At 43.9% G+C, this 55,942-nt stretch carries 59 protein-coding genes (1 of these 59 only partly in view); 24 read left to right on the top strand and 35 right to left on the bottom strand.

The features are described 5' to 3' along the window. Positions 1-283: 283 nt before the first annotated feature. Positions 284-2,164 carry a hypothetical protein gene (locus AC5ZC7_RS08905; RefSeq protein WP_496162828.1) on the top strand — a complete coding sequence of 627 codons (1,881 nt, stop codon included), beginning with the start codon at positions 284-286 and terminating at the stop codon, positions 2,162-2,164. Between the two features lie 191 nt (positions 2,165-2,355). Here the strand turns inward: AC5ZC7_RS08905 and AC5ZC7_RS08900 are convergent, their stop codons facing one another. From AC5ZC7_RS08900 to AC5ZC7_RS08890, 3 genes are all read right to left on the bottom strand, one after another. Then, positions 2,356-3,093, bottom strand: coding sequence for an SDR family NAD(P)-dependent oxidoreductase (locus tag AC5ZC7_RS08900; RefSeq protein ID WP_496162827.1), 738 nt, complete (start codon positions 3,091-3,093; stop codon positions 2,356-2,358). Positions 3,094-3,158: 65 nt separating this feature from the next. Then, complete coding sequence (locus AC5ZC7_RS08895; RefSeq protein WP_496162826.1) at positions 3,159-4,031, bottom strand: helix-turn-helix domain-containing protein; 873 nt, start codon at positions 4,029-4,031, stop codon at positions 3,159-3,161. 309 nt (positions 4,032-4,340) lie between these two features. Continuing rightward, positions 4,341-5,318, bottom strand: a complete 978-nt coding sequence (locus AC5ZC7_RS08890; protein ID WP_496162825.1) for a helix-turn-helix domain-containing protein — start codon at positions 5,316-5,318, stop codon at positions 4,341-4,343. Between the two features lie 96 nt (positions 5,319-5,414). Between AC5ZC7_RS08890 and AC5ZC7_RS08885 the strand changes: the two genes are divergently transcribed. Then, on the top strand, positions 5,415-6,320 hold the full coding sequence (locus tag AC5ZC7_RS08885; protein ID WP_496162824.1) for an alpha/beta fold hydrolase: 906 nt from the start codon (positions 5,415-5,417) through the stop codon (positions 6,318-6,320). Here AC5ZC7_RS08885 and AC5ZC7_RS08880 read toward each other — a convergent pair. Beyond that, positions 6,317-7,321 carry a winged helix-turn-helix domain-containing protein gene (locus AC5ZC7_RS08880; protein WP_496162823.1) on the bottom strand — a complete coding sequence of 335 codons (1,005 nt, stop codon included), beginning with the start codon at positions 7,319-7,321 and terminating at the stop codon, positions 6,317-6,319. The genes AC5ZC7_RS08885 and AC5ZC7_RS08880 overlap by 4 nt on opposite strands. Before the next feature lie 388 nt (positions 7,322-7,709). On the opposite strand from AC5ZC7_RS08880, the gene AC5ZC7_RS08875 reads away from it, so the two are divergent. Then, positions 7,710-8,093, top strand: coding sequence for a nuclear transport factor 2 family protein (locus tag AC5ZC7_RS08875; protein WP_496162822.1), 384 nt, complete (start codon positions 7,710-7,712; stop codon positions 8,091-8,093). A gap of 127 nt (positions 8,094-8,220) precedes the next feature. Here the strand turns inward: AC5ZC7_RS08875 and AC5ZC7_RS08870 are convergent, their stop codons facing one another. From AC5ZC7_RS08870 to AC5ZC7_RS08860, 3 genes are all read right to left on the bottom strand, one after another. Next, positions 8,221-11,964 (bottom strand): chemotaxis protein CheB, encoded by a 3,744-nt coding sequence (locus tag AC5ZC7_RS08870; RefSeq protein ID WP_496162821.1) that lies wholly within the window; start codon positions 11,962-11,964, stop codon positions 8,221-8,223. Further along, positions 11,945-12,424: a response regulator gene (locus tag AC5ZC7_RS08865; protein ID WP_496162820.1), complete on the bottom strand. Its 480-nt coding sequence runs from the start codon at positions 12,422-12,424 to the stop codon at positions 11,945-11,947. The genes AC5ZC7_RS08870 and AC5ZC7_RS08865 overlap by 20 nt, the downstream gene beginning before the upstream one ends. Positions 12,425-12,922: 498 nt before the next feature. After that, positions 12,923-14,071: a heparan-alpha-glucosaminide N-acetyltransferase domain-containing protein gene (locus AC5ZC7_RS08860; RefSeq protein ID WP_496162819.1), complete on the bottom strand. Its 1,149-nt coding sequence runs from the start codon at positions 14,069-14,071 to the stop codon at positions 12,923-12,925. A 174-nt stretch (positions 14,072-14,245) separates the two neighbouring features. On the opposite strand from AC5ZC7_RS08860, the gene AC5ZC7_RS08855 reads away from it, so the two are divergent. Further along, entirely contained in the window at positions 14,246-14,848 is a 603-nt protein-coding gene (locus AC5ZC7_RS08855) for a hypothetical protein (protein WP_496162818.1), read from the top strand. An 89-nt stretch (positions 14,849-14,937) separates the two neighbouring features. Here the strand turns inward: AC5ZC7_RS08855 and AC5ZC7_RS08850 are convergent, their stop codons facing one another. Next, complete coding sequence (locus tag AC5ZC7_RS08850) at positions 14,938-15,903, bottom strand: helix-turn-helix domain-containing protein (protein ID WP_496162817.1); 966 nt, start codon at positions 15,901-15,903, stop codon at positions 14,938-14,940. Between the two features lie 105 nt (positions 15,904-16,008). Here AC5ZC7_RS08850 and AC5ZC7_RS08845 point away from each other — a divergent pair, with 105 nt between their 5' ends. Continuing rightward, on the top strand, positions 16,009-16,557 hold the full coding sequence (locus AC5ZC7_RS08845; RefSeq protein WP_496162816.1) for a hypothetical protein: 549 nt from the start codon (positions 16,009-16,011) through the stop codon (positions 16,555-16,557). Between the two features lie 85 nt (positions 16,558-16,642). Next, positions 16,643-17,515, top strand: a complete 873-nt coding sequence (locus AC5ZC7_RS08840) for an NAD(P)-binding domain-containing protein (protein ID WP_496162814.1) — start codon at positions 16,643-16,645, stop codon at positions 17,513-17,515. 53 nt (positions 17,516-17,568) lie between these two features. Here the strand turns inward: AC5ZC7_RS08840 and AC5ZC7_RS08835 are convergent, their stop codons facing one another. From AC5ZC7_RS08835 to AC5ZC7_RS08810, 6 genes are all read right to left on the bottom strand, one after another. Then, positions 17,569-17,940: a winged helix-turn-helix transcriptional regulator gene (locus tag AC5ZC7_RS08835; protein WP_496162812.1), complete on the bottom strand. Its 372-nt coding sequence runs from the start codon at positions 17,938-17,940 to the stop codon at positions 17,569-17,571. A 107-nt stretch (positions 17,941-18,047) separates the two neighbouring features. Next, positions 18,048-18,434, bottom strand: a complete 387-nt coding sequence (locus AC5ZC7_RS08830; RefSeq protein ID WP_496162810.1) for a hypothetical protein — start codon at positions 18,432-18,434, stop codon at positions 18,048-18,050. Further along, entirely contained in the window at positions 18,425-18,955 is a 531-nt protein-coding gene (locus AC5ZC7_RS08825) for an ATP-binding protein (protein WP_496162808.1), read from the bottom strand. Before AC5ZC7_RS08825 ends, AC5ZC7_RS08830 begins: the two co-directional genes overlap by 10 nt. Positions 18,956-19,181: 226 nt before the next feature. Then, positions 19,182-19,898: a cellulase gene (locus AC5ZC7_RS08820; protein WP_496162806.1), complete on the bottom strand. Its 717-nt coding sequence runs from the start codon at positions 19,896-19,898 to the stop codon at positions 19,182-19,184. Position 19,899: 1 nt separating this feature from the next. Further along, positions 19,900-20,583, bottom strand: a complete 684-nt coding sequence (locus tag AC5ZC7_RS08815) for a glucosaminidase domain-containing protein (RefSeq protein WP_496162804.1) — start codon at positions 20,581-20,583, stop codon at positions 19,900-19,902. Between the two features lie 225 nt (positions 20,584-20,808). Next, positions 20,809-21,234, bottom strand: a complete 426-nt coding sequence (locus tag AC5ZC7_RS08810) for a hypothetical protein (protein ID WP_496162802.1) — start codon at positions 21,232-21,234, stop codon at positions 20,809-20,811. 226 nt (positions 21,235-21,460) lie between these two features. Here AC5ZC7_RS08810 and AC5ZC7_RS08805 point away from each other — a divergent pair, with 226 nt between their 5' ends. Next, positions 21,461-22,159 (top strand): alpha/beta hydrolase, encoded by a 699-nt coding sequence (locus AC5ZC7_RS08805; protein WP_496162800.1) that lies wholly within the window; start codon positions 21,461-21,463, stop codon positions 22,157-22,159. Positions 22,160-22,369: 210 nt separating this feature from the next. Then, positions 22,370-22,993, top strand: coding sequence for a hypothetical protein (locus AC5ZC7_RS08800; RefSeq protein ID WP_496162798.1), 624 nt, complete (start codon positions 22,370-22,372; stop codon positions 22,991-22,993). A gap of 9 nt (positions 22,994-23,002) precedes the next feature. Here AC5ZC7_RS08800 and AC5ZC7_RS08795 read toward each other — a convergent pair whose 3' ends face one another. After that, entirely contained in the window at positions 23,003-23,350 is a 348-nt protein-coding gene (locus AC5ZC7_RS08795; RefSeq protein ID WP_496162796.1) for a carboxymuconolactone decarboxylase family protein, read from the bottom strand. A gap of 330 nt (positions 23,351-23,680) precedes the next feature. Here AC5ZC7_RS08795 and kynU point away from each other — a divergent pair, with 330 nt between their 5' ends. Further along, positions 23,681-24,982, top strand: coding sequence for a kynureninase (gene kynU / locus AC5ZC7_RS08790; protein ID WP_496162794.1), 1,302 nt, complete (start codon positions 23,681-23,683; stop codon positions 24,980-24,982). A gap of 5 nt (positions 24,983-24,987) precedes the next feature. Next, a complete protein-coding gene (locus AC5ZC7_RS08785) occupies positions 24,988-25,947 on the top strand; it encodes a tryptophan 2,3-dioxygenase family protein (RefSeq protein ID WP_496162792.1) in 960 nt (319 codons plus the stop codon). Positions 25,948-26,022: 75 nt separating this feature from the next. Here AC5ZC7_RS08785 and AC5ZC7_RS08780 read toward each other — a convergent pair whose 3' ends face one another. The 3 genes from AC5ZC7_RS08780 to AC5ZC7_RS08770 form a co-directional block, all read right to left on the bottom strand. Then, entirely contained in the window at positions 26,023-26,373 is a 351-nt protein-coding gene (locus AC5ZC7_RS08780; protein ID WP_496162790.1) for a DUF2200 family protein, read from the bottom strand. Between the two features lie 70 nt (positions 26,374-26,443). Beyond that, on the bottom strand, positions 26,444-26,917 hold the full coding sequence (locus AC5ZC7_RS08775; protein ID WP_496162788.1) for a CYTH domain-containing protein: 474 nt from the start codon (positions 26,915-26,917) through the stop codon (positions 26,444-26,446). Between the two features lie 138 nt (positions 26,918-27,055). Beyond that, the gene (locus tag AC5ZC7_RS08770) at positions 27,056-27,553 is read right to left on the bottom strand and encodes a low affinity iron permease family protein (protein WP_496162786.1); all 498 of its coding nucleotides are present in this window, start codon (positions 27,551-27,553) and stop codon (positions 27,056-27,058) included. A 140-nt stretch (positions 27,554-27,693) separates the two neighbouring features. Here AC5ZC7_RS08770 and AC5ZC7_RS08765 point away from each other — a divergent pair, with 140 nt between their 5' ends. After that, entirely contained in the window at positions 27,694-27,984 is a 291-nt protein-coding gene (locus AC5ZC7_RS08765) for a hypothetical protein (RefSeq protein ID WP_496162784.1), read from the top strand. A 46-nt stretch (positions 27,985-28,030) separates the two neighbouring features. Here AC5ZC7_RS08765 and AC5ZC7_RS08760 read toward each other — a convergent pair whose 3' ends face one another. From AC5ZC7_RS08760 to AC5ZC7_RS08750, 3 genes are all read right to left on the bottom strand, one after another. Continuing rightward, positions 28,031-28,888: a hypothetical protein gene (locus AC5ZC7_RS08760; RefSeq protein ID WP_496162783.1), complete on the bottom strand. Its 858-nt coding sequence runs from the start codon at positions 28,886-28,888 to the stop codon at positions 28,031-28,033. A gap of 124 nt (positions 28,889-29,012) precedes the next feature. Next, positions 29,013-31,775 carry a TonB-dependent receptor gene (locus AC5ZC7_RS08755; RefSeq protein ID WP_511911453.1) on the bottom strand — a complete coding sequence of 921 codons (2,763 nt, stop codon included), beginning with the start codon at positions 31,773-31,775 and terminating at the stop codon, positions 29,013-29,015. A gap of 5 nt (positions 31,776-31,780) precedes the next feature. Further along, complete coding sequence (locus AC5ZC7_RS08750) at positions 31,781-32,488, bottom strand: hypothetical protein (protein ID WP_496162780.1); 708 nt, start codon at positions 32,486-32,488, stop codon at positions 31,781-31,783. Positions 32,489-32,825: 337 nt separating this feature from the next. On the opposite strand from AC5ZC7_RS08750, the gene AC5ZC7_RS08745 reads away from it, so the two are divergent. Beyond that, positions 32,826-33,377 carry a sigma-70 family RNA polymerase sigma factor gene (locus AC5ZC7_RS08745; RefSeq protein ID WP_496162778.1) on the top strand — a complete coding sequence of 184 codons (552 nt, stop codon included), beginning with the start codon at positions 32,826-32,828 and terminating at the stop codon, positions 33,375-33,377. A gap of 162 nt (positions 33,378-33,539) precedes the next feature. Continuing rightward, a complete protein-coding gene (locus AC5ZC7_RS08740) occupies positions 33,540-33,728 on the top strand; it encodes a hypothetical protein (RefSeq protein WP_496162776.1) in 189 nt (62 codons plus the stop codon). 62 nt (positions 33,729-33,790) lie between these two features. Here AC5ZC7_RS08740 and AC5ZC7_RS08735 read toward each other — a convergent pair whose 3' ends face one another. Then, complete coding sequence (locus AC5ZC7_RS08735) at positions 33,791-34,339, bottom strand: CHRD domain-containing protein (RefSeq protein WP_496162774.1); 549 nt, start codon at positions 34,337-34,339, stop codon at positions 33,791-33,793. Between the two features lie 146 nt (positions 34,340-34,485). Between AC5ZC7_RS08735 and AC5ZC7_RS08730 the strand changes: the two genes are divergently transcribed. Together AC5ZC7_RS08730 and AC5ZC7_RS08725 are read left to right on the top strand one after the other, a co-directional pair. Next, positions 34,486-34,908: a hotdog fold thioesterase gene (locus AC5ZC7_RS08730; protein WP_496162772.1), complete on the top strand. Its 423-nt coding sequence runs from the start codon at positions 34,486-34,488 to the stop codon at positions 34,906-34,908. Between the two features lie 3 nt (positions 34,909-34,911). Then, positions 34,912-35,409 (top strand): DinB family protein, encoded by a 498-nt coding sequence (locus AC5ZC7_RS08725; RefSeq protein WP_496162771.1) that lies wholly within the window; start codon positions 34,912-34,914, stop codon positions 35,407-35,409. Between the two features lie 80 nt (positions 35,410-35,489). Here the strand turns inward: AC5ZC7_RS08725 and AC5ZC7_RS08720 are convergent, their stop codons facing one another. From AC5ZC7_RS08720 to AC5ZC7_RS08705, 4 genes are read right to left on the bottom strand one after another with little or no spacing between them, the layout of a single operon-like run. Then, positions 35,490-35,897, bottom strand: coding sequence for an Ohr family peroxiredoxin (locus AC5ZC7_RS08720; RefSeq protein ID WP_496162770.1), 408 nt, complete (start codon positions 35,895-35,897; stop codon positions 35,490-35,492). 59 nt (positions 35,898-35,956) lie between these two features. After that, positions 35,957-36,724: a DUF1223 domain-containing protein gene (locus AC5ZC7_RS08715; protein ID WP_496162769.1), complete on the bottom strand. Its 768-nt coding sequence runs from the start codon at positions 36,722-36,724 to the stop codon at positions 35,957-35,959. An 18-nt stretch (positions 36,725-36,742) separates the two neighbouring features. Next, positions 36,743-37,204: a hypothetical protein gene (locus AC5ZC7_RS08710; protein WP_496162768.1), complete on the bottom strand. Its 462-nt coding sequence runs from the start codon at positions 37,202-37,204 to the stop codon at positions 36,743-36,745. Positions 37,205-37,211: 7 nt separating this feature from the next. After that, positions 37,212-38,132, bottom strand: a complete 921-nt coding sequence (locus tag AC5ZC7_RS08705; protein ID WP_496162767.1) for a heme-binding domain-containing protein — start codon at positions 38,130-38,132, stop codon at positions 37,212-37,214. 254 nt (positions 38,133-38,386) lie between these two features. On the opposite strand from AC5ZC7_RS08705, the gene AC5ZC7_RS08700 reads away from it, so the two are divergent. From AC5ZC7_RS08700 to AC5ZC7_RS08690, 3 genes are all read left to right on the top strand, one after another. Then, on the top strand, positions 38,387-39,409 hold the full coding sequence (locus AC5ZC7_RS08700; protein WP_496162765.1) for a histidine kinase: 1,023 nt from the start codon (positions 38,387-38,389) through the stop codon (positions 39,407-39,409). Further along, on the top strand, positions 39,390-40,151 hold the full coding sequence (locus AC5ZC7_RS08695; RefSeq protein ID WP_496162764.1) for a LytTR family transcriptional regulator DNA-binding domain-containing protein: 762 nt from the start codon (positions 39,390-39,392) through the stop codon (positions 40,149-40,151). The genes AC5ZC7_RS08700 and AC5ZC7_RS08695 overlap by 20 nt, the downstream gene beginning before the upstream one ends. Positions 40,152-40,212: 61 nt before the next feature. Beyond that, positions 40,213-41,268 carry a hypothetical protein gene (locus AC5ZC7_RS08690; protein WP_496162763.1) on the top strand — a complete coding sequence of 352 codons (1,056 nt, stop codon included), beginning with the start codon at positions 40,213-40,215 and terminating at the stop codon, positions 41,266-41,268. Positions 41,269-41,285: 17 nt separating this feature from the next. Here AC5ZC7_RS08690 and AC5ZC7_RS08685 read toward each other — a convergent pair whose 3' ends face one another. After that, entirely contained in the window at positions 41,286-42,245 is a 960-nt protein-coding gene (locus AC5ZC7_RS08685) for a redoxin domain-containing protein (RefSeq protein ID WP_496162762.1), read from the bottom strand. A 259-nt stretch (positions 42,246-42,504) separates the two neighbouring features. Between AC5ZC7_RS08685 and AC5ZC7_RS08680 the strand changes: the two genes are divergently transcribed. After that, on the top strand, positions 42,505-43,023 hold the full coding sequence (locus tag AC5ZC7_RS08680; protein ID WP_496162761.1) for a dihydrofolate reductase: 519 nt from the start codon (positions 42,505-42,507) through the stop codon (positions 43,021-43,023). A 68-nt stretch (positions 43,024-43,091) separates the two neighbouring features. On the opposite strand, the gene AC5ZC7_RS08675 is transcribed toward AC5ZC7_RS08680, so the two are convergent. Then, positions 43,092-43,931 (bottom strand): hypothetical protein, encoded by an 840-nt coding sequence (locus AC5ZC7_RS08675; protein WP_496162760.1) that lies wholly within the window; start codon positions 43,929-43,931, stop codon positions 43,092-43,094. 185 nt (positions 43,932-44,116) lie between these two features. Between AC5ZC7_RS08675 and AC5ZC7_RS08670 the strand changes: the two genes are divergently transcribed. Together AC5ZC7_RS08670 and AC5ZC7_RS08665 are read left to right on the top strand one after the other, a co-directional pair. Next, positions 44,117-44,413 carry a hypothetical protein gene (locus AC5ZC7_RS08670; RefSeq protein WP_496162759.1) on the top strand — a complete coding sequence of 99 codons (297 nt, stop codon included), beginning with the start codon at positions 44,117-44,119 and terminating at the stop codon, positions 44,411-44,413. A gap of 10 nt (positions 44,414-44,423) precedes the next feature. Then, entirely contained in the window at positions 44,424-45,092 is a 669-nt protein-coding gene (locus tag AC5ZC7_RS08665; RefSeq protein WP_496162758.1) for an ATP-binding cassette domain-containing protein, read from the top strand. Here the strand turns inward: AC5ZC7_RS08665 and AC5ZC7_RS08660 are convergent. Further along, positions 45,040-45,438 carry a winged helix-turn-helix transcriptional regulator gene (locus AC5ZC7_RS08660; RefSeq protein ID WP_496162757.1) on the bottom strand — a complete coding sequence of 133 codons (399 nt, stop codon included), beginning with the start codon at positions 45,436-45,438 and terminating at the stop codon, positions 45,040-45,042. The two genes, AC5ZC7_RS08665 and AC5ZC7_RS08660, sit on opposite strands and share 53 nt — an antisense overlap. Positions 45,439-45,551: 113 nt before the next feature. Between AC5ZC7_RS08660 and AC5ZC7_RS08655 the strand changes: the two genes are divergently transcribed. After that, positions 45,552-46,406, top strand: a complete 855-nt coding sequence (locus AC5ZC7_RS08655) for an alpha/beta hydrolase fold domain-containing protein (RefSeq protein ID WP_496162756.1) — start codon at positions 45,552-45,554, stop codon at positions 46,404-46,406. Between the two features lie 147 nt (positions 46,407-46,553). Further along, the gene (locus tag AC5ZC7_RS08650; protein ID WP_511911452.1) at positions 46,554-46,868 is read left to right on the top strand and encodes a 5-carboxymethyl-2-hydroxymuconate Delta-isomerase; all 315 of its coding nucleotides are present in this window, start codon (positions 46,554-46,556) and stop codon (positions 46,866-46,868) included. A gap of 6 nt (positions 46,869-46,874) precedes the next feature. Here AC5ZC7_RS08650 and AC5ZC7_RS08645 read toward each other — a convergent pair whose 3' ends face one another. The 5 genes from AC5ZC7_RS08645 to AC5ZC7_RS08625 all read right to left on the bottom strand — a co-directional run bounded on the left by AC5ZC7_RS08645 (position 46,875) and on the right by AC5ZC7_RS08625 (position 55,077). Further along, entirely contained in the window at positions 46,875-47,837 is a 963-nt protein-coding gene (locus AC5ZC7_RS08645) for a gliding motility protein GldB-related protein (RefSeq protein WP_496162754.1), read from the bottom strand. 187 nt (positions 47,838-48,024) lie between these two features. Beyond that, the gene (locus AC5ZC7_RS08640; RefSeq protein WP_496162753.1) at positions 48,025-49,725 is read right to left on the bottom strand and encodes a hypothetical protein; all 1,701 of its coding nucleotides are present in this window, start codon (positions 49,723-49,725) and stop codon (positions 48,025-48,027) included. Between the two features lie 33 nt (positions 49,726-49,758). Then, positions 49,759-50,574 carry a hypothetical protein gene (locus tag AC5ZC7_RS08635; protein WP_496162752.1) on the bottom strand — a complete coding sequence of 272 codons (816 nt, stop codon included), beginning with the start codon at positions 50,572-50,574 and terminating at the stop codon, positions 49,759-49,761. A 22-nt stretch (positions 50,575-50,596) separates the two neighbouring features. Beyond that, entirely contained in the window at positions 50,597-54,016 is a 3,420-nt protein-coding gene (locus tag AC5ZC7_RS08630) for a TonB-dependent receptor domain-containing protein (protein WP_496162751.1), read from the bottom strand. A gap of 50 nt (positions 54,017-54,066) precedes the next feature. Further along, on the bottom strand, positions 54,067-55,077 hold the full coding sequence (locus tag AC5ZC7_RS08625; protein ID WP_496162750.1) for a FecR domain-containing protein: 1,011 nt from the start codon (positions 55,075-55,077) through the stop codon (positions 54,067-54,069). Positions 55,078-55,241: 164 nt separating this feature from the next. On the opposite strand from AC5ZC7_RS08625, the gene AC5ZC7_RS08620 reads away from it, so the two are divergent. Then, positions 55,242-55,748 (top strand): sigma-70 family RNA polymerase sigma factor, encoded by a 507-nt coding sequence (locus AC5ZC7_RS08620; protein ID WP_496162749.1) that lies wholly within the window; start codon positions 55,242-55,244, stop codon positions 55,746-55,748. Positions 55,749-55,756: 8 nt separating this feature from the next. Here AC5ZC7_RS08620 and AC5ZC7_RS08615 read toward each other — a convergent pair whose 3' ends face one another. Next, positions 55,757-55,942, bottom strand: the final stretch of a protein-coding gene (locus tag AC5ZC7_RS08615; protein WP_496162748.1) for a YqgE/AlgH family protein. Its footprint extends 258 nt past the window's final position; the window shows 186 of its 444 coding nt (coding positions 259-444); its start codon lies beyond the right edge, outside the window; the stop codon is at positions 55,757-55,759.

Raw genomic sequence — 55,942 nt, 5'->3', positions numbered from 1 at the left:
CATATTTGTAGGCTTTAAAATCATCACAATACTAGTGTGCCTTACTGTTATCAGGCTACATGATTAACTGACCGCTGTTATACTTTGCTTTAATGGGGTCTCTATTCGCCAGATACCTGAATGAGAAACAAGAACTTCGGTTAAAATTCGGGGAATTAAAAAAAATATTTTTTTTTGTTGCAAATCCAGATAGCTGTGAGATCCCTACCACTATTTGACACATTAATTTATCTTTCCTACATTTGATATTATCCCTGTATGCATTAATATCACCTATTTACCTATGAAATACCCGCTTCTGATTTGTGCCATGCTGCTGGCCAGCATAAAAAGCTTTGCCCAAAATGTTTATCAGATCCGTGCCGATAGTGTTCGCATCTATAATGTATGTGACACAGCAGAACTCATCCTGGAAAACCGCACACAAGGCGTTACTGGTTTTCTCTACAATAAAGGGCAAGGCCGGACAGAGTTCAGGAAAGTCCGACTGGAAAAAATCGGTAACAGCCAGATTGCTATAACAGGACAAGATACACTCGACCTGGGCTCTCTAACGGGCATCTCTGGTCTGGATACCATTTACCGTTCCGGAGATAATATTGTATATCGAAAAAAGGGATTGCTATATAGTATCCCGGCTCCGTCCTTTAACGCAGCCGATTATATACAAAATCAAAATACTGCGGCGCAGACAAACGCCAACGGATGGGTCAGCGGCTTTTTGTCGGGCGCCACCCTGAGGGCTACCGCCGGACCAGGTGTTGGCGATCTGCAGTTATACAACGGGAACCTCTCTCCCACCAATCTACGTTGGGTCCTTTTCAAAAATGTTACAGAAAGCGCTGGTGACACAGGTAGTGACCTGATGATAAAAAATTATTCCAACACGGGGGTTAACCTGAGCACTCCCCTTCAAATAAAAAGATCCACTGGTTTAGTTACCATGGCCAATGGCTTTAAAGGCGCCAATACGTCTGGTATCATTGGGAACAATACCACCGCTGCGACCAACACTGCGATTTTTGAGTTTGATTTAGCCAATGCTATTACCCGGACAGGCTATGTAGGTACTATCGCCGGAGATGCTTATCTAACCAGCGAAAATAACAATGTACACCTGAGAGCCGGTGCTCCCAACAGCAGTCAGTTCATATTGTCTCCAACGGCATTAAAACTGAGTACCGGATTACTTGCCTTAACTAATAGCACTTCCAATATTATCTCCTTTGCACTTGGCGGACTCGGCGCCCCAACTTTTAACACCTCCAGCCCAGGTACCAAAATTATTTTGTGGGACGGTGTTTCAGCCACTGCAACTGACTGGGCCATTGGTATGGAAGGTACAGCCCTTTGGATGGGCATACCCAATGCCTCGGTAAGCAATGGTTTTAAATGGTATGCCAGTAACAACCTGGTGTCCAGACTTGATGGCCTCGGCAACCAGGAATGGGCAGGTTCCGGCCGCTTCAAAGGGCGTCCTTCTCCTACGTCTCCAGGAACAGCTCCGGCAGTTGAATTGGGCTTTGCCAGCGGCAGTGGTATTATACAATCGGTAGACCCCAACGGCAACCTTTACCTGCCCACCAGGGTGATTGGCGGCTCTAACTCAGTTTCTCCCAATTTTGGCACACTGCTGGTAGATTCCGCAGGTACACATATCTACGACAACGGATATTTTTCCAACGGCGCGGCGGGACACCTATTGCCTAACACCGCTTTAAGCACCTTCACTTTCAGCGTCCAAAAAGGAGCTACATCAATTCCCCTGTCTATAAATGCTTCAGTGGTAAAACTGGAAGCCCCCATCACAGTGGCGGGAACGGCCACTGTTACCGGGAGTGTAAGTCAAACTGGTAGCATAAAAGCGATTCGTGTCATTACAGCCAGCTATACGGTTACCGCTAACGACTACACGCTTATTAACAGATCTGTCGCCGGAAGCCCTGTGCTTACCTTTCCTGCGGCGGCAGCCAACCCAGGTCGTGAATATGTTATTGTAGATGAATCAGCGAACCTCACCAACAATGGTTTTACGTTTTCACCAGCTGTAATATACAGGGGGAGCACCTATACCAGTTGGGGAAATCCTGCTTTATCTGCTACCACACGCATCACCGTGCAAAGTGACGGGGCTAACTGGGTTATTACCAGTCAGCCGAAATAGGAAGTTATTACCCCGGAGGGCTTCCCCGGCATAAAAAGATTGGACTCTGGTAATGTGTTTGGAAAATTAGTACTAAAAGTTTAAGATGGCAGGTCGCATTTTATTATCACGGATAACCATGCGAAGCTGCCCCGGACACGTAATAGAAAGCCTCCTCATTGGGAGGCTTTCTTACTTATGCTGCATCTTCGTCACCAAGGTATTTCTCCTGTCACAGGATTATTTTCCTCACTAAAAAATTTTCCTGTTGGGCCATCATTGTCAATCAGCGCATATTTTACAATCCGCTTTCCCGCATCATTAACCGTTCCGGGGCCCCGATGTCCATTAAAATCTGTTTTAGTATATCCCGGGCAAACGGCATTTATTTTGAAGTTGGTATTTTTAAATTCGTACGCCAAAACAACGGTGTACATGTTCAGGGCTGATTTTGAAGAAAGATATACCGCGGCTTTGTAGTCGTAGTATTTATAGGTTGGATCGCTGTGCAGGGTAATGGAGCCCTGGCTTGAACTTACATTTACAATACGGGGTGTGGACGATTCTTTCAATAAATCAATAAATGCCTGTGTAACCCGCACCGCGCCGTAAACATTTGCATCATAAGTTGCTTTAAACTGGTCAATAGTTGCGTCAAGTGCGGTTTGTGGGTAACCACCATAAATACCCGCATTATTAATCAGTATGTCCAACACTTTTGTTTTTTTGCCTATTGCTTTACGGGCTTTACTAACTGATTCATCATTTGTAATGTCCAGCTCAATAGCTTCTACATTGTTTAATCCCTTCGCTTTTAATTTAGCAACGGCTTCCACACCATTTTCTAAATTACGGCTGCCGAGGTAAACATAAATTTCTTTTTGAGCAAGCTGCTGCGCAACTTCAAAGCCTATGCTTTTGTTAGCTCCTGTTACTAATGCAAATTTCATTTCTTGTATGAATTTTATAAAGCAAAAGTAGCGGGCTAAAAAATAGCGGAAATGGACAATTCAATTTATTTCCCCGACAAATCTTGCCTGGGCAAAAATTCACTTGCACTTTTTCCTGTGTTCTTTTTGAAGAGCTTTGAGAAATAATCGGGGTCATTAAAGCCCAGTTCATAGGCCACTTCCTTGATAGAAGTATTGGAGTAGCGTAATTTCCGCTGCGCTTCGGACATCAAACGGTGAATGAAATAATCCTTTGGCGATGTTCCGGCATATTCTTTTACAATCCGATATAAACTGTTTGTAGATAAAGCTAACTTTTCTGCGATTGCGTTAATAGATGGTTGCTCGGTAAGGGACGTTTCCACGACTAATTTGAACTCGACAAACTTTGAGAGGTTAGTGTTTAAGATATTGACGGATTCTTTGTTTTTGAAATAAGCGCTGTTTAATTCTGATAGCAATGAGTTCAGATAAGCTAATATTATTTCAGTGTCGGTTGCATCTTTATCTACGTAAAGTAGCTGATTTAAAATTTCAAAAACCTTTATTACTCTTTCTTTTGCAGCACTGTCGAGCACTATGGTTTGTGCGTTTAAGGGGTTGACCAGAAAAGAGAATTGTTGCGGCAACAATCCCAATGTATTTTCATCAAACAGCAGCTTGAAATATTTAAGATCGTCAGTTTTAGCGGGTGGCGTAAAAATTTGATTGGGCATTGCAAATAGCACGTGCCCGTCGGCAAGCGTAAAGTCTTGCAAGTCTATATTGTAGGTAATGGAACCGCTTTCAATTAATACAATAAAATAAGCAGATAATCTGCGAGGTTGCAGCACTTTTTGTTGAATATCAGGAGCAAGATATGGATTATCGTTTGAGCGAATCTTTATTCCCAGCTCATCATGCTGCGATCCCTCTTGTTTTTCTTTTTTTCCTTTCATATTATTTGCTCAAAAGTTTGCAGGTAATTTTTGATTGGGAAAGGTGTTAAAGTATCAAAGCCTTTATAAAACAAATGATCTTCCCAGGGAGGAGCAGGTCCATGAATTTGTTTTTTACAACCGGATTTTTATACAGCGCCTTAGTCAAGCCAGATTTTAGTCATCATGTCAACTACCTTTCAATACTGATAATTACGATTGGGAAAGTCATTTAACTATACCAGTAAAATACGGGAAACTTTCCAACCAGCCCAAATGTATGGAAAAATTTCTTACCTCTTTGACTGCGTATTAGCATCGGCGGGAAACCTATTTTAATAGTTCGGTAGGCGTTAGTCCGAAACGTTTTTTAAACGCCCGATGAAAATGCTGTGGGTGGGCATAGCCCAGTTCATAAGCAATCTGGGAGATGTTTTTTTCACCGTCTTTAATCAGGTACCGGGCTGCTTTCAATCTTTCTTCCTGTAATATTCCAAAAACGGTTGTGCCGAAAACCTGTTTAAAATACTTTTTCAATTTAAACTCATTGAGTCCACAAAGCAGGGAGAGTGCGGATAGTGAAAGCGGATCTCGAAGATGCCCCAACACCAGGGCATGTGCATGATATACCTTCTCCAGGTCCGCTTTGGATACCTGGCAGTCTTTGGGCTGATGCCCGGTCAATATTTCACATTGACGGCATAATAGGTCGAGGATCTTCGCATCAAAGTATAGTTTACCTAATCCCGGAGTTAAGGGTGCATCCCAGAAAGTAGCAAAGAAATATTTAAAATCCCCACTTAGCGCCTTTGAAGGCGATTGCAATACGAAGGGCTCCCTGTTAGCGATCTTTTCTGCCAATGGCGTCAATTCCGGCAAATAACCGCAAATAAGACCAGCCATATAATCCGGTAGCAGGTGGGCTGAAAATAAGCGATGGGTGCCGCCATGCATGATCTGGTTCGTTTCCTCCCCGGATGGGTTGAATAATAGTTGATGGTCTCCTGCTGTCATTGTACTGGCAGGCAATGGATGAGCGTATCCCAATCCTGCTGTGCCCGCCAGCATAAAATTGAGTTCAACCATTGGCATCCAGTTTTTATGACGAACAGCAGCTGTTTGGGTATCCGTAATAACAGTTTTGTCGACGATACCCATGGTGTCTGTTACCACAAATGTTAACTTTTGCTCGTTCCCCGGGGAGGAAACAGTGACCTGCTGTGTGGTTCCACGCGTTACCGCGAGCACGGATTCCCTGTTAACCGGCGGCATTTCTGCGTAACTGCTTATTTTTCCCCTGATTTCCATAAATGGTACATATAAATCCGTTTGATGCCCTCCTATTGGATACCCAGCCCTTAAATTTGTTTCTTTAAGGAATAAAATAGATATAACAAGTCAGAAATGCAAACAAAACTTACGGAAGGATTTAAAAATGGCTGGGTGTTCTCTGCCGATGGTATCCGTATTGGTTACCGGCAAATTGGAAATGGCCCTGGTCTGATATTATTACATGGTGCTCTGCAATCCTCCCTGAATTTCACGGAACTGGCTAAAGCGTTGTCGGCCAACTTCACTGTTTATTTGCCAGATCGCCGGGGCCGGGGTTTAAGCGGCCCCTATCAGGCAGGTGATGACCTGCTGACGGAAGCAAATGACCTCCTTGCTATCATCCACCAGACGAAAACAGTTAACATTTTCGGATTAAGCTCCGGTGCAGTTATTACATTACAGGCTTTATTGCTGGAAAAAGGTTTACAAAAAATAGCGCTTTACGAGCCGCCATTGGCTATTGCGGGACACCCATTCAATAAAATAAACGGGGTTTATCAAAAAGCCCTGAAGGATAATAATTATGGCCGGGCCTTTGTTGCTATCCTTAAAGGCACAGGCGATAATTCGCTATTTAGTAAACTTCCCTCATTCATCACTGCCCCATTGATCAATTGGCAAATGAAAAGCCAGTCCAAAAAACCTGTTGAAGATGAAATTCCGCTGCGGGTACTGGTGGAAAACTTTAGTCAGGACCATATTGTTGTTAACGATTCCGCGCGGCTGTTACCGCAAATCAAGGATATACAGCCAAGCATACTGTTGTTGGGCGGCACCAAAAGCATAGATTATTTAGAGATGGCCCTCGACAGCTTACAACAAATCATACCCGATGCCAGGCGTATTTATCTAAAAGGACTAGGCCATATTGCGGCAGACAATAGTGAGCAACCGTTAAAAGTGGCGGAAGTCCTTTTAGATTTTTTTAAGTTGCAGGATCGTTTACCAATATATACCGCGCAAAAAGATGCTTCTTAAGCGCTAATTTCAAGCTTATAGCCTTTGCCGCGTATCACCACAATTTTGCAAGTTGGATCAGGTTCCAGTTTTTTCCTAAGTTTTGATATGAACATATCCAGGCTACGCCCAACAATCACACCTTCATCTTCCCAAATCTCTTTTTGCAACCGGCTTCTCTCTATGATCTCGTTAGGAGACGCTGCGAATATAAGCAGCAGACGTGTTTCAGTTCCTGTCAGGTCTATGGTCTTTTCATTTATTATCAACTGCCGTTTCTCCTCATCAAACAACACAGAGCCAAAAGTGAAAGCCCTGGCCGGCTGACTTCCAGGTGCGGGTTTCCGCGGCTTAACAGATCTAAAAAACATAAAACCAACAAGTGCCAAAAGTGGCAGACTGCCCAGCAAATATCCATTCTTTGCCATATTTATACCTGTCGATTTGAATTTAACATTGATCAGGTAACAGGCCCTGGGTTGTTTTCTTCCCAGGCATGCCACAATATCATCTTTTGTGTTTTTGGATACCGCGTATCCATAAGCAACACTGGAACTGCTACAGTTCAGCACATTAACAACATAGTCACCTGCAAGCGGGTCTTTGCCCAACAAACGCCGGGTAGTATTCACCAGGGAATCCGGTTGAAAAGTAAGATCATGCTCAAAACTGATTTGATATTCGTTGTCACCGATCTTTTTTACCGGAAGCACCCTTGAGGTACTGTCGCCCGACTGTAAGAGCACTTCATGTCCGATCCGGCGGAGCAAAACTTCCCTCCTGGCGATATCAAAATCGTTATTGCCGGTCAAACTAAAAGCCGCGCAGACTACAGCAATAAGCGAGAATATTAAAAATCCACCCAGGTACCTGCGTTTCCCGGAGAGATGATTTCCGCTACCAGACATACATTGACATTTATTTACAAAGTTTACATTTCTATTTACAATCCAGGTTCCCCGGGCTGAAAGATATCGAAGTATTTTCGCTGAATCAACTTTGATATGATATGAAAAATACAAAAAAACTTTTTTACAGCCTGATGGTTCTGCTGTTGGCAGGCGTAATTTATTCGCTCGCACCGGCTCCGCAGAAACAGGACGCCAAGGCTGTTATTTACAAATCTGATGCAAAAAAAACGGCATCGTGGGACTTTATCTCCACCCATACGACAACCTTATTGACAATAAAATCCCGATCGTGCTGAAGCGTGCTTTTACCAACTGATCAACAAAGAGAACTTCATTGCCCGCTATCGGAAAATCCGGGCAATGAAGGCGGTATAAAAATATTGAAGGGGAATGGCATTCGATATTAAAGACAAGCATGCCATCACGATGTACAGCTATTTTTTTTCGAACATACATTTGGATATTTAAAAACAATACAAGTAGCTTTGCAAAAAAAACTATGGAAACCTTCACAAACAAAGTTGGAGCAGACGAGGAAAAGCATTTGATTCAGCTTACGCTTAACGACTATCTCCAGGGGCGTCCCGTAAAAGACATCGAAAGACTCCAGGGCGCCTTTCACCCCGATGCATACATCAGGACTATCATAGAAGGGAAGTTGGTTCAGTGGACATTGCCGCAATACCTGGACCTCGTTGCCCAGGCTGCATTGCAGGAATGCCAACCCGAACTGCTTTCATATACCTGGGACGGAGACACCGGATCAGCCCAGGTGCAATTAACTTTTGCCACTTTCCGGTTCATTGACCGGTTTAACCTGGTAAAATTAGACGGGAAATGGCTGATCATGGATAAGGTCTCCTATCGACAGGAGCTATCGTGAGATTTCGCCGGGTGAAAAGCCTGATTTGAAAATTGTACAAAGAAGTTAACTTAGTTGGACAGGATAGTATACACTATCCTGTCCTTTTTATTTTTCCTGGAGTATAGTGCAGAAATTACAAAAAAAACTATCCTATAGCGGCTTCTTTTGTAACAACCGGAATATAAATATCAAAAGTTACTCCTTTGTTCAACTTACCGGATGCGGTAATGAAGCCATCATGATTATCAATAATCTTTTTCACAATAGCAAGACCAATACCGGTTCCGGGGTATTCTTCCTTAATGTGAAGCCGTTGAAAGAGTTCGAAGACTTTTGTATTATAATCAGCATCGAAGCCGATTCCCTTATCTGCAATAGAAATATGACAATATTCCTTTTGAGGATAAAGTTTATCATACTTTAATCTTTCACCCGTAGCAATTTTGCTTTTAATGGTAATATGAGGTGGCGTGTCCGGGTGGCAAAATTTCAGTGAATTACTGATGATGTTGTAAAAAAGCTGCTGAAATTGAAAAGGAATAATGTCTGCCTGACATAGTTCACTTACCTGTATGGTGGCATTCTTTTCCTGGATGGTATCCTTCAGTTGCTCTAATGCATTATTGAGTACCTGGGAGAGGTCAGTCTTCCAGCTTTTTTGCCCGGCGGTAGTGGCGCGGGAATAGGAAAGCAATTCGTTAATCAGTATCTGCATTCTATTCGCAGCGTTTTTAATCTTCTCAAAATATACTTTTCCTCCCTCTGATAAATTTTCAACTTCTTTTTCAAGAATACGGGAGATAAAAGTTTGTATTTTCCGGAGAGGTTCCTGCAAATCGTGACTGGATATATAGCTGAACGATTCCAGTTCTTTATTCATCCTCAACAGTTCATGGTTGGCTTGTTGAAGATCTTCGTTGGCTTGCTGTATTTCGTGGGTCCTGTTTTCCACCGTTGTTTCCAATTGCTCTTTTTGTTGTTTCTGTAACTGAATTTCAGTACTAGCTCCCAACCACATCCTTATGTTTCCTTTGTCGTCCTTGTGCGCCTTCCCACGGCTAAGGTGCCATTTGTACTCTCCTTCTTTATTCAGGAATCTATGTTCGCATTCAAAAATAGCCCCGGTCTTAATGCACTCCTGCCAACGTTGCATATTTTCCGCCAAATCATCCGGATGCACTATTTTTTTCCAGCCCCCCTCCTTTAACTCCTCTAAACTCAAACCGGTATACTCTAACCAGTTCTGATTATAATAATTAACATTCCCTTCACGATCGGCCGTCCAAATTTTTTGTGGTACCAGTTCAGCTATTTCCCGGAGATGTTCTTCATTTTGTTTCAGAATAAGTTCTGCTCTGATTCGTTCTGTAACGTCTTCGAATGAAAGTAGTATTAACTTTTCTTCCCCGCTTTCTCTTGTTACTTCACGCGCATTCAATAATATGGTACGCTTACCGATAGCAGGAAAATCGAAGGTTACCGCAAAATCAAAAAAAGTTTCTTTCGCCGGTAATATGGCGGCCAATAGCTTGCGTAATGCCGGGGTGTCCCATTGTTTGTTACCAAGTTCAAAAATCAGCATTCCTTCTGTTTCCTGCTCATCTACCTGGAAAGTTTTATAAAAGCTCCGGTTACCTGTTTTTACCCGAAAATCGCCATCGATAATAAGCAGCGGTTCCCGTATGGTAGCGATAATAGCTTCAGAATAATCTTTTTCTGCTTTTAACTTGTCATTAAGACTGAGTAGTTCCTGGTTTACGGCAGTAAGTTCTTCAATAGTTCCCTGCAGTTCCTCTTTGCCTGTTTCCAACTCTTCATTCAGGCTCTGTAATTCTTCACTGCTGCTCAATAACTCTTCATTAGCGCTCTGCAGCTCTTCGTTAACGGCTTCCTGGTCTTCCGTAATGCTTCGCATATCTTCGCGCTTCTGCAGCAGCTCCTTCTCCAATTGCTCAATCCGCAGATCCTTATTTGTTGTCCTTGATTTAGCAGAGCTCCTGGTAGCGAATCTTAAAGAGTTTTCATGAAAGAGAATCAAATAATGTGGCTCTATCATATTGGGTAAACAAATGGCTTCGATGCTAATAAGGTGTTGGCCTTCACTAACCTGTACCGCAATATTCTCTTTTATAACCGGAATTTTATCCTTTTGAACCTTATGAATTAAATTACGCAACTCAAAACCTAACCCGGATTTAGCCATTTTAAACAGATTATGACTTGGTTTACCCGCAGCTTGTTCCAGGTAAGCGCCGGTGGCCCCCCGGAAATGAACGATATCCATTGCCTCATTAATTACCACACCGGCAGGGCTATACTTATTAAGTATAATCTCATCCGCTTTTCTTTGGAAATCTGTCGTCGTATTTTCCCCTTTCAGATTGGTGTTGATGTCGATCATACGCTGTTCCCTTCTTGAGTCAGACGAAATAAAAAAGCTGCTGGGCGCATCTTTTCGGAGGAATAATTTTTCATTATTACTAGCGGAAGCAAAAAGCTCAGGAACAGCACTTCCTGTTTCAGACTTGCCTAATAATAAATACCCTTTAGGGTTTAAAGCATAATGGAAAGTGGTTAATGCCTTCTTTTGAAGATATGGCTCCAGGTAAATTAACACATTACGACAACTTATAAAATCCATCCTGACAAAGGGAGGATCATTTAAGAAATCGTGTTGGGTAAAAATACACAACTCCCTTATCTGTTTAGCAACCTGGTAGCTGTCTTTAGATTTAATAAAATATTCCTGTAAACGTTGTGGTGTTAAGCCTGCCACTTCATTCTTTGTGTAAACACCCGCTCTCGCCTTTTTAATAGCTATGTCACTTAAGTCTGTAGCGAAAATTTGTATCTTCCTATGCCTTCCACCGAAAAACTCGTTGAAGCAAATAGCGATGGAATAGGCTTCTTCTCCAGTGCTACATCCTGCCACCCACAAACGGATAGGCTCATTGGCGGACTTACTTTTTGCAATTACCGGAAAAACGGAGGCACATAAATTATTAAAGATTTGCGGATCGCGAAAGAAACCAGTTACCGGGATTAAAAGATCCTGGTATAAAATATCTTGCTCCTGTTTATTTTCTTGTAAATATTTAAGATAAGCTGAAGGTTCACGTTTCTGATTCAGCAACATTCTCCGCAGTATACGCCGGCGGATGGTTGTTTGCTTATAATAGGTAAAATCCACTCCTTTCCGGATATTCAACAGTAAAAGTATTTGCTTAAATACATCTTCGTCTGTCAATGATGTATTTGTTTCCTCCTTACGGTTTCTGTGAGTACTATGAATTATGCTCAATAATTTCCGGGGGATTTCCTCCGGGGAAAGAATAAAATCCACCACTCCTGCCTGAATAGCACTACTGGGCATTCCATCATATGCAGCTGACGCCACATCTTGCGCAATAGTAATACCCCCTTTTTCCCTGATAGCTTTCAACCCCTGGGTGCCATCTGAAGCCGTACCAGATAAAACTACCCCAATGGCGTCAGATTGATGCACCTCTGCCAATGAAGCAAAAAAAAGGTCTATTGGCATACTTAGCTCGTTTCCGGATTTTGGAGGACGTATGCTCAATTGTAACATGCCATCATTTGCTATGAGTATTTTATTACTCGGGATGGTATAAATATGATTGGGGGCCACCCTCACTTCATCCGTAATTTCCAAAACCGGAATACTGGTCACCTTTTGCAGCAGCTCCTGTAACGCACTTTTATGATGAGGGTCCAGATGCTGCACCAAAACATAAGCCATTCCTGAGTTCTCAGGAATAGCATGGAGCAATTTTTTAAAAGCCTCCAGGCCACCTGCAGAAGCGCCAATACCAACTACGGGAAATAGATTTGACGATTTGATTAATGGCTTATTTGTCTTCTTTTTCATAAACGGTTGAAGATAACACAAATGCTGCCTGAGCAGGTGGCTTGAGTATTCCCAGCAATACAAGACTTAATGCATGATAAATCACCTTTTTCAAATCTGAAAATTCATTGGGCTTTTGAATATAATAGAGCGCCCCGTTCTTGTAAAGCTGATTTACGATATCCTCATTCAGTGAAGTAGAGAAGATGATGATGGGTATTGCCTTCCATTCTATACGCTGCTTTATCTCCAACAGGCACTGGAAACCACTTTTGCGTGGCATATTCAAATCAAGAAAAAGAATGTCCGGCAACTGGCTTTCATTTCCTGATAGCAATTGCATCAGTTGCTCACCATCATTGGCCGTTGTAAGAACAGTGGATAACGCCAGTTCTTCCAAAACCTCCTTAAAAAGAAGACAATCGTCAAGGTCGTCGTCGGCAAGCAGTATATGGAGGGTTCGTAATTTCTGAAAAGACATATACACTTTTTAATTACGTAAAACATCTAAAGCCAATTCAATCTCTACCACACCAGTCGAAATTTGCTATACTCAGGTTAGCCTGATATTCCGCATAAAAAATGAAAACGCTCTAATTAACGAAGACTATTGTTTTTGAGGTATTTGATTCCGGTAAGTAACACTTATAGCATAATACTCACAAGTTACAACGGATTGGGCTAAAAACAATACATTAAACAATAGTCACTTGCTCAAATGGCTTGAACAGTATGCACTTTTCCCTAAAAGAGGAAATACCCGGATAAAGGCGAATGGTAGTGACATTAACATCCGGAGGAACAAAAAGGTCCTGCACTTATTTAAAAAATAAATCATCACTACGGCAGCCGTACTCATCAATAGGAAGGTAAAATCCATTGGAAATTATCATTCCGCTAACTGCAAGAAGCCCCAAATAGCCTGTAATTCTATTTAAGCCTTTACAAGAAACTCCCAATACCGAAATCAGATGGCTATTTAAATATAGCTCAACAATCTATTACTACTCCTGCTCTTTAAATTACCATACCATTTGCAGAGTGGGTACATCATCGCTACTACACCTATCCATACTGCGTACACACCCCACAAATTAAATCCATAGCCGGCAGGGAAAGGATTGGGAAACTGTACAAAATCATGTACTTTAAAGCCTTGCCATACACCAACGATTAGTGCGAAAAAATGGATCAGGTAAAAGTGGACAACGTAGTAAAATAACGGCACTCTTCCATACACGATAAAAAATAAATCCAGCTTACCTCCCCCATTTTCTATGATCGCCAGGAATATTAATGCAGGCCCTAATGTCATCAGCAGAAAGCTTAATGAAGGAGGATATTTGGTGGTATTAAGAAAAGACAGGAAAGTAAACAGCCCATTCTTCTGGAACGACCACGGAGCAGGATCACCATAAATATTGACCGCTCTTATCAATACAAAAGCCACCATAGCGCCAATTCCCAGCCACAACAAGATTTTCCGCCTGCGAAGTGGCTCCAGCTGAAAAACCTGGCCAGAAACATAACCGATGGCCATCACACCTATCCAGGGTACAAGCGGATATGCAATCAAAACATTCGTCTTTCCAGCTATAGGCACCAAACCCTGCTGATGCAATATCATCCAGACCACTCCCAGGAAACCAGTACTCTCCACCCTGATACTATCCAACGCATTATGCCCTACTATGAGTAAAATACCAATAGCTGCTATCCATTTTACCGGCAGATACACCAGCGCCGCCATGATAATCATACAACAACCAATAAGCCATAGCACAAGCAGTACAATGATGTCGTAATGGAGATTAAAGGCCGTGCCAAAATACATAACAGTCATCTCCAGGAATATCAACACCAGGCCACGGGTCCATAAAAAACGAGACAGTTGCGGGATACTATTATTCTTTACCCCATAAAAGAAGGCCCCGGCGCCACTGAGAAAAACGAAAACCGGTGCACAGAAATACGTAATCCATCTTGTAAAGAAGTAGCCTGGCGTGGTTAAAGCAAGGTCGGTGGGGCTAAATCGCACATTGGTAAAGAAATCCCTGACATGGTCAAGCGCCATGATCACCATTATAAGACCACGCAAAACGTCCAAAGAGGCAATACGGTTCTTCATCCGGAGAAGTTTGAAAAGTGTAGGAATATATTAAATTTAATCAAAATTTGGGATATCTGTATCGCCTGCAAATGAGGAACAGTAAATAACGCAATATGCCTTATGTGACGTTAGAAAAACTTCGGTAAATGGAAAAATTGATTATTTTCAGGCGCACTTATATCATCTGTAGTTATGACGACAAAAATATCCCTGTCAACAATTCTCCTGTTTGTATTTGCTTCTTGTCAAGGTCCCCGGGTGCAATCACCCCTTCAACAAGAAACACCAAAAGCATTGGAAGATAAAAGCTCTTTTGAAATCATTTCAAAAAGAACGGAGAATAATTTAGTAGAAAATCTTTATGGGGAGCTTGTCAGTAAAGACCCGCAGCTAAAAAAGCTGGAAGAGAAAATTGATATACTCAACAGTAGTCAAAATGACTCCATTGAATCATTCAACAGCTTTAACAGGAAAGTAACACACTATTTCAGTTCTGCAGATGGACACCTGTCTCAAATTCAAGACTCATTATTGAGAGAAAAAATGAAACTATTAATAGCGAGCAACCTGGAAAAATACAACGCACGCATTGCAAAACACGATGCATTGCTCAAAGCTATTGCCTCAAACGAAACCAGCATTTCAGACCTTCATACCATACTGAAACTTGTAAAGACTTTACCCGTTATTGAAAAATACCAACAGGATAACCTGCCTTCCACGAAACCGCTGGAAGGATTTATAAAACAACAACACCAAACGATTAGCCTGGCAGATACGCTGGTTAAACAATAATTTTGATGTCCGGTGGGAAGATATTACTGATACTATTTTTTTCGTGCTAAACCCTTATTAACAAAGGATTTAACACGAAAAATACTTTTTTATGATTGATACTTTTTCCTATAATCAGTAAGTGACATACCTGTATACCTTCTGAATACTTTCCTGAAAGCATTGACATCGTTGTACCCGATTTCGAAAATAATCTCGTTGATTGTTTTTGTTCCCAGTTCCAACTGCTTTTTGATTGCCTCAACTTTTACCCTTTGTATATATTCCATCAAAGAATTACCAGTCGACTTTTTAAACCGCCTTTCAAATGTTCTTCGACTGATGCCAAATTTTGAACTGATCTCGTCGATCGTAAATCGCTTATCCGAATTGTCTTCAATGAACTGTTGCGCTTTTAATACGGCAGCATCATCGTGGTTTTTCTGCCCCATAAAAATGAGAAATGGGTGCTGACTTTTTCTTTCGATATCGATTTCAAACATTTTGGCAGCCAATACCGCTATTTCTCTCCCCAGGTGTTTTTCGATGATATACAAAAGCAGGTTTAAGTAGGAATAATTTCCTCCGCTGGTATAAATCCCATTTTCATCGGTTATGATGGCGTCTTCCTGTAAATTCACTGTGGGGAACATGGTTTCAAATTCGTTTTTAGCTGCCCAGTGGGTAGCACATTTCCTGCCATCGAGTAATCCTGTTGACGCTAAAAAGAAAGAGCCTACACAAAGGCTCACTATCTCCGCCCCTTGTTGATGCTGCACCCTGATCCAATCACAGAAGCCTTCATTGGACTTCAAGACCTTTGGAAAATCACCACATATAATTGGTATCACAACCAGGTCCGTTTTCCTGACCTCACTTGTTTTTTTATTAACGTTAATGGTATACAGTGCTCCGTTTAAAGAAATATGCCCCGACAGCCCTACCAACTCAATGGTATAAAAGGGTTCTCCTCCCTGGTATTTAAGAAAATCATTAATCCTTGAAAATAATAGAAGACTCCCGTCAATACTGGTCATGGTGGCATCATTCAACGCCAGAATTGAAATATGTTTCATAGCCTGCTTTTAATAAAACGGTGTCGTGATCAACATATAAGATTGTCGTTTTTGCCATGCTTATTATTCTTCGGATGAAAGTAATATTGTAATAAATCAGTTATCATGAAACGAATATTAAGCGCTGCTATGGCCGGATGTATTGTACTCTTTATATGGGGAGCCATTTCACACCTGCTTTTATTTATTGGTGCAGGATTTACGCCACTGCCCAATGAAGATACAATTATCAAGACATTCGAAGATAATCTTCCCCAAAAAGGGCTTTACTTCTTTCCGGGGAAAGATTTCAGACACACTACCCCACAACAGGAATCATCATTTGAGAAAAAATTTGAAACAGGACCCGTTGGCATGATTATCTACCGCCCTGTTGGCGGTTCTCCGCTATCATTTAATAAATTAGCGACCCAATTCACCAGTAATTTTATCACTACACTGGTCATTGCTTATATTGTGTCGCTCATCACTGCCTCTTATTGGAAACGTGTTTTCGTGGCCGGCCTCCTGGGCGCTTTAGCTTGTGCTTCCGTAAGCACGATTTATTGGAACTGGTATGAATTTCCCAACAGCTTTTTCCTGGCGCAATGTGTTGATCAAGTCGTTGGCTGCGGGTTAACGGGCGTGGTAATCGCTAAAATTATTCCTTCATAGACATTTTTATCCGCCCCTGAAAATTTTTTCCCCGGTTGTCCGGCATATCGGTTATGCTCATTTTTGCTGTCATTAAACAGCAAGTATGAAAATAGAAAAAGACGTAACCGTTATTGGCCTGGGAGATATGGGAACTGTGCTCGCCAGCACACTGCTCAAACATGGATATAAAGTAACCGTTTGGAACCGCACTCCTGCTAAAGCAGCATCACTGGTAGAGAAAGGGGCCGTATTTATTCCGGAAATAGCTGCCGCCATCGCAGCCAGTCCGGTGATCATCACCTGTGTGACAAACTACCACAATACACGCAGCATATTAGGGAGGGAAGATGTAGCACCGGTACTTGCGGGGAAAGTACAGATCGAACTTAGCTCTGGCACCCCTCAAAACGCGCGGGATGGCGCTGCATGGGCCAGGGAAAGGGGACTTGATTACCTCGATGGAGCGATACTAGCCACACCCAGCCAGATTGGAAGACCAGACACCCCTATTTTTGTATCCGGTTCCAAAATAGCATATGAACAACATGAACATATACTTAAAGCGCTTGCCGGTGGTTTGCAGTATATGGGAGAAGAGCCAGGCGCTGCCGCCACCTGGGATATGGGTTTCCTGTCAACACTCTTTGGCATGACCACAGGCTTCTTTCATGGTGCAAATATCTTTCAATCAGAAGGGCTGCCAATAGCTGCATTGGGAGCTATGATATTACAGACGGCACCGGTATTGGGAGAGATGATCAAACGACAGGCGGATGTAATTCAAACAGGTGATTATTCCAACCCGGAAAGCTCGCTTAATATCTGCGTAGATGGGATACAACTTTTCCTGCAACAGGCAAAGGAATCGGGTATTAATGCGGAAATCCCTTCATTCATCCATAGTATTTTCAAAAGAGCACAGGCCGCAGGCTTTGGAAATGAGCAGTTGGCGGCCGTATTTAAAGTCCTGAAATAACAGGTTGTTCAATATCAAAGCCGCACCCGTAAATAAGTGCGGCTTTGATACTTTTATTGTGCAATCGCCAGTTGTTCTTTCTTTTCCATTAATTGCTCAAATACCTCCTGGTATTGGTCTCCCCATTTATCCATCGCGGCTACTACCGGCAGTAAGGATTCTCCAAATTCCGTGAGGTAGTATTCTACTTTAGGAGGCAACTCCGGGTAAATCACCCGTTTGATGATCCCGTGAAATTCCAACTCCCTCAGTTGAAGGTCCAGCACCCTCCTGCTGGCAGAAGGAACCGCTTTGTGCAGCTCCCCTGGTCTTCTCACCCCTTTGTTGATTAAAAAGACCAGGTATGATTTCCATTTCCCGCCAATAATCTCCATGATAATTGCCATACCACAGGTAAATTTTTTGGGCATCTTTTTCTCATACATAGTAATGCTGTTTTAACAAGGACAAATTTATCCCTTATGTCTGAATGATGAGCATACGGATAAAATTATCCGTATGGAATCGATGCTTCCGGGAGTAATGCCCAACACTACTTCGCTTCTTTATCAAGTCTTAAGTCCAATTTGTCCGCTATTCCGCGAAGATGCAAAATACTCCGTTCTCCCTCCGGATCCCACCCTCCATTTAATGCATATAGTATGACTTGTCGAACAATATAGCCTGTAATCAGTAGCTGTTGTTCCATATGAGTTATTACCATACCATCTGCTGTGATGGTCTGTCCCACTGGTTTGGAGTGATAATCGAACAAAGCGCTTAATAAATTATGTTGAGCGGCTATTGGAACTACAGAAAGATGCAGTCCACCATCTGTACCCTTTACGCTCCAGGCATAGCCTTTATGATCTACTGAAATTTTCCGATGCCCTTTTTTGGGGAGTGTCATAGTATTTATAAAATCAGGGATTACACCCATTGAATAAAATGAAGTATTTCCATTGCTACTGTTTCAGGACTTTTACCTTCCGTCACAAATTCAGTTGCCTGCCCATTATCTTCGGTTCTCATCCTGGCTACCTGTTCCAGTGACCGGCTAACCTGTCGCTGTTGATTGATACCTATCTCTCTTTTATGAATCTTCTCCATTAATTCAGTATCCGTTGGCATTAAGCGTACAACGATAAATTGAGCCCCCGGAATGGCCGCCGATATCCAACGCTTATTCATTTCAAGATCAACCATTACGCCGGATAAAATCAGGCGGGTATGTCCCAGTTGTTTAAAGTTGGCCCAAATGGCGGCCAGGTTAGCGCTACTAATATCAATGGTCAGCGGATCATTCACCGGCACCGGATAAATCCTATCCAGCTCATCCGTTTCAATGGCAGCATGGGCAATGTTAGCGTTTGCCAGTATTTTCTGTATTTCCCAGCTAGTCGTGGATTTACCGGCGCCACCAGGCCCCGTGATCAGCAAAATTTCTGTACGTTCTTGCATTTGGGTAGATATATTTCAATAACCAGCAAATGAATGCTTCATTTTCAACCTACAATATGGTTTTATTCCCGGGAAAATCAAAGCGCAAGCGCTTTAAGTTTTCCTGAAACTCATACCTATGGGTAAAGAATGGCAACCTGAATGTTTCTGTCCAGGGACCTGGCAGTAACAGCAACAGCACGCAGCTATTGTGCCGCCCCGAAAATGAACACTATGTTGTTATTCATTAATGCAGGTTACTATTTGCCCAGGCCACCATTAAAGTATTGACATTTGAATTCATGGCTTCTTTATAGGCATCTCTTACTACATTCAACCAATTGGCGCCTTCCGGATGACTAGCAGGATACTTCTTCTTGTATTGCTTCCGGGTAGTGCTAATGATCCTGCCAAACTCACCAGTGCCTTTCATATTCTGGTCATTAATCTGGCTGATATCAACACCGTCTTTTTTCTTCAGAAATACAGTAACCCCATCTTTAAAGAAATAGGGTATAAAAAAGTCCTTTTTGTCCATATCTTCATACACCACACCCAGCACAGGGAATTGCCCGTTAGAAGCCCCATTAATAGTAGTGAGCATGAAGTCGGTATTTTTTTTATCCAGTTTACCGGTGGTGAGTACGCAGGCGGAAATAACCCAGGAGGCGAGCTTTTTAGCGTCGGGGTTTAACAAATAAACATACGCTGTTAAAGGGCCTTTTTCCTTATCCTTCACGATATATTTGTAGAAAGAAACCTTCACGCCCTCCCAGCCTTTAAGGGTATCAGTGGTGCTGATCAACTCCTGCACCATGTACCTCGATTTAATAATTCTTTTTTCTACGCGACCGGCAATAACGTCGAGGCTATCTCTTAAATATTTGTCCAACACCGCATTATCCTGCGAATAAGCCATCAACACGGTACTTAACAAAGCCACCAGGGCGATCATTTTTTTCATGTTAAAAATTTAAGGTGTTAAATATCTTCTCAATATTCTTACGATAATAATTTCCGCCGAGATGATTGTATCCTTTCTGCGCAATGGTAAAGGCATATTGCAATGCAGCCTCTCTTTCAGAAAAGGCCCCCGTGCGCATGCTTTCCCGATACGCTTGCGCTGCGCCTATATATCTTCTACCTAATAAAATTTTATAGACCAGGTATTGGATAGCTGCCTGTCTGTCTGCAAAAATGCGGTACCGGTTATCTATCCTGGTTGATTCGTCAAAAATGACCCGGTTCTCGCCATAGCTTTTCAATACTTTATTTTTCACGCCCTCGCTGGGCTGCCCTTTTAATACGTAAGCAGTGATCGTGTCTTTGGTAAATATCTTTATGCCAAACAAATTGTTGGCATACCAGGCCGTCCTGGTAAAGCCATATCCGCTTTCTCCAATTGCCATCGCCAAAATAGTTTTGGCCGGCAGCTGTTCTTTATGACACAAGGAATCTACATAGTCTTTGATAGTGCTGATAAATTGCTGTTTTTCTGCTGCGGTAGGATGATTAAGGGCGCTCAGATAACAGTTATCATTCCTGCCATGCAGGGAATCTTCATTAGGTGTTGGAGCGAATTTAATTGTCTGGGAAGAAACATTAGATCCAATAATGGCAATAATTACTATTAGCAGGAATTGCTTCATATTAGTTATTTTGGGGTATTGGTAATCTTGTTGCTACAACAATGACATATAGCACCACATAAAAGAATACATTTGGAGACTTCTTTCCATTTGGGGCTATGATTTTATACTTCAGATTTCCCGCTACAGATTCGGGGTTGCACTTATCTTATACCTATGAAGTTATGAAAAATGTTTAAATCAAGTTAATTCCATCCACCTTTTTTCTCCGCGTCTTATCAAATGTTAGTACTTCCTTCTTTCATATAAGTTTTGTTCCAGATAATCAGCATCTCCCTTTATGAACGCCTGCACACAGGACAATCCAAAATCGGCATCCATACCATCCATTTGTGTGGCAAACTTGGGATTCAGTACATCCTTCTTTGTAAAAAATCCTTTACGTTCCATTTTTGGGCGCATATATCCTATTCCAACACGGCCTCTCAAACATCCTGAAATGCAGAGTGTTTCGGGCTCGCCTAGCTGATTTTTCCGGTTTATCTCAAAAAAATAAAATGGATTCTCAGGACTGCTACGGGTTTCTTCAATCTCCCGGTAAAGGCGTTCCCAATCAATTTCCTGGTATAAATGAAGGGCTTTTTCACTGTTGCAGTCGGGGTGGGCCACCGGATAACGGGTAAATGGAGATTGTATTTTTATATCGTACATATACAGATTTTTCCCATAAAAACAAGGCGGTTTCTCACGTTGGGCCGCGGTTTGCAATATTAGGCAATATTTTTGAGTATTGCGATAGTACGCTGCCATTAGTGCCATTTATGACACAGGCAAATTATCTTTTTTATTAATATTTGAAACTGCCAGCTCAGGAAAAAGTGAGGAAATGAGAATAAGTATAGTGCACCACGCGAAGGTGATTTTTTTAGTTTTGCTTATGCTAACCAGCCTCCGGGCGTTTTGTCAAACACCGGAAGATACCATCAAAGCACAAAAGACGGTTTACCTTTTCAGTGGTATAGGGGCAGATTCAAGTATATTCATGAATCTGCAACTCCCGGGCTACCACAAAGTATTTATCTCCTGGATACCAGCGTTACCTGGCGAATCACTCACCCAATATGCAGGGAGGATAAAAAGCCAGATCACCGTTGACAATCCATATCTCATAGGGCTTTCCTTTGGCGGTATCATAGCGGTAGAAGTATCTAAACAGATTTCTTACAAAAAAATGGTATTGATCTCGTCTGTACGAACAAAAAAAGAACTGAATCCCGTACAGTTTTTCTTTATGAAAATAGGGTTATATCACATTATTCCCGGCGGCATGATCAAGCGTACCAATTTTCTTACCTATCGCTACTTTGGCGCCAAATCCCCGGAAGATAAAGCCGCATTAACAAGACTATTAAAAGACACAGACGTTACCTTTTTCCGCTGGGCATTAAGAGGCCTGGCCTACTGGAATAATAAACAGGCGCCTGAAAGAACCATTCAGATACATGGCACCGCCGACCGGGTTATTACCAGCAGGCTGGTACATCCTGAGTACCGGATCAAAGGAGGAGGTCATTTGATGATTTTAGACAAAGCGGATACCATTGGGCATATTATTACGAATTATTTTGGGGAGTAGTGGAAACCGACTCGTGTAAGATATTCAACACGGAATTTCTCCGGCCTTCCGGAAATCACTAACTTCGTATCCAACCTATTTAGTATGCACTCCTCTGGCTGGTTTAAAATAATGTTACTTAGTATAATCACTATTTATTGTAGTTGTAAACCTAAGTCTGATCAGCCATTTACTTCCTTATCCCCTTTACCTGACAGTATCCGGCAGCCAATGCAAAACTTTGCAACACATGTTTTCTTTAAGGATAGCGGCTTTGGAGCCTCCGATTCTATCATGTTGCTGGGTTGGCAGAAGGATACTCTCTATTTTTACGATCAGGATGTTAAGCTTTGGATAGCCAGGAAACATGAAAACAAATGGTACCTGTTAGATACCATCATAGGGATGGGGCTTTCTTATATTGATACCATGGATCTTAACCGTGACGGCTACACGGATATTCTAATTACAGGAATTCCTCAAATGAATGGTCACAGACCTACGATACCGGTATTATCCAGGCAAGACGGCAGCTTATGGGTAAGACAAGATTGTAAATTATGGAATTTTGCATATGTCCCGGAAAGAAATGTGATAAGATCCAGTTGGGAAGGTAGTTGGTATGCTACCAAATTTAAAGAAGAATACCATTGGGAGAATGACACGCTAAAACTTGTAACAGGCGTCAGGCTCATTCCAAATACTACGAGAATGGAGGATACCAGTAATATAACCACTCTGGAATACTATCATCTGCAAGGAGATACTGAAATCGTCACCAGGCGTATGCTAAGCGATACTAACGATGCGGAATACGAGAAAGCTCTGTGGGAAGGATATGACAGCAACCCATAGCCAGGAAGTCTACCCTACTTCCTTCTGACTCGCTTCTTCAAAAAGACGCATTGCCGTCAATCCATTTCCTACGGCGCCGCCTGCACGAAGTGCCGCTGCAATAAACACCGTTTCTGCAATTTCTTCACGGGTAGCGCCGGCTTTAACGGCATTCTCAATATGTGATTCAATGCAAAAAGCGCATTGCGTGGTCAACGCTACTGCTACAGACATCAGTTCCCGGTATTTAACCGGGATAGCGCCATCCTTTCTCTCCGCCGTGTGCTTCAAATTCATAAATGCGGCCGATTCTTTACTGGCTGCCTTCAGCAGCATTTCGGTATATGCCCTGTCACCGGGATTTTGATATGCAGACATCTTTCAAAATTTGGGTTTACTATAGTAAAATACGCGATAACAAAATAAAAAACCGGTTTTCTTTCTCCTGCCCGCAGATCGCAGCCCTTCGTTTAACCAGCACGTTCCGGAAAATTATTTGGCAGAATAAACAATTTATATTTGTTTTGCCCGACTTTCCAGTCTATGGGAGATATCTATAAAAATATAATCAACAGACCTTCTTAGCAGGCACTCCTCCTGCTGGCAGCTTACTGCTGCAATCATCCGGCTTATTAATACATCATTTTCGACGCTGTTGGCAACAATGCCTATGGGCGCGATTTCCAACCATTAACATACTTTTTTAATATGACTTTCGAAAACAGCCTGGCTTTCGCACAAAGCCTGGATCGGAAAGATCCACTACGCCACCTGAGAAGCGAATTTCTATTTCCCAAACAACAGGGCACTCCTTTCATCTATATGTGCGGAAATTCGCTGGGATTACAGCCCAAATCAGCGCGTACCTACATTGATCAACAGCTGAACAATTGGGAGAACCTGGCCGTAGAAGGCTGGTTTGAAGGTGAAACACCCTGGATGTACTACCACAAAGAACTAAAAGGACTGATGGCCAACATCGTGGGCGCCAGCCCCCGGGAAGTATGCCCGATGAATACCCTCACGGTGAACCTGCACCTGCTGATGGTAAGCTTTTACCGCCCCACTGCCGGCAGGTTCAAGATCATTATGGAAGCAGGCGCCTTCCCTTCCGACCAATACGCCATGGAAAGCCAGGTGAGGTTCCATGGATATGATCCCAAAGACGCTATTATTGAAGTAGCACCACGCAGCGGTGAAGCCACTTTACGAACAGAAGATATCCTGGCTGCCATTGCCAACAACGGCGAACAAACAGCGCTGGTATTGTTTGGCGGCATCAACTATTTAACCGGCCAATGGTTCGATATGCCAGCCATTACGGAAGCTGGTCACCGCGCCGGCGCAGTAGTAGGATTCGACCTCGCCCACGCAGCAGGCAACGTGCCGCTGAAACTACATGAATGGAACATCGATTTTGCCTGTTGGTGCTCCTACAAATACCAAAATGCCGGCCCCGGGGGAATCAGCGGGATTTTTGTTCATGAAAAACATTTTTCCGATACCTCCCTCCACCGCTTTGCAGGATGGTGGGGATACCAGGAACAACAGCGATTCAAAATGGAGAAAGGCTTTACGGCGGAAGCAGGCGCCGATGGATGGCAGATAAGCTGTACCCAGGTCATTCCAATGGCACTCTATCACGCCTCCCTTAAAATTTTCGAGCAAGCCGGTTTCATGGATCCACTCCGAAACAAAAGCCAGCAACTGACGGCCTATCTGCACTACCTGATCACGAATATCAACGAAACCCTTGGCTTTGAACAATACAAGATCATCACACCCGCTGCCGGCATGGAACGGGGTGCGCAGCTGTCCATCATTGCCAGGTACAAAGCCAAAGAAGTATTCCAGGGCCTGGTAGCTAACCATATCCTGGGCGACTGGCGCGAGCCCGATGTCATCCGACTTAGCCCGGTACCTTTGTACAACAGCTTCGAAGATGTATACCACACGGCTGCACGCATGCTACAGATAAGTAAAGAATTGATTACACCAGCACAACAATAAAAGAAATGGAAATAACAACCGCCATCAAAGAAAGACTGTCCTTACTGCAGGAGAAATATGCGGCCATGGGACAGGATATCACGGCATATCTTGACGGCCTGCTGTATGCCGATTATCTTACCTATTGGGACTATATTCATTTGGATACATTGTTGAGTCTTCAGCATCCGAAAACCTCTTATCCGGATGAAGAGATTTTCATTATGTATCACCAGATCACTGAACTCTATTTCAAACTGGCCCTGCATGAGTGCAAACAGATAAGCACCCACGCCTCATTGACACCCGATTTTTTTGCGTCCCGGCTGAAGAGAATCAACGCCTATTTCACGGCCCTCGTGTCCTCTTTCGATATCATGGTAGACGGCATGGATAAAGAACAATTCCTGAAATTCAGAATGTCGCTGTTGCCTGCCAGTGGCTTCCAATCAGGGCAATACCGCATGATTGAAATCTACTCCACTAATCTCATTCAACTGGTATCCCTAAGCAAAAGAGAGGAGTTAAAAAACGCTCCGCTAACGGAACAGTTTGAATATATCTACTGGAAATACGGCGCTTCAGAATTATCTACCGGCAAACAAACGCTTACTCTGCAACAATTCATTGTGAAATATGCCAGCCAATTACTACAACTGGCGCAAAACAATGTCGACACCAATTTTTCTGCCCTTTACCAAACACTGCAACAACGGGGAGAAGATATGAGCACGGTGGAAGAAGAACTCAGAAAACTGGATTTGTTTGTGAACGTGGAATGGCCCTTATCACACTACAAATCTGCAGTACGTTACCTGGAGCGTGACCCGGTAGACATCGCCGCTACCGGCGGAACCAACTGGCAGAAATACCTGCCTCCAAGATTCCAGAAAAGAATTTTCTATCCTTATCTGTGGACAGAAGAACAAATTGACCAATGGGGTAAATCCTGGGTAATGAATGTATTAAAATCTTACAGAACGTAACAATATCAGGAGAAGGCATTTACGCCGGCGGGGTGAATGTCTTCTCTTATTTAAATCACAATGGCTGTTACCCGCTTACCTCCTCAATATCTTCTCCATCGGCTTTCCTTTCGCTAATTCATCGATCAGCTTATCTAAATACCGGATTTGTTTCATCAGGCCATCTTCCATTTCCTCTACCCTATAACCGCAAATGACACCGGTAATTTTTGAAACATTCGGATTCATTCCCGGCGCTTCTCCAAAGAAAGTTGCCACATCAACCTGCTGATCAATTTGCTGTTGAAGCCCCTGTTTATCATATCCTGTCAGCCAAAAAATGATTTCATTCACTTCCTCTGCGGTACGGCCTTTTTTTTCTACTTTTTTAATATACAGGGGATATATACCGGAGAATGCAGTACGAAATATTTTTGTATTGTTCATATCCAACGTTTACTATTTAACTTTAGCTTATTGAAAATACGAATCCCCTTGACCCCAACTATGCCTTGTACTATAACTTCCAATTTTTATAGGGATGTATTGTTAAGTTGGAATTATAATATTGCTTTTCCCCCGTCACTTCTTCTCTTACCCATTCCGGTTTTTCGAAAACCTCGTCTTCACTGTCCAATTCAATTTCAGCAATAAAAAGTCCGGCGTTATCGCCCAGGAACTCATCCACTTCCCAGGTGTGTTGCTTAAACTCAATATTGTACCTGATTTTTGAAAGTTCTGATACTGCAAAATGGTCTAATAATTCGGTGGCCTCAGCAACAGGTATTTCGTACTCATACTCTAGCCTGGAGGCGCCGGTAGAAATACCTTTTATTGTTAGAAAACCTTTGGTGGCAGTAAGCCTTACCCTGATAGTTTTCTGAGGATCTGTAACCAGGTAGCCCTGTCGGTAGTGATGCCCGGCAGGTTTTTCTATTTCTTTCCATTTATTCAGATCAATCAGATATTTTCTTTCTATTTCCTGGGCCATCGTAAGATGTTTTATAAAATATTGAATAGCACCCGTGCTAAAGGTTATCAAATGTAGATTTATTTTCACAAAATGTGCCTTCAATAGGCCCCCGCATACCGTTGAATCCGCCGCTATATTTAAAGCAACAACTTAGGATCAGGAAGCCGTATCTTTTCCTTTCTTCTTCATCAGCAATGCTTCATGCTTCCCCAATGCCGCTGATATGGCTTCTTCTACCGAATGCGACTCTTGTATATTCGCTTTCGTACTGGTTATTTCTACCATTTTGCAATAATATCTATGCAAAACATCCAGTTCCTCTTCCGTTAAATTTTCCACATCGATCAGCCGGTTACTGGCGAATTTATTAGCGGCAATCAGCTCGTTTAGCTTTAGCTGTATTGACTTAGAATCCTTGTTTTGTGATTTCTGTATTAAAAAAACCATCAAAAAAGTAACGATGGTAGTCCCTGTATTAACTACCAATTGCCAGGTATCTGAATATTTGAAAAAGGGGCCAGTAATACCCCAAACTGCAATAATAAGCAGGGCTACTACAAAGGCGCCGGCGCTACCAGTAACCGATACTGCCGTGGCAGCCGTCCGTTCAAAGAATCCGGCCTTCCTGGTGGCATTAATGTCCATGTTTTTCATAGTGTATATTATTAACATTATAATATACACTATGCCATAAAATGTATGCCATATAACCCCAGGTACCGGAAGCGATGTCCTTTTTCTCTCCCGGGTAAAGAAACTATTTTTACCCTTTTCCGTAAACAATATCTGCAATATTGGTACGCAGCAATTTCCCTGTAGCATCGGCACTTACAAAATATAATCATTATCCGGCCGCTGGTATTAAAAAAATCAAACTGGGAACACATACAGTGGGATATGCGCTCCGCACCTTGGACGATATTTACATAGAGGCGAAAGATGACTGGTTATTGAAAAGAGACCATGCAGATACCTACTTTACGGCGGATAACAAAGGAATGATATCCAGTTGCGGATATGTTGAAAGAGGCCGCCAGGATGATTGTTTCCGGGGGATAAGTATTCATTTTATAGAAAAGATATAAGATAACAAAAGTCCCCACCTGGTATGCAGGTGGGGACTTTTGTTATCTACTCGTTTAGGTTGCGGTCATTATTAGCTGGCTTCAATAAACCATCTGCCCTTTCCTTCGCGGTAGGCTCATCAAAATTGACAAGTAATGGAATTTCCAACAACATGGCCACTAATGCGTCTTTCGTCGTTACCCTGACATTACTGTCGGCTTGTTCACGCATCAACTGATAAGCCTGTACGAAATCTTCATTTGTGGGTATTCTCTGTAAATGGATACTATTCGCTTTCGTTCCAACCACCTGCTCCAGGTATTTTGCTGATTTAGGGAAGACGATATAAATGAATTGATTATTATCCGGGTTTCCCTTTAACTTTTTGCGGGCGGCAACACTGGATTCTCCCGGCTGGTTTTGTGGCCCTCTGTCAAACACAACACCAATAAGCGAATCCACTATCTTACCATGGGCATCCAACCGATAAGTAATGGTTACATCACCTTCTCTTACGCCCAAACGTTTAACCCCATCAAAATGGTGTTGCCCGGAAGCAATACCGGGTAAAACAGTTCCATATAACGTGTTCGGATCAAAGTCACATTTATATTTTCCTTCAAAGGAATTACCTTTTTGTGTGGTGCTGTTCTTCCCTTTTTTTTTGGCGAGACGCCAATCGTCATCTTCATCACAATCGGCCCGAAAGCCAATGGAAGCGGTATCTCCGTATATGGTAAGACTATAATTTTTTTTATAATACCCATGTGTTGGTCCGTGATTGACCTCATTTACCCTGTAACTAACAGGAGCCGTTGATACTACCGGAATAGTTGTGGTACCGGAATAGGTTTGGCCATAAACAACAGTGGTAAGCCCTATGCAAAGCAGGCTTAAAAAAGGGGTTGTTGCTAACAGTTTCATAGTTGACAGATTTTGAGGAAAAGGGGTTGAATTAAAAAAGTACTATTATACTTACACAGAAAGCTCCTGCACTATACCATCTGAAGATAGTATTTTTTAATCCATTCCTACATTCCTCCTACTGTTACTTTACAAAACTACCATCTCCCCGCCGCGAACCGGTGGCAGATTTACTGCGGGTAAAGCGCTGCGGATTCCACGACAACTGGCATAAGAAGTAACGGCTTTTAAGATTGGATACCGCATTGGTATACCCTGTAGCTGTTTGCAAAATGCTGTTATTATTATTCTGTTGAAAAGCATCCATCACCATAAAGCTGATGATGGCATCCTTTCTCTTCAGAAACCGCTTCTCAATATTAGCATTGAGTACAAAGGGATGCTGGCTCACTGGCAGGCTGCTGGCCCGGGTGACCGTTTGTCTTGCGCTAACATTTATCTTCAGGTCTGCCGGGAAGTAAATACCGGCATTGATGTGCGCATTCAGTTCATTATTATACAATGGGCGTCCCGGTTGCAATGAATTCTGGTTGTTGCTGGTATTGTATGCCACATCCGGCGCCAGATCCAACCATTTTACCGGGGTAAATAATGCCGTAAAGCTATAACTGTTCATGCGTTGATCTGTTTGCTCCAGGCTACCATTTGCTAAAAATACCTGCTGCCCCCATTGATGCATGCCATTTATGCTAAGCGTTGTATTCATTGGCTTCATGTTTTTAGACAATGAATAAAAAAACGATTTATTATCCCCGCCTTGTATATTGAGGTAGTGGGTTTCCGTACGGATGGTATTGGTGACTGAATCTACCAGGATAATCCTGTTAGCACCGATATTGCTGCCGGTGAAACTATAGTTGAAAGCAGTATTAAATACGATGCCCGGCCTGGGAATATTCTTAAAAATCTGCACGACAAGGGTATTACTAACCCCATTTTTCAGATCCGGGCTTCCAATGGTTACATCAAACGGCGTGGCATAATAGGGCCTGGGATTAAGCTGGAGCAGTGTAGGCAGATTTACATTCCTGGCATAAGATGCGCTCAGCAGTCCTCCATTCTTAATTTGATATTTAAAATCTATCCTGGGAGTAAAAAAAGCGGACCGGGTAGAAAGATCTAATTCCTTCAAACGAAACTGGCTATGCCGCCAATTGATTTCGTAATTGCCTCTCAATTCAATGGACATTGCGTTCAGCGGAGAATAAGTGACTGATATTGCAGTGGGTAAGCGGTAGTTCAACAACACATTATCGTTACTGAGTTCCGTCAACCGTTTTGCCGGCTGGTCCGGTATAAGTTGGTCCCGGTAATTAATATCTGCATTCCTGGTGAATCCTGGTGCTGTTTCCAGGCTAAAGACATATTTTTTCCGCCATTGATACATCAAAGCAATATTCGCACTGTAAGCAGATAAACTAGTCTTTTGTTGCTGGAACAGGTGCAGGGAGCTATCCGGCTTCACACCACCGGCACTATAAGTATCGGTGTTATCCTGTCCGGATCCATCTCTGCTGTTGCCAGTAGCCGCAATTCGTACCTGCAAACTCACTTTCTTCCCCTCATAAAAATGCAGGGAAGAATTTAACTGGTAAGAAGGTGCCTGTGAACGCATGCCTGTTCCAACCTGCTGCAGGTTATCAAATATTCCTGTTTGGCGGATTTCGCGAAAGTTATTACTTACACTGCCGGATGAGGAAACACTTGCCTGGGTCATCATCCTGAAAATTCCTTTTTGCAAATCCGCATACAAGAGCAGGCTGTGGCTGGTGAAGGTATTATCATCGGTGCTGGTAGTATTTTTCTTCAGATTTCCTTCCTTATAAAACTCCTCTGAAATAACGGACGTCTCATTCCGGGCATGTGCTCTGTCAAGACTATAGTTTATCCCATATCTCAAGCGCCCGATTTTGTCCCCGTAATTCAATTGCACAGCGGTCCGGTTTTGCATGCCGCCCGATCCGCCTCCACCTACATCACGTCCCAAACCTTCCGTCATCTTACTGATGGTACCTAATGGTGCATCCCTTTTGATGCCTGATGGCTCCTGCCCCACTGAAACGGCAGCCTCCCAGGTATGTATGCCATCAATAGATTTAGCGGAAAGCATGCCTGAATAACGATCCTGTGTGCCGGCAGCCAGGCTTCCGAGGTACATTTTGCCGGCCGATTTATCTGCCTTGGTAACAATATTCAATGTTTGAGAGGAAGATTCTGACATAGATTTCCTCGCACCTGTTCCGGTTTCATTATCCTGGATCACCTGTATCCGCTCTACAATATCGGCGGGCAGTTCCCTGATAGCGGCCGCCACATCTCCGTCAAAGTACCTCGTTCCGTTGAAGAGTGCCCTGCTAACAGGCTTGCCATTGTAACTCAACGCACCATTGGCATCTGTCGAAAATCCCTCCATCCGCTTCAGCATATCTTCCAGGCGGGCATAGTCCCGGACAATGTAATCTTTCGCCCAGAACTCTGTAGTATCGCCTCTTTGCTGCGGTCCTTTCTCCGTTGTGACTACAATCCCTTTTAGTTGTACCATGCTGGAAGTCAATACCAGCGGTGGTAATACCAGGATAGCCTTTGTGTCGTTCAGGAAGTATTTCTTAAAGTAAGGATGATAACCTGCCATCTGTACTTCAACGGAAAAAGATTCACTGTGCACCTCCCGGAAGTTAAATACCCCATATTCAGAAGTAAGGGTATGCAGGGTATCTTTGGAAGAAATCAACCTGATGGCAGCAGCCGGAATAGCCTTACCCAGACTATCCCGGACTACACCATTCACTCTTCTCACCGTTACCGGTGTTGGTTTAGACGGCAATTGCGCAAAAAGCGCGGCGCCGGATATGAACAAAAGTGCGACAGTTAACAGGAATTTATACAAAGGATTTATTTTAAGAGATAAGTAACCGATAATTTTGCATCTTTCACCAGCGCGTCAATGCTGTTCCCCGATCCTTTGCTGAAATCAAAATGGGCCTTGAGGTTTAACAGGTCCAGCGCTGTTGCTAAATCCTTCTCCGAACCGATAAACATCCTGATGGTACAGGTTCCTGTTGCCACCGGCAATAGCTTTCGGGGAATCGCCAACTCACCATCCGCTCCAATCCAATAAGCAAATTCGCCTCCATCAGGACCTTCCCCCGCTTCTTTGGCAACTACCTGCTTATACCAGAAGCCTCCGGCAGCCTGAATCCCATAGTCGTTGTACACCGTTAAAGTATCAAATGAACTGCCGCCCGCTTTTTTAAGTTCCAGGTGATTCCACATCTCATCTTTATTATCGCTATAATGGCCGGGATAAACAATTTGAACACCCGGCTTATCGCCATCACCGATTTCAAACATCATCCGTTGGGGCAAGGCTATATTCCACGCAAATTTTGGACGCTTAAACGCGATGTACAAAAAGTCCTGGTCGTTGTGTATGTCGTAGTAAAGCACTGCCGCCTTATCGTAGTGCTTCAATGATGCGCCCCATTCAGACAGTTTACCGTCTACAATGACATTCTCCGGTCCGGATGTTTGTGCATAAACAGCATGGGAAAACCCGCAACAGGTAAATAATAATGTATTCAGAATCCTTCGCAGGTGCATGGTCGTTTTTTTTACAGCTATCCCTATATTCAAGTCATACAGACAATCTGCTGCTCCCCTTCACAGGGTACAAACAGGCATTGGAGGCAGTATTTTACTACCCCTGTCATCTCTCCAGGTCCTGTTTAATAGATATAGATGGCTTATTCTTACCTATAGACAACAAAATCATCAAAAAGGGTGAAGACAAAATAGATCAGGATAAGTATTCCCTCCAAAACATTACATTAATTTAAAATACATATAACCCCTCCGGACGGGGTTAAAATATTTTTACCTTTACCGGGTGATAAATCGCCCATTCCGGTATATAATAGCGAACAAACAGCACAGCAGCATGCAAACAATATCAGACAACACCTTGCTTATCCGGCTTAGAAGTGAGCACAGCACTGCTTTTGAAGAACTTTATCACTACTGCTACCCCTCCATTGCCTCCTATGTCGTCCAGCACCACGGCAAAACTGAAGATGCGGAAGATATCTTCCAGGAAGCCATGATTGTTCTCCTCCGGAAAGTAAGGCAGCCCGGTTTTCAACTCACTGCCTCCCTGAAAACCTATCTCTTTTCCATTGCCCGAAACTTGTGGCTAAAGCACCTGCGGGACAATAAACTGCTACCGGTAGCCGATGTTGACAGCTACCAATGCCCCGAAGAAGCCTTTGTAACCACCCTGCATCCCGAAAAAAGCAAAGACGAAAAAGTGCAGTCCTGGATCACGAGGATCACCCTGCATTGTCAACGCATCTTAAAAGCCGTTTTCTTTTATCGGGAACCCATGGAATTGCTCATGAAAAAAATGAAGTGGAAAAACAAGCACACAGCGGCAAACCAGCAATACAAGTGTATTCAACAAATTAAGAAAATCAAACAACAGGAGGAAGAATGATAGTTTTTTGGGTGATTGTTTTGCCAAACGGGTATTAATCAACAAATCACCTTTAAAACAACCGTATATGTCTGCAAAAACAAAAATCATTCTCTGCATCGTTTCCCTGGTATTAACAGGCGTTTGTCTTTATCATTTCTTCGGTTAACAAAAACAGGGAAAATGAAAACAAATGATTACGAAAAGTTGGAGGACAACGGCCCCTCCTGCCCAATTATCCCGGCGCACCTGCCCTGGTATAAAAAAGTCATCCTCACCTTCTTCCGTTTCGGTGTATGCCCGTTATGTATTACCATGAGTATTGCCTATAGCATTCGCCAGATGGCAAAGCATCACACCGTCAGAAGATAGCAACGTATATCCGTTGACGTAATAAACAAGGATGCATCGGAAAAGATGCATCCTTGTTGCTGCTAATAGCCCGATCCAGTTCCCGGATTGGATCCTGTACCGGAGGTCATTTGAGTGCTGGTTATCTGCCCCCTTATTTCTCCATTCGGAAAAGTTGCGGTATGAATATTTACATACCAGTTACCAGACAACAAATCGCCGGCTTGTCCCTGACTGATCACGGCTGTTCCGGAAAATGTACCACTGGCGGTAGCCGGAAAACCTGTAATACTCACTACTACCGGGGCAGAAACGCCCGCCGCTCCGGGCCCGTGAAAGTGCATTCCTGTGGGCGCCCCACTTATTTTACTCCAGGTAACCGTATAAGTAATTTTATACGTCGACGGATCATAAGTACCTGTTAAAGTACCCGTAGCTGTACTGCTGTTGGCAGGTGTTTCCTGCGCCCCCGTCAGCGTAGCACTGATGGAATACGTATTACCTCCGCCAGGATTACCATTATTACTACCATAGCCCCCGCCACTACAGGCAGTCATACACACAGCAAAAAATAAAGAACTGTATGCCAACCACTGTCTCTTCCACATGCGGGAGAGCGATATCTTTTTCATAACAGTTGTTTATAGTTAATACGCGCAATGAGTGTCAATAGTTGCGTCATTAACGGTACTTTAACGTCCCGCTAACAGTGCTGGGATAACGGTTTTATACCATATAAATACATAAAAATGTCTATCTTCCCGTGAAACAATTGCTTATGTTAGACCCACAGATCAGCGAGCGAATCAACGCCAGTTTTGGCCGCCAGAAATTAATGCAACTGTATGGTGCTTCCATTGAAAATATCGACAGCGGCGCCATTTCCATCGCCGTTCCTCCTACCGATTTCCTGTTGCGTACCTCCGGCATTTTTCATGGCGGGGTGATTGCCGCACTGGCTGATTCCGCCGGAGGATATGCCGCTACCACACTTTACGCGGAAGATGTTTCCTTCCTGACCATAGAATTTAAAATCAATTTTCTCCGGCAGGCAAAAGGGGAAAAACTGATCGCCCGGGCCAGGGTTATCAAGGGAGGCGCTACCATTACCATTGTGCAAACTGACCTGTACATCATCAGCCAGGACAAAGAATCCCAGGTGGCCACCGCATTACTCACCTTCATGAAAGCCAGTAAATAAACCATGGAAATCATTACTATCGCCCCTTTCCTCGAATATTACGATAAAGTACGGGCGCGTACCCTCCGGCTGATAGAAGTAGTACCACGGGACCAGCTGGACTGGTGCTACCGCCCCGGCAAATTCAGTATTGGCGACCAAATCAGGCACATCGCTACCATTGAAAGATATATGTTTGCAGAAACCATTACTGGCAGAAAAAGTGCCTACCAGGGCTGTGGTAAAGACCTGGCCGACGGCTATGATAATGTACTGACCTTCTTCAACAAACTACATGAACAATCGCTCGATATTTTCCGTGGTTTAAGCGATGAGGATCTGCAACGTACCTGCACTACGCCCGGTAATATAAATATGCGTACCTGGAAATGGCTACGCGCCATGGTAGAACATGAGATCCACCACCGCGGCGAATTATATATCTACCTGAACCTGTTGGGCGTAAAAACACCTCCCATGTACGGACTTACCTCAGAAGAGGTAGGGCGAAACAGCTGTTAGCTGTTAGCCTTTAGCCTTTAGCAAAATGCAGCGAAGACCACATAACATGATCTTCGCTGCATTTTGCTAACTGCTAACTGCTAACAGCTAACAGCTATAGTGACCGGTATATTATTTTTTACTGCTTTCGAATAAGGGCAGGTATTATGCGCTGCATCCACTACCTGTTGTGCCATCCCAACTTCCAGTCCGGGCAATGCTACGTTTAGCCGTGCCTGTAAGCTGTAGTCACTCCCACTTAACACCAGGTCTACTTCCGCATTTACCGCCGTGCCTTCAGGCAGGCGGACGCCTCTTGCCTGTGCAGCAATCCCCATCGCCCCAATGAAACAGGCCGACCATCCTGCAGCAAACAGCTGTTCCGGGTTGGTGCCCTTTCCACTGCCTGGTGTACCCAGTTTAATTTGCAGTTGTTCATCGCTGCTGGTTGCCAGCCCTTCGCGGCCGCCTGTGGTATGTGTTTTTCCGGTATATAATACTTTGTTCATGATAATGTGTTTTTATATTTTATGTTAGTGAGACAGATACTTACGATAACCAGGTATGCCTATTTATTGTGAACGGCCACTTTGCCGGCTGCAATGATTTTCCCGTCGCTGTTGCGTTGCACAAACCCAATCAGTTCCCAGTCCTGGCTGTTAAAGCCTGCCGGAATATTTACCAGAACGCTTTTATTCTTGTCCGGGTCAATCGTCGTCAGCTGCCGCACGATTTGCACATGCGATAATTTCCTGCCTGCATTTTCGCCTGCTCTTACATTGCTTTGCGCATTTTTCTGCACAAAGGCCAGGTGTAAGCGTGTATGCTTTTGAGGCGCCGGAAGTGTCCATGATACATTCATTTTCCCGTCTGCGGATTGTCCTTCCAGTGCCAGGTTTTGTCCCTCATTGGCATTAAAGGCTTCATTGATGCGGTAGGTAATATTGCCGGCATCGGAGCCAACATACTGGCTGCTGCCGTTAATAACTACCTGTGGCGTATATACGCTGTTGAGGTGAAGCCAGCCGGCATATGCTTCCTGTCTTTCTGAGAAGCTATGCTGACTAAAGCTGTCTTTCCATCCCTGGTGATCCCAGTAATCCACGTGAAATGCCAGCAGGTACAGTGGTTTACCCTGGCTTTCTTTCTCCAGGCGTGCCAGCAATTCATCTGCCGGCGGACAACTGGAGCATCCTTCAGAAGTAAACAGCTCCACTACTGCGAAGCCTTTGGTACTATCGGCAGGGCTCAGCAACGCATGGGAACTATTGCCGTAAGAGATATTACAGGCGCCCAGTAACAGGGCAAAGAGTGAGGATATCATTAATGTTTTCATATGCCAGGTTTTAAAAGATCAGTGTGGATCGCATGGATACCATGCGCGGTCGATGGTTTGTATAAAAGTAGCTCTTCTGTTTGTATCAGCCGGCGTGTATTGGTCGCCGTTATAACGCTGCAATGAGTAGGCCGGGGCTTTTCCGGTAATGGTGGGTGGCACCTCTACGGTTTCCACCCGGAGTAACTCGCCGTTGATATCGCTGCCAAACCAAAATTGATTTGCCTGTTCGCGGTAGGTGACCAGCTTATATTGGGCGCCGGGGAGCTGGGTGGCTGGCTGACGAACATGACCATCCATGGCTGCGGGATTGCCATATAACATAGCTACCTCGCCGTTTTTTTCGTTGATAACCGTGGTAATCACCTGCAGGCCACTATCATTGAAAGCAAATGGCCGGATGGCAGGCAGTGCTGCCTTATTGCCGGAGCAACTGCTGATTCCAATAACCAGGATAGTTAAGAATGTGATAACGCGCATGACTATATTAATTAATGGTGGAAAGATCGAAGATACCGCCGGTATTGCCGGCTGCTTTATGACAGGAAGCGCAGGTTTGCGCCGTGAGCACCGTACCGTAGGGTTTAAGTGCCGGTGTTTCAAATTTGGCGTAGCCCCATCCATCCGTATCCCTGTACCGTTGCTGATCCCTGACCATATACTGCACATTCAGGAATTTACCGGGATGAATGTATCCTTCGCTATCCCGCTCCTTTTCCCATACTACCTTGGCGATGATAGCGCCATCGGGCCAGGGATGAATCTGATTATTTTTGATCGCCCGGATGGCGATAGGATTGGCAAACATCACCCGCATGGTGGTATTGTCGAAGCGGGAAGTAGTACTCATCACCTGCCATGTTCTGAACTCGGGCATAAAGCGTATTCCCGTGGCCGCAACGGGCAATGTAGCCGGCGTGGGGATACTGTCTGCCACTGGTTTACCGCTGGCTGCCGGTACTGTTTTACGTTTGGTATTGAGATAATCCCGGAGCGTCGCCAATTCAGCTGCTGTCACCGTAGCATTACGATGGAGTGCTTTGTAGGCCGGCAAAGGCATGGTACCGGAATTAATCATGTTGTATGCTTCCCAGAGCGCGCCGTCCTGTTCTGCTTTGGAAAGCCGGTCCCATTCAGAAAAGTTCAGGTGTTTGCGGGCCGTGCGGATATCATGGCTCACCAGGGAGGCTATGCCAGGCAATTTATTGAACCACTGCACCTGCGACGTGTTGGAATGGCAATCATAACAGGCATGCCGGAAGATCTGCTTCACTTCCTCCGGCGCATCCAGGTCGCCCGTCACAGGCGGATGATCCGCCACCGTAGTATTAAAAGAAAAGACGGCAGTTGCTACCACTATTATCCCTGCCGTAATGCCTGCCAGGCTGCGTTTGTTTGTTATTTTCATGTGCCGAAGTATTATGACACAAAGAGAAAAAAAGTTGGAAACAGGTAAAAACGGAATGCCCTGTATCCGGCAAATGAGGGGGCGAGCCGGGCATATTCCCGGATGAACCTGCAAAGCAGTTTCACCGGCCTAAACAGCCACAGGAAAGCAGTTGCCGCTATGAACTCCCCAGCTGCCGGGTTCAGGGCCAGAAATGCCGGGTTCACCTCTTCCTTGTTTCCCTGGCAGGGAAATACCATTATCTTTGGTGCGCTATGAATAAAAGGAAGCCATTCAAAATATCCGGGCGCATCATATGGTTAAGCTCCTTGTTTTTAGGGGTTATTGTATCATTACCCAGCCTGATTCAACACGAGTATAACCTATACGAAGTAATCGCCAATTCGGCTATTACCTTCGTATTCTCCCTGTTTGTATGGTACTATAATATGTACACACTCCCGGTATATACCTCGCAGGAAGTAGCCCGGGGATTTTCATTGTATCCCCTGCTCAGGAACCTGGTAGTGGGCGTAGTAGTGATGTTCCTTTTATCTTATGTACAACAGCTGATACTCACACATATCAATTTCGGACCGGTGATGCTGATGTTTGAAGTGAGAGGGATACTGATCAACCTTACCTTCTATATGTTCATCCACCTGCTATATCAAACTTATCAAAACCAACGGGTAAGTATAGAGCTGGAACGCAGTAAGATGGATAACCTGGCGGCACAGTTTGAACTGCTGCGGCAACAGGTAAATCCACATTTTCTTTTTAACACCTTGAATACGTTGAAATACATGGTGGAAAGCGGGGATGAACACAGCGTAGACTTTATCCTGAAGTTATCTGACTTTTACCGGTTTACCCTGGAAAACCGGAAGCTGGACCTGATCCGGTTATCGGAAGAATTAAAAATTCTGCAAGCCTATATCTATTTACTAAAAGCGCGTTTTGAAGAAGGGTTTGATGTGGAAATCAACATTCCTCCCGCACACGCCGCCACCATGATACCTCCATTCACTTTACAACTGTTGGTAGAAAACTGTATTAAACACAATGTGGTAGCACCTGACAAAACGTTGTACGTAAAAATTTATGCTGAAGATGACTACCTCGTAGTTTCCAATAATGTACAACCTAAGATGACCCCTGAAGTGTCTACCGGGATTGGTTTGGAGAATATCAACGAGCGATATGATCATCTTCTCGGAAAAAATATTGACATATTACCTGCATCAAACACCTTTACTGTAAAACTCCCGATTATTCATGAGGATAGTCATTATTGAAGACGAAATTAAAGCCGCTAAATCGCTGGCAAACCTGGTGGCTAAAAGTCGCCCCGACGCTACGGTAGAAGCAATGCTGCATAGTATAGAACAAGCGGTTACCTACCTCGCTACCAATCCACCGCCCGACCTGATTTTCATGGACGTGCAGCTTTCCGACGGGCTATGCTTTGAAATATTCCGTCTGGCGAAAATTTCCAGCCCGGTGATATTCACCACAGCCTTCGGAGAATATGCGATGGATGCCATTAAATCCAACGGCGTAGACTACCTGCTGAAACCCTTTTCTGCGGCAGACCTGGAAGCAGCGTTCCAGAAGATAGCACAATTCAAAAACTTCTTCCAGCAACAATCCCAATCCGATTGGCAGGAGCTGGTAAAGCGACTGGATAAACCGGAAAGTAAAAGCAGCTTCCTGATTTTTCACAACAACCGGTACATCACCGTGCGCACCGAACAAATTGCTTATATCTACATTAAGTACGATGCACCCTATATAGTTACTTTCCAGCAACAGAAATACATTATTCCACAAACGCTGGAACAGTTGCAGTCCCAGCTATCGGCCAAACAGTTTTATCGTTTAAACCGGCAATACCTGGTTAATTTTGATGCCATCAAAGAAGTAGAAAACTTTTCTTCCCGCAAGCTGGGATTACATCTTATGGTGCCTACGGAAGAACAGCTGGTGGTGGGAAAAGACAAGATGACGCAATTTTTGCAGTGGATGGAGAATAGGTAATCTGCATGATTTTTTTTATATTCGGATGATAGTCCCCCATTAGGGGCGACTGCCGCCTACTATGCAACAAATCCCGTTCTCCCAAAAATTCATTACTTGTACACTGGCCGGCCTGGTTATAGGCGCCACCACGTTACGCATTGGTTTTACATTTATGCGTACCTGGCTGCCAACACCCGTGATTGTAAATATCCCTACGTTGCTGGTAGTGGCAGCTGTTATATCTGCCATCATATGGCAGATACGGAAGTCCTCTACCCCTGCTACTCTTGCCTTTTGGCAGGGATTAATACGTTATGGCGTTGCATTTGATCTCGCCACCTTCGGATGGGAAAAGATTTTCCATTTTCAATTTGTGATGCCATTGAGCAAGTTTGATCTGCCTTACAGCAGTTTTTCGTCATCCGACTTATTCTGGTCTTTCTTCAGCCATTCATATACGTTAGGAGCCATTATTGCCGGATCTCAGATCATGGGCGCGCTACTGCTGCTATTCCGGAGAACACGGCTGGTCGGTGTTTTTATATTACTGCCCATACTAGCCAACATTTTACTAATGGATATATTTTATGAGATAGGTACTTCTGTGGTTATTCATGCATCCATTATGTTATCAGGTGTGCTGTACTTCCTGTTCATAGAATTTGACCGGCTGAAAGCCTTCTTCTTTGCAGCAAAAGATCAACTGCCGCAGCTACAACTATCAAAATATGTAAAAATCATCATCCGTCTTTCCATTATTTATATCCCGCTTCTACTTATTGCCACCCATACAAAAACCAACCAGGATCCGGATCTGATGGGCAAATACGAGGTCAAACAGCTCATCATTAACCATCAGACGCTTCATCGTACGGATTGTGCAGACAGCCTGCTGACCACGGTATACTTCGACATAAAAAATGGATGTGTATTTGAATTCAATACGGTTCAGAAAAGGTGGTATGGAAAGTATCAGAAAAAGAATAATCAACTGACTATAAATTGGCAGGAACCTACCGGTATTCCAGCTTTGAAAGGGGTTATTTCGCCGGTGAATGCTAATGCTCCACTAACATTCACCGGCATTGTGGGAAAAGATACAATGAGCGTAACCTTACAAAAAACAAGTCATTAGATAATAGTTATTCAGGCTTACTTATCCAACATGGCCTTAATCAGGTTATCCATATCCGCCGTCATCATAGAATTTGCACGCATCAGAATTTTACCGTCTTTTCCGATCAGAATCTTCGTCGGATAGCTGGTGATTTCATACGCCTTGACAATATCCACCCCACCTTTCATTTCATCATTCAAGACGTGTATCCAGTTTGCTTCGTCTTTCTTTATCGCTTCCTGCCAGGTAGTTTTACGTTCCGTCATTGTTCTGTTCCCATGCACCCCTTCGTTAGCCACCGCAATAATTTCCAGCCCTTTATTTTTATATTCGTTGTAAACTTCTTTTAAATGAGGGTGAGATTGTCTGCAGGCACCGCACCAGCTACCCCAGAAGTCCAGCATCACTAATTTTCCTTTATAGTCACTCAGCTTAATGGTTTTACCATCCTGGGTAGTACGGGTAAAATTTACTGCCTGCTTACCAATGGGAGATGATTTCTTCCACGCTTCCAGTCTGTCGTGGATACGTTGGCCTACATAAGTTTTCTTGAGGTCATCATTCAGCCCCTTGTAAGCTGCATCATAGGTCACCACGGTATACATGTCGTTGTTTTCATCCAACATATATAAGCTGAGATAAGAGTCAGGATGTGCTTTTACAAAGTCTACCTTCAGCAGCAATTTTTGCTTATAAACCGCTGCGGGCCTGGTGGTAACAAATTTAACAAATGCTGCACTATCCTTCACCATATCCAATGACCGCAGTTGGGTCATCATAGCTATTTCTCCTATATCTTTTCTCAAAATAGCATTCATGGCATTGAAATCAGGCAGTACCTGGCTTTCCTTTACGTTATCTTTCGTCAGTGCAGCCATCACCTCATCCAGTTTCAGGTCAAATAAACAGCTGTCGGGAATGTCTTGTTTGGTCTGTTGCTGACAAAATCCCGTCAGGGGAAGCAGGAGCATGCTCCATAGAAAGATTTTTTTCATATCCATTGGTTGATACTATATAGGCATCGCAAGTGGCAAAAAGGGTGAATGCAAAGGGAAATAATTCCTGAAGCAGCCATCCTGGCCACTTGCGCTGGCCCGATTTACCAGCAACCTCCCCGAATGATGTCGCAAAGCACCCCGGAATTGTCGTTTATGGGGCGGCTGACTGTTACCTCATCCGGGTACCTTTGTTGGGTAGTCGCGCATCAAAAAGCAAGGCGCAACCTGATATTTTTAAAATTATAAAGTTTATACGATGAAAGTTATTGTTTACCTCGCCACTTCGGCCAACGGCATGATCAGTAATAACAGGAATGTACCAGATTGGCTATCGCCGGAATACGGCCAGGGATTTATGACCATAAGTCAGCGTACCCAAGCCGTGATCATGGGAAAAACCACTTATCACATCCTGGCGCCCGATTATCTGCCCTTAAAAGAAACCGGTTCACTGGTGGTACTTACCCATAATACAGAAGAGGTTCCTTCTCAAACCAATGTGCGGTTCACGGATGATAACCCGGAAAAAATTGTTGCTCAACTAACCGCGGAAGGGTACAAGGAAGCAGTCATCATCGGCGGACGGCAAGCTGTTAGTGCATTCATATCTGCGGGGCTGGTAGATGAAATCATACTCGTCGTAGAACCCGTACTGTTCGGCAAGGGATTATCCCTGGTAGAAGACGCCGGATTTGAAATACCCTTATCCCTGGTAGCGGTACAACCATTAAATGGCCACACGGTACAACTACATTATGCCGTGAAACGTAAATAAAAAGTAACAGTCCCCTGACCAGCTATACAGGCCTGTCATAGCGGGAGCTGTTATTTTTACCGGGTGATTTATCTGTTATAAAACGGGCACCTTTTCAGCATATAAAACAAGGCATCTTTATAAGAATTCTCTTCTGAAAGTAAAGCGGTACGATGATTATCGAATACTTTCTCATTTTGTTGGTTGTAAATAAGGATAGACACCTCATTCTGATAGCTTTTTTCCACAACAGTATGAGATGCTTTATTTTGCCGGGCCCTGTCATCGTCTACCTTGGTAGTTTTGGTTTCAGCGCTTGAAACACTCTCCTTGGTACTGCGTGATAAGCCCCCCTGCACAATAAACCCGGTACCCAATATTTTACATAGCTCATCGAAAGTATATGCCTTGATACTGTTTTCATCAATGCCTCTCCGTATCAACAAGGCGTTGGTAGTTTGCGGATCCTGGAATTTATACAGTCCGTTGCGTTTGCTGAGGTAAGAATAAGTGTCATCCTGCAACTTTTCTTTGGTGGCATTAATTTGTTCCAACGGCTCTCCCACACTGCGGTATTTAAAGGGTAATACGGCGATCAGGTTATGTACTACCGGGGGGTAATTATCAGCAGCGGCAGCCGATGATGCAGGGTTTGTAACGATTTCCGTTCTTCCGCTGGCGAATGTGATTTGCTGTATCTCATTCTTCTTTAAAGTATATTCCAGGCTTTCCCCACTATGCACAAAAGAAACGGCATCAGCTCCCACGGCAGTTATTTTACCGTGTTTTACCTCGCCGGTCAACATCATTACGGTATCTTCTTTTACTGCAATATTTTTTGCCGGCGCACTTTTTTGTGCCATTAAAGGAGAATAATTACTAAAGAGCAGGCATAACATACCGCCTAACAGCATCCAGTGCTTTTTCATGTAAGCTTGATATTTGTGGTTATAACTAGTAACGTCCGTCAGGGTAACTTACCCCCACGTTTCCCCTCAAAGAATTAATACTTGAAAAGTTTAGGCTTAAAAAACACGCTATCAGGCAGCATTATCGGGTAAATTTATGGATAGCTCCCGGATTAAGTCATAACTTCCGCTACAAAAAAGAAAGCATGCGGATGCTACTGTATTACTCCAGGGAGCTATTCAAATTCAACTTCATTTTTTCACTCGTTATGGGCCTCGCCGGCATCGCCATAACACGTGGCGATCATTTGACACAATATTTCCTGAAATTTTTTGTCTTTACATATTTCACCGGTGGATTTTTCTTAGCGGTTTTCTTTTTTAACCTCCGGTTTCCACAGCAATACTATAGCTATTATAACAAAGGGTTTTCTAAAACAACATTGAATATCCTGGCCTATATACTTAATGCTCCGCTGTTAACCCTTATATTTCTTTTCTAAAAAACCGGATGTGAAAAGTACGCTTGAAGTAGAAAGCATTATCAAATATGTAAAGAATCGTCAGATCATTTCAGATTGCTACCTTAAATGTGAAACTGGTGACATTGTAGGGCTATTAGGCAGAAATGGTGCCGGCAAGTCGCTGTTATTAAAAATCATATTTGGTATTGAACCTGCTTATAATAAATTCGTACGGATAAATAATATCCCGTATGAACATCCTTACAAAAAAAAGCAGCTCATCGCTTATTTACCCCAGCATCCTTTTCTTCCTAAAAACATTACCGTTGCGCAGATAATAAAAATATTCACCGGTCAAACACCTGACCGGATACCTGTAATGCAACAGGATATTATTCAAAAGAATCTTTCCCGGAAGGTTGGGAATTTGTCGGGCGGAGAGTTAAAATTTTTAGAGATACTATTAATTTTTTCCCTGGAGACAAAATTCGTGCTGTTAGACGAACCCTTCACCGGGATTGAACCACTGCTGGTAAAAAGTATGATGGAGGTGATCCGCCACCAAAGTGTTACACAGGGTATAGTGATCACCGATCATAAATATGAACTTATTCTACAACTGGGAACGAAAAATATGTTGCTGGCGAACGGCGTCTGCCGGCAAATTACTTCTCCGGAAGAGCTAAAATTTTGGCAATTTCTTCCGGCAAATCTTTAACGGGTATTTCAATATTATATTCCTTAATAAGCCCCGCTCCATACCGGATCAGCATTTCAACAACCGGCAGCGCCTTCCTGCCTTTTTCTGTGATACTATATTCTACCCGGGGTGGGATCTCTGCATAGGCCGTTCTTAAAATCAACCCTACGGCTTCCAGTTCCTTCAGTTGTGAAGTCAGCATCTTATCCGTGATGTGGGGAATATCTTTCTTTAATTCACCATATCGCAGTACCTGGTCTTTCAATCGCCAGAGAATAGGCATTTTCCAGGTGCCTCCAATATGCGAAAGCGCCAGTTCTATCGGGTTATAATATAGCTTTCCGTCATAGGTAAATTCAGGCATATCTCCTCCAATTTTATTTCTTTCAAAAAAGTAAGTATCGCACTAAAGTGTATGTAAAATAAAACAATGTGAATAACTGTCAAATTTGCGGAAAATATTTAACACACCTCATCATGGAAAAATTAAACATCCCCGCATTAAGACAGGAACTGGAAGCATATGCCATACAACATGCCCTGAAACCGATACCAGCTATTGAGAGGATGACCGATCAACAAATCAACGACACGCTGCGCATACGTATCTACCGGAACAACACTGCCGAAAAAAAACTGCCCGCTTTAATTTTTCTGCATGGAGGCGGTTGGGTCAGGGGTAGCATCGCTTCACACGACTACCTGTGCCGGCACCTGGCACAAGAGGGCGCATTTACCGTTATTTCCGTTGATTACAGACTGGCCCCTGAATACACCTACCCCGCGCCGGTGGAAGATGGATTGTTGGTGCTTGATTGGATACACAAACATGCCAACGAAATACAGGTTGACACCCATCGTTTGGCAATTGGCGGCGACAGCGCCGGCGGCAATATTGCCATTGCCCTGACGCAGCAAGCAATCACACAAACCATGGCTATACGTGCATTGGTAGTGGCTTATCCCCCTGTTAGCTATTATTTCGACACGATGTCTTATCAAAAGTACGCCACCGGTTATGGATTAACCGCCTCCTTAATGAAAGCCTGCTGGGAGGCCTATGTAGGCGCTGAAAACAGGCTCCCGCCATTGGCCTCCGTCGTTTCTAACAACTTCACGGCATTCCCTCCTACCCTGATCATAGGTACGGATGAAGACGTGTTGCATGATGATGGAAAACAGTTACTGGAAAAACTAACTACGCATGGTGTGGATGTACGGTATTCCTTTTACGCTGGTACAAGACATGCCTTTCTGTTGCGGCTCGCCGTCGAAGAAAAAAGCAGGATGTCAAAAGACGAAATAGTACATTTTCTGAAGATGAAATTATAACCGATATTACAGGGCTACATCACCAGGAGAAGATGATAGGAAGAAATCTTCTCCCGGTGATTATCACTCTAAAAAAGTTAACATATGCCTCATTTCGTTGTTGAATGCTCCGCTAATGTTTTAGCACAACAATCCGCTGATGTCATCATGAATACTATACATGATACGGCTGCCGATACCGGATTATTTGCTGAAAACGATATTAAAGTACGCATCATCCCGTTTGAATATTATAAACTGGGAGCAGACAAAGACAGCTTCCTGCATATCTTCGCGTATATCATGCAGGGCCGCAGCACGGCACAAAGAGCCGACCTTGCGAAAGCAATAATAGAAAAAATAACGCCACTGCTACCAGGCGTTTCTTTCCTATCTATCAACATCAGCGAGTTTGAAGCCGACACCTACTGTAATAAGTCGCTCATTCATCCACTCAACACCACCAGGAACCGTCATTTCTGATGCCGCTTACCTGTAGTAACGGGATGCTTTCAGAAACTCCGCTACCACTGTTGGGTCGCCATAATTTAAGCGAATGATATCTTTTATCGCCTGCGATTTATTTTTGGCATAATGGTAATAAGATTTACAGATGGTATATCCCATAAAATAGCCCAGGTCGCCCATTGTTTTGGTAGTAGATCCGTTATATAACCAGTTGCTCATGTCTTCCCCCATCATTTCTTTCTTGAATTGTTCTTTCAGTTCCGGTTCATGTTGCTGTCCGTATGCAATATAAGCATTGGTCAGTGGTGCGCCGAGAACCTGTTCCGCCACAAAATCACAGGCGCCTTCATAGAGCGACTGCGCCAATAGTGTTTTAGCATGTCCGTTTTGTTGGGTATGCACATATTCGTGGATAACCACCGGAACAATATTATCGGAAGTTCTAGTGCTGAAGAAGTTCGCCAGCCTTTTGTCGGGAAACTCAGATATATCTGTATGGATATTTCCGGTGGCTATTTCTGACCCTATCAGCATGAGGGAGTCCTTAACGGTACCGGCTGCACGTACTGCGGTGATCGTAAAGAAGATCTTTCCTTCCCGGTGTTCCGGGTAGAGGGCATTAAATTTCTGCAAATTGGCTTCAATAGCGGGGAGCTGTCCTTTTATACTCAGGGTACTGCTCCTGGCAGAAGCCCAGAACTTAGGATATTTGTTGATGGCGCCGACTAATTTTGCAGCATTGAAGTTGCGGAGTACCATGAAATGCTTCAATCCTTCGGTGCCCTTATCGATGTACAACGACTGCATCATAGCCACCCGTTGGGCACTATCTTTTACCGTTTGAATACTGTCGAATGCGGCCCAGAAATGATCTATGTCGCTGGTAAAAATGTTGGCAGCATTTTGTCCACGGCCAGTCATCGTACTGGCAAGGGAACAAATGAATACAATAAAGAAAACAGATTTTTTTTGGTTGAAAAACATGAAGATAGATTTTGATAGTTGTAACCACTCCCTGGCATAGGGGAATAAAGATGCAAAGTAAAATAAAATCGTGCAGAAAATTTATTTCGTGGAAGTAGATTTTTAAAAAAACAGTCAGGCGGTTTCCTAAAAGTAAGGCCGCCTCCATAGAGACGGCCTCCAGTATATAGGTCCTCAATTCAGCTCATTACTTACGGGAGTACATCCGGTAAAAACTCACGCCGCTTGTATAATCATTCATTGACCTGGTATACAACACGCTGCCCTGCTTATCTACCCCTATCAACCAGATATATTCAGGAAACAATACATTTCTGGCTGGTCCTGTTAGTTGCGTTTGTGTACTATTGGAACTCACTAATCCAATTTCTGTCCCGGCATAGCAATAGATCGTTTTATTGGGTAAGTTAATTGCCCCTATGGAAGCATTTTGCTGTTGCAATAGTTCTCCGTTGGCCGTGTACAGAAAATTGCTCAAATAATTGGTATTGCCCAGGAAAAAAACGGGAGAGAATTCCTTTTCATGATACCCGTTAACGGAAGAAGTATCATAAGAAAAGAAACTATACGTGGGTTGATAAAACCCCGTACTATACTGCGATTCACCCTGCTCCAGGTCAAAAGAACCAAAGCTATAGGCGATATTGAAACTCACTTGGTTATTACAGAAAAATGTTTTCCCATCCGGACTAATCACATAGTCAAAAGTCATTTGTATGGGCGTTCCCGGAATAGCATATAAAGAAGGGCCGGCCCACACGTCATTTTGAGTGAACAGTGATTTCACGGCGCCACCGGGGTCCAGCCTGCAAATATTATTATACAAAGCAGGATCTGACTCCGGGTTAGTCGGCCACAAACCATTTATATACCATTGCGAATTAATATGGTCGGTGCGTGCCGGCGAATAGCTGTTAAGAAAATATACCATTCCATTGGCATCGGCCTTTAACCTCGATGCTACAATCTTCAGGCTTCCGATTGCTCCTTCAAATGGCCCGACTTTTTCATTCTGGGACGCGGCTTCTTTAGTGACCAAAGTACGATTAATAGTGGTCACCTGCCGGGTAGCCAGGTTCATATTGCATAACCGGAAAATATACGAGGTAGCTTCCTCCGGAATGCCTTCCGTTACTTCTACAGAAAAAGTAAGTCTGCTACCATCATAGCTTACCACATTACCTGCTATTGATTTAATAGTGAATGTGCTTCCATTCTCTGTAAATTGATCATTGGCTTTCAACAGCTTTGTAATCTTTCCTTCATGAACCGCATTAATAACGGAATAATTACCAAAATAAACATCTCCTTCTGCCGTAACACTACAATTAGTCACCATCGGTAAAGAATGCTGCTGATAAAATGCCAAATCATCGGGCTTCCAGTTAGCCAACTGCGCTACATACAAGGTAGTATCCGTTTGTTGCATACTTCCGGAAAATTGCCGGATAGAAATGTCCGGGGCCCGAAGGGTTTTCCCGTTACCAGTAATACTTAATGAGATATGACTTCCTAACCCCATTTCTTTAGTGATCACAAAACGAATCACGTCCAAGTATTCTGTTTGTTGGGTATAGCTGTTAATTCCATTCGACAGTTTGTATTTCTCCAATGGCTGTATCGTTTGATTCCCCAGGCGGATCAGTGAACCAGGTTTGTCGACAAAAAATCTGCCTACCAGTGTCATCGTATCCCCCAACAGATAGGAGCGCGAAAAGCCCGCATAGCTGCCTTTTCCTATAGTCTCTAAATTTATGTACCCGGTAACCAGGTAAGGCGTATCATTTACCTCCTGTGCATACTCATTTGTTTTCTTACAGGAAAAAAATGAGATCAGCAGCAGCATGAAACAGATAGGACGATGAAGAATTTTATATTTGATTAACATCTTGTCAATTTTAAAATAAGTAATGTAGCGACCTTATTTCACCTGTGTCAATGCCACTTTCAGGCTGGCGTCGAAACTGAGAAACTGGTTGGTGACCGGATCCATAAATGACTGCGCATGCTCATATCCTTTCAGCACAATATTATACGCGCCCCCCGGTATCGTTAGCAGCGTAGTACTGAGTATGGATTGTTCTGGTGTTTCAGGATGATAAACACGGATTCGCAGTGTATCCGATCCCTTTATGGGCATAGGCAGGAAAGTGGTAACCTCTCCGTAGTCTATAGTAGTGGGGAAATTTGTCACCTTATGCCCGTTCACGGTAAAATATATCTTTCCCAAATCAGGACTCAGGTGTATGAGACGCAGACCAATGGCATCAGGGGAGATGTTCGCTTCGTCAGATAATTTCCAGGTACGGAATTTCCCCAGGCTATCTGCAAAATAGATAGTAGTGGATTGATCGTGACGGGTTATCAATGTATCCTTTACTAATACCCGGTGTCCGCTGGTATCCATCAGGAGCAACTGATGCGAGCCTTCGAAGACGCGCATGTAATCCAACCATGGCTGCGGGTGATTCGTATAATAAGACACATTAGGATACTGACTGGCATACACGCCTGTTTGAAAACGGGGAGTAGTAACTACTCCCACCGTATCCTTCGTATCAAGGAACAGGTAACCAGGACGATAATTCCGTTGCAATTGCAGCCGCACATATTCGGACGCATTGTAAAATCCAATCTTTGCATCTACCGGTGGCAAATCATCCTTCCGGCTGCAGGCAGACAATAACAGCAAACCTGCTATCGCGCCCATTCTTATTGAAGTATAAATGATATTCATAAGTTGATTTTTTTTAGCACCATTAAAATGCATAGGTCAACGCCAGCAGGAAGTATCGACCCGGCTTATAGCTGCTGTAAGTATTATCTCCCTTGTAATAAATTGCTCCAGTCATACTCGTTGCCAGACGTTCTTTATTGTAATGCTGGTTGTAGTCGTAATCTTCCACAATACGTGTTTCCTGGTCGAGCAGGTTTTGAATGCTGAATTTCACCTTGAGTGATTTAACGATGCGTTGCGTTATAGACAGGTCGAGCAAATGCATAGGCAGTTGTACCAGGTCAGGACGGGTGCTGATAAAATTGAGCGTATCCTGTTTACTATCCATCACATCTTTTAATGCGGCTGATTTGGTATAAATCACCGGGCCGCTGACGTTATAGGTCAACCCTATTTTGGTTCCGGTAGCAGGATGTTCATAGAAAAGTCCGGCATTCAATACATAGGGGGCTTGTCCCTGTAACGGTCTTCCGGAAACAATTAAGGTATCCAGTACCCCACGGGGCGTGTAGTGCTGGTAAACATACCGTCGGGTGCTACTCTTCACCAGGGTACCGTTTAATACAATACTTAATCTTTTAGCGAAGGAGCCTCCCAGGAAGGCCAGGCTTTTCTTTACTTCTGCCTCTACGCCATATACAATACCACTTTTCGCATTCGCGAAATTGATCCTGGTAAATCCTAAACCATCTGCATAGCCGTTTTTCTCGGCACGCATGCGTTCTATAGGGTTCGTCAATTGCTTATAAAAAACGCCCAGGTTAAAGGTTTCCTGTTGCTCTGCATTGCGTGGATAGTATTCCAGCCGCAGATCATAGTTATCTATAGTAGCTGTCACCAGTTTCTCATTACCGGTAATCTGCTCGTTGTTAACAAAGTCATAGTCATTGTAAGGCGTCAGCTCCCTGAACTCTGGCCTGTTTACAGAACGCCCCCATCCTGTGCGAATAACTACTGTATTAAAAGGACGATAGCTGAAATTCAGGGAAGGCAATACGGAAGTATTAGGATGATCCACAAACACCGTATTGACACCTCCCATATCTGAACCCGTGGCGCCTGCCAGTTTCTGACGGTCGTACTCCACTCGTACGCCTCCATTCAGCGTGAGCTTCTCATCGACCGTTTTCCACTCCATCATGCCATAGAAGGCATTATTTTGTTCGCTGGCGACATATTTGTCCACCGGACTGGTAGCATCATATACCTGTAATCCACTCTTGTTTTCGGGAAAATATTTGGTGCTCCATACCTGGTCCAGGTCCTGCAAACGGAAATTGATCAGTGCCGGATTACTAAAGCCATATCCCTGCAACCAGCCACCAGAAGCGCCTTCATTACCTGGCATACTTGTCTCTTCCGGCGCCAGCCCTCCCCTGTTCACCCGGAAAAAGCGACGACCTAACTCCCGCAGTTTGTACGACTGGAAAGTTCCTGCCCGGAAAAGCCATTGTGGAGATGCGTGAAAAGTATAATCTATCGAACCATTGTATATCCGTTCTGTGTTTTTTACAAACAACCTGGAAATCATTCCCATAAAAGCATCTTTATCACCCAGATTAGATCCCATAGCGCTATAAGCCAGGACTGGCGCCTCAACAGGGAACCCACGTAAAGAAGTTCCAAAGCGGCTGATACGCTGGTCCGGCACATTCTGTTGATTATAGGTGTATCCCAGGTTCCAATCCACCTGGTGTTTATAATGGCTTCCCAGTTGATGCTGCCCTCCGAGGTTACCAGAGTACAAGGTTCGTTGCTGGAAAGACAACACGATACTTCTTAACCGGTTTAAAGCATAGTGAGAGGAGTCTTCCGATGGTCGTGCATTGGGCTGTTGATCATTGATAGCCGTATACCTGCGTCCATCATTCACAAAGAAATTCTTGAACTGTATGGTATTATGGGGATTCAGTTTCAAGGTCAGATTTTCCAATATGTTGATTTTCCCTATTTCCGTACTTTGCCTGGATATCCCTCTCTGGTTGTTACCATCCAGGTTCCAATCTACAATACCCCGGCCCGCCACATCGGTATTACCAGTTTGACGATACACCTCATAACTGGTTGTTTCTTTCGTATAAGTAACAGAACTCAGGTTATATAACCAGGCCTTCCCGATATGAAATGCATCATAATAATTGAAGAACAATTGCATATCCGGTGTAGTAGATACTTTCTGCGTATTCAATGTAGAAGAAAAGGATTGCAGCAAACTGGCCTGGGACATATTCACCGCGCTTTTATCAGACTGTGCATAATTGGGTGCCAGGGACGGCAGCTTACGGGTGCCATCTTCTATTCCCAGCCAATCCAGTTTGCCTCCCTTATAGCTATCGATATTCGTCATGGTGGCACCCGGGCGATGTCCGAACTGTATGCCTATATCCATGTGCTTCACCGGCACCGCATTTTTAGTAAATACTTTCACAGCGGCGCCTACAAACTCTCCATTGAGATCAGGGCGGGGTGATTTATATACTAATATTTTATCGATGATACTACTCGGCAACAGGTCGTACGCAAAAGCCTTGCTATAGGTTTCTGTAGCCGGTGCCAGGTTATCATTCAGGTAAGTAAGATTGTAGCGCTCGTTCATACCACGCACCACAATAAAACGATTATCTACTACCGATACGCCGGATATACGTTTTACCACTTCGGCAGCGTTACGGTCGGTGGTGCGGGCAATCATTTCATTGGAGATACCGGATACAACGCCGGTGGCGCCGCGTATTTCCGTGAGCAGTTCCTTTTCTGTAGAATGCGTCACCGCCTTCACTTTTCGGGGGCCCGACTGTATCACTACTTCATCCAGGTTTTTACCCGCCTGCATTTTTATATCGGTCACGGTTTCACGGTCATCCTGTACCCTCAGGCCTGGAATTGTTTTCTTCTGGTAACCGGTATAAGTAATGATCAGCGAATAAGTACCTGATGGTATCTTTTTAAACTGATAAAAACCTTTTTCGTCAGATAGGACCGTTTGCCCTACTTCCGGGATACTGATAGTTGCTCCCGGCATGGGCTGTGTGGTTTCAAAATCTACAATGCGGCCTTTCGCACTACCATTGCCTGCGGGTTTTGCCTGCTGAGGCCCCTTAACGGTAACGGCTATATTATTACTCAGCAGGGTATATTCGAGCCCGGCTTTTCCCTGCAGGGCGATGAGGGCTTTACCCAATGGAAGCTGCTTCCATTGGATGTCGTGTACTGTGATGGCAGACAACCGGGGTTTATCATAGGAAAAAATAAAGTGGGTTTGTTTTTGTAAACTCACCATCACATCGGCTACGGTGATGTTTTGGGCCTGCAAGGTAACATTGCCGGTAAGGTGGGATACCTGGGCAAAGCCTGCGGCTGTTGACAGGCATAGCAATACCAGCAGCACCAGGTGCTGACAGATGGAGCGGCTTCGCCTCCACCTGGATAAGACTTTAGTCATGTATATGTTGTTTGAATCTTTAGCGCTTACGCAATGGTATGCCTGGGATATCAGGCATGTATAATGATCTCCCGATCAGGTCCTGTTTTATAAGATAATTGATAAATGAACAGTAGATGATGCAACGCCTGTTGCCAGGTCTGATCCCGCCGATAAGTAGCGGTTACTGTTTTTTGTTGCAGTAAAGCGGGAGCTGCTTTGATACGGATACCATAATAGGCAGCCAGTTTGGGCAATGCTTCCGACAACGGCAACTGATTAAATACCAGGTTGCCGCTTACCCATCCGGCTACATCTGCCACGCCTGTTTTACTCACCGGGATGGGACCGTCCCCGTGTCCTGCCTTTACCATTTCTCCGGGTTGCAGCGTTACCGCAGTGGTATCATGCAGCGAGGCTTCATCGCTATGACGCTGTACCTTCACACTGCCTTTCACCAGGCTCACATACACCGCATTTTGTCCGGGGGTATTGTCGATATTAAAGGTGGTACCCAACACCAGCGTTTGTACGTTGCCGGCAGTCACCCGAAAAGGATTTGTTTCATTGTGTGTTACGTCAAAATATCCTTCTCCCTGTAAACGTACTTCCCGGCTATTATTGTAGTCTTTACGAATATAGAGTACCGCTTTTTTATTGAGCCAGACCCGGGTTTGATCCGGCAGCGTCAACATTTTTACGCCCGCAGAGGTATTGGCAATACTATCCCAGTAAACGGGGGTAGACGTTAATGTTGCCAGCATGCGTTGTTCCCATGGTTTCCAGATCAACAGGCCGGAAATACCCGCCAACAGTACCGAAGCCGCCGCCCAGCGGAGCGTATACCGCCGAATAGCATACATCCGGCGACCACCGGTTATCGTTTCCTGTAACCGCATATGCAGGCGCTCTGCCATGGCTGCCGGCATGGTGTCCTTCTCCCCATCCGTTGGCGCCGCCCGTATCAGGGCTGCCAGCTCTTCCTGGCCGGCCTGTTGCAACCAGGCGTCCAGGGCCTCCAACTCTTCGCGGGAAGCAGTGCCGTCAAGATATTTCTTCCAGGTAGATACCGGTAACTTCATCTGCTGATCATTTATTTTTCATTTACCGGATAACAGGATCCGGTACTTTACAATAAACTGTCGGTAGAAATCATTTTCCGCCAATCACCAATATGAACTTATTGTTAACAGGATACAGATGTGAAAAGGAAAGCGATAGTTTTGTTGCCGCAACCACCCTATCAATGTCTAAACACGAAGAAGCTGCATTCTTACAGATATTTGAAAGCACCCGGGATGGCCTGTACCGGATTTTCCGGAAGCAGGTGCCGGATGAATTTCAGGTGGAAGACCTGATACAGGAATGTTATCTGGAATTATGGAAGAAATGGACAACTATAGAAGATCCCACCAATTATGTGTTTGGTATCGCCTATAATATGCTAAAAGTGTATCACCGGAAAAAAATTCGTGTATCCATTACCGTTGCATCACTGCCGGAAGATGCAGAAAACAACCCAGATCAGTTGGATCCCGAACAACAATACCAGCTGAAAGAAACCCAACACCGGATACAACAGGGAATGATGCAGCTGTCACCAGAAAAAAGAGCCGCATTCCATCTCATTAAAGAAGAAGAAAAATCGTACCTGGAAGCAGCACAATTATTAAATGTCCCCGTAAGCACGCTAGAGAAGCGCGTTTCAGGCAGTTTGAAGGCCCTGCGTAAAATTCTTACGTTCTTTTGTTGACAAGCGAACTAAAACAACCTCGCCTCTTCCATCACCTGCCAGCTGCCTTCTGCTATTTCCGTATCCAGTTCAGCAAAGTCCCATCCACAGTAACCGATAAACAAACGGATATCCTGCTCCGACAAAGTGCCATTATTGATATGCTTTACAGCGGCTTTGAAATCGCCACCCAGGTAAATGTTTGCAGTAATCAA

It is taken from the genome of Chitinophaga sp. 9-1-y (assembly GCF_059511905.2).
Note: the sequence above shows the minus strand (reverse complement) of the source record. Positions and strands in the feature narration are given on the sequence as shown.

Bases quoted from the DNA above. Each gene is read 5' to 3' on its own strand.
- AC5ZC7_RS08730 (WP_496162772.1), top strand. From the start codon at position 34,486: ATGTTAGACCCACAGATCAGCGAGCGAATCAACGCCAGTTTTGGCCGC.
- AC5ZC7_RS08705 (WP_496162767.1), bottom strand. From the start codon at position 38,132: ATGAAAATAACAAACAAACGCAGCCTGGCAGGCATTACGGCAGGGATA.
- AC5ZC7_RS08855 (WP_496162818.1), top strand. From the start codon at position 14,246: ATGACGACAAAAATATCCCTGTCAACAATTCTCCTGTTTGTATTTGCT.
- AC5ZC7_RS08810 (WP_496162802.1), bottom strand. From the start codon at position 21,234: ATGTACGATATAAAAATACAATCTCCATTTACCCGTTATCCGGTGGCC.
- AC5ZC7_RS08680 (WP_496162761.1), top strand. From the start codon at position 42,505: ATGAAAGTTATTGTTTACCTCGCCACTTCGGCCAACGGCATGATCAGT.
- AC5ZC7_RS08740 (WP_496162776.1), top strand. From the start codon at position 33,540: ATGAAAACAAATGATTACGAAAAGTTGGAGGACAACGGCCCCTCCTGC.
- AC5ZC7_RS08820 (WP_496162806.1), bottom strand. From the start codon at position 19,898: ATGAAAAAAATGATCGCCCTGGTGGCTTTGTTAAGTACCGTGTTGATG.
- AC5ZC7_RS08875 (WP_496162822.1), top strand. From the start codon at position 7,710: ATGGAAACCTTCACAAACAAAGTTGGAGCAGACGAGGAAAAGCATTTG.
- AC5ZC7_RS08850 (WP_496162817.1), bottom strand. From the start codon at position 15,903: ATGAAACATATTTCAATTCTGGCGTTGAATGATGCCACCATGACCAGT.
- AC5ZC7_RS08895 (WP_496162826.1), bottom strand. From the start codon at position 4,031: ATGAAAGGAAAAAAAGAAAAACAAGAGGGATCGCAGCATGATGAGCTG.
- AC5ZC7_RS08650 (WP_511911452.1), top strand. From the start codon at position 46,554: ATGAATACTATACATGATACGGCTGCCGATACCGGATTATTTGCTGAA.
- AC5ZC7_RS08900 (WP_496162827.1), bottom strand. From the start codon at position 3,093: ATGAAATTTGCATTAGTAACAGGAGCTAACAAAAGCATAGGCTTTGAA.
- AC5ZC7_RS08735 (WP_496162774.1), bottom strand. From the start codon at position 34,339: ATGAAAAAGATATCGCTCTCCCGCATGTGGAAGAGACAGTGGTTGGCA.
- AC5ZC7_RS08870 (WP_496162821.1), bottom strand. From the start codon at position 11,964: ATGAAAAAGAAGACAAATAAGCCATTAATCAAATCGTCAAATCTATTT.
- AC5ZC7_RS08865 (WP_496162820.1), bottom strand. From the start codon at position 12,424: ATGTCTTTTCAGAAATTACGAACCCTCCATATACTGCTTGCCGACGAC.
- AC5ZC7_RS08780 (WP_496162790.1), bottom strand. From the start codon at position 26,373: ATGAACAATACAAAAATATTTCGTACTGCATTCTCCGGTATATATCCC.
- AC5ZC7_RS08655 (WP_496162756.1), top strand. From the start codon at position 45,552: ATGGAAAAATTAAACATCCCCGCATTAAGACAGGAACTGGAAGCATAT.
- AC5ZC7_RS08690 (WP_496162763.1), top strand. From the start codon at position 40,213: ATGCAACAAATCCCGTTCTCCCAAAAATTCATTACTTGTACACTGGCC.
- AC5ZC7_RS08635 (WP_496162752.1), bottom strand. From the start codon at position 50,574: ATGAATATCATTTATACTTCAATAAGAATGGGCGCGATAGCAGGTTTG.
- AC5ZC7_RS08715 (WP_496162769.1), bottom strand. From the start codon at position 36,724: ATGAAAACATTAATGATATCCTCACTCTTTGCCCTGTTACTGGGCGCC.
- kynU (WP_496162794.1), top strand. From the start codon at position 23,681: ATGACTTTCGAAAACAGCCTGGCTTTCGCACAAAGCCTGGATCGGAAA.
- AC5ZC7_RS08885 (WP_496162824.1), top strand. From the start codon at position 5,415: ATGCAAACAAAACTTACGGAAGGATTTAAAAATGGCTGGGTGTTCTCT.
- AC5ZC7_RS08700 (WP_496162765.1), top strand. From the start codon at position 38,387: ATGAATAAAAGGAAGCCATTCAAAATATCCGGGCGCATCATATGGTTA.
- AC5ZC7_RS08845 (WP_496162816.1), top strand. From the start codon at position 16,009: ATGAAACGAATATTAAGCGCTGCTATGGCCGGATGTATTGTACTCTTT.
- AC5ZC7_RS08905 (WP_496162828.1), top strand. From the start codon at position 284: ATGAAATACCCGCTTCTGATTTGTGCCATGCTGCTGGCCAGCATAAAA.
- AC5ZC7_RS08795 (WP_496162796.1), bottom strand. From the start codon at position 23,350: ATGTCTGCATATCAAAATCCCGGTGACAGGGCATATACCGAAATGCTG.
- AC5ZC7_RS08805 (WP_496162800.1), top strand. From the start codon at position 21,461: ATGCTAACCAGCCTCCGGGCGTTTTGTCAAACACCGGAAGATACCATC.
- AC5ZC7_RS08840 (WP_496162814.1), top strand. From the start codon at position 16,643: ATGAAAATAGAAAAAGACGTAACCGTTATTGGCCTGGGAGATATGGGA.
- AC5ZC7_RS08800 (WP_496162798.1), top strand. From the start codon at position 22,370: ATGCAAAACTTTGCAACACATGTTTTCTTTAAGGATAGCGGCTTTGGA.
- AC5ZC7_RS08775 (WP_496162788.1), bottom strand. From the start codon at position 26,917: ATGGCCCAGGAAATAGAAAGAAAATATCTGATTGATCTGAATAAATGG.
- AC5ZC7_RS08745 (WP_496162778.1), top strand. From the start codon at position 32,826: ATGCAAACAATATCAGACAACACCTTGCTTATCCGGCTTAGAAGTGAG.
- AC5ZC7_RS08890 (WP_496162825.1), bottom strand. From the start codon at position 5,318: ATGGAAATCAGGGGAAAAATAAGCAGTTACGCAGAAATGCCGCCGGTT.
- AC5ZC7_RS08645 (WP_496162754.1), bottom strand. From the start codon at position 47,837: ATGTTTTTCAACCAAAAAAAATCTGTTTTCTTTATTGTATTCATTTGT.
- AC5ZC7_RS08720 (WP_496162770.1), bottom strand. From the start codon at position 35,897: ATGAACAAAGTATTATATACCGGAAAAACACATACCACAGGCGGCCGC.
- AC5ZC7_RS08770 (WP_496162786.1), bottom strand. From the start codon at position 27,553: ATGAAAAACATGGACATTAATGCCACCAGGAAGGCCGGATTCTTTGAA.
- AC5ZC7_RS08625 (WP_496162750.1), bottom strand. From the start codon at position 55,077: ATGAAGTTACCGGTATCTACCTGGAAGAAATATCTTGACGGCACTGCT.
- AC5ZC7_RS08640 (WP_496162753.1), bottom strand. From the start codon at position 49,725: ATGTTAATCAAATATAAAATTCTTCATCGTCCTATCTGTTTCATGCTG.
- AC5ZC7_RS08750 (WP_496162780.1), bottom strand. From the start codon at position 32,488: ATGCACCTGCGAAGGATTCTGAATACATTATTATTTACCTGTTGCGGG.
- AC5ZC7_RS08835 (WP_496162812.1), bottom strand. From the start codon at position 17,940: ATGTATGAGAAAAAGATGCCCAAAAAATTTACCTGTGGTATGGCAATT.
- AC5ZC7_RS08830 (WP_496162810.1), bottom strand. From the start codon at position 18,434: ATGGGTGTAATCCCTGATTTTATAAATACTATGACACTCCCCAAAAAA.
- AC5ZC7_RS08695 (WP_496162764.1), top strand. From the start codon at position 39,390: ATGAGGATAGTCATTATTGAAGACGAAATTAAAGCCGCTAAATCGCTG.
- AC5ZC7_RS08815 (WP_496162804.1), bottom strand. From the start codon at position 20,583: ATGAAGCAATTCCTGCTAATAGTAATTATTGCCATTATTGGATCTAAT.
- AC5ZC7_RS08825 (WP_496162808.1), bottom strand. From the start codon at position 18,955: ATGCAAGAACGTACAGAAATTTTGCTGATCACGGGGCCTGGTGGCGCC.
- AC5ZC7_RS08725 (WP_496162771.1), top strand. From the start codon at position 34,912: ATGGAAATCATTACTATCGCCCCTTTCCTCGAATATTACGATAAAGTA.
- AC5ZC7_RS08675 (WP_496162760.1), bottom strand. From the start codon at position 43,931: ATGAAAAAGCACTGGATGCTGTTAGGCGGTATGTTATGCCTGCTCTTT.
- AC5ZC7_RS08710 (WP_496162768.1), bottom strand. From the start codon at position 37,204: ATGCGCGTTATCACATTCTTAACTATCCTGGTTATTGGAATCAGCAGT.
- AC5ZC7_RS08670 (WP_496162759.1), top strand. From the start codon at position 44,117: ATGCGGATGCTACTGTATTACTCCAGGGAGCTATTCAAATTCAACTTC.
- AC5ZC7_RS08685 (WP_496162762.1), bottom strand. From the start codon at position 42,245: ATGAAAAAAATCTTTCTATGGAGCATGCTCCTGCTTCCCCTGACGGGA.
- AC5ZC7_RS08785 (WP_496162792.1), top strand. From the start codon at position 24,988: ATGGAAATAACAACCGCCATCAAAGAAAGACTGTCCTTACTGCAGGAG.
- AC5ZC7_RS08760 (WP_496162783.1), bottom strand. From the start codon at position 28,888: ATGAAACTGTTAGCAACAACCCCTTTTTTAAGCCTGCTTTGCATAGGG.
- AC5ZC7_RS08620 (WP_496162749.1), top strand. From the start codon at position 55,242: ATGTCTAAACACGAAGAAGCTGCATTCTTACAGATATTTGAAAGCACC.
- AC5ZC7_RS08660 (WP_496162757.1), bottom strand. From the start codon at position 45,438: ATGCCTGAATTTACCTATGACGGAAAGCTATATTATAACCCGATAGAA.
- AC5ZC7_RS08630 (WP_496162751.1), bottom strand. From the start codon at position 54,016: ATGACTAAAGTCTTATCCAGGTGGAGGCGAAGCCGCTCCATCTGTCAG.
- AC5ZC7_RS08860 (WP_496162819.1), bottom strand. From the start codon at position 14,071: ATGAAGAACCGTATTGCCTCTTTGGACGTTTTGCGTGGTCTTATAATG.